Source organism: Streptomyces sp. NPDC027962 (genome assembly GCF_055566095.1).
Map to the genome: position 1 here is coordinate 1 of NZ_JBVHTA010000046.1, position 57671 is coordinate 57671.

At 69.1% G+C, this 57671-nt stretch carries 48 protein-coding genes and 1 pseudogene; 33 read left to right on the forward strand and 16 right to left on the reverse strand.

Going from position 1 to position 57671, the window contains the following annotated elements; genetic code table 11:
* Positions 1 to 132: 132 nt before the first annotated feature.
* Positions 133 to 444: an Imm32 family immunity protein gene (locus tag ACZ4SA_RS30955; RefSeq protein ID WP_468281080.1), complete on the reverse strand. Its 312-nt coding sequence runs from the start codon at positions 442 to 444 to the stop codon at positions 133 to 135.
* A 319-nt stretch (positions 445 to 763) separates the two neighbouring features.
* Between ACZ4SA_RS30955 and ACZ4SA_RS30960 the strand changes: the two genes are divergently transcribed.
* Entirely contained in the window at positions 764 to 2551 is a 1788-nt protein-coding gene (locus ACZ4SA_RS30960; RefSeq protein WP_468281082.1) for a GmrSD restriction endonuclease domain-containing protein, read from the forward strand.
* A gap of 370 nt (positions 2552 to 2921) precedes the next feature.
* On the opposite strand, the gene ACZ4SA_RS30965 is transcribed toward ACZ4SA_RS30960, so the two are convergent.
* On the reverse strand, positions 2922 to 3698 hold the full coding sequence (locus ACZ4SA_RS30965) for a GntR family transcriptional regulator (RefSeq protein ID WP_468281084.1): 777 nt from the start codon (positions 3696 to 3698) through the stop codon (positions 2922 to 2924).
* Positions 3699 to 4010: 312 nt separating this feature from the next.
* Here ACZ4SA_RS30965 and ACZ4SA_RS30970 point away from each other — a divergent pair.
* The 3 genes and pseudogenes from ACZ4SA_RS30970 to ACZ4SA_RS30980 form a co-directional block, all read left to right on the forward strand.
* Positions 4011 to 4667, forward strand: a pseudogene (locus ACZ4SA_RS30970) (FtsK/SpoIIIE domain-containing protein); the annotation flags it as partial.
* On the forward strand, positions 4664 to 4858 hold the full coding sequence (locus ACZ4SA_RS30975) for a hypothetical protein (protein WP_351975657.1): 195 nt from the start codon (positions 4664 to 4666) through the stop codon (positions 4856 to 4858). The pseudogene ACZ4SA_RS30970 and the gene ACZ4SA_RS30975, both read left to right, overlap by 4 nt.
* Positions 4859 to 5119: 261 nt before the next feature.
* Positions 5120 to 6550, forward strand: a complete 1431-nt coding sequence (locus tag ACZ4SA_RS30980; RefSeq protein WP_468281086.1) for a replication initiator — start codon at positions 5120 to 5122, stop codon at positions 6548 to 6550.
* Positions 6551 to 6730: 180 nt separating this feature from the next.
* Here the strand turns inward: ACZ4SA_RS30980 and ACZ4SA_RS30985 are convergent, their stop codons facing one another.
* Entirely contained in the window at positions 6731 to 8233 is a 1503-nt protein-coding gene (locus ACZ4SA_RS30985; protein ID WP_468281088.1) for a recombinase family protein, read from the reverse strand.
* Between the two features lie 22 nt (positions 8234 to 8255).
* On the opposite strand from ACZ4SA_RS30985, the gene ACZ4SA_RS30990 reads away from it, so the two are divergent.
* Positions 8256 to 8720, forward strand: coding sequence for a GatB/YqeY domain-containing protein (locus ACZ4SA_RS30990; protein ID WP_356630102.1), 465 nt, complete (start codon positions 8256 to 8258; stop codon positions 8718 to 8720).
* 84 nt (positions 8721 to 8804) lie between these two features.
* Here the strand turns inward: ACZ4SA_RS30990 and ACZ4SA_RS30995 are convergent, their stop codons facing one another.
* Positions 8805 to 11033, reverse strand: coding sequence for a transglycosylase domain-containing protein (locus ACZ4SA_RS30995; RefSeq protein WP_468281090.1), 2229 nt, complete (start codon positions 11031 to 11033; stop codon positions 8805 to 8807).
* A gap of 408 nt (positions 11034 to 11441) precedes the next feature.
* Here ACZ4SA_RS30995 and ACZ4SA_RS31000 point away from each other — a divergent pair, with 408 nt between their 5' ends.
* A complete protein-coding gene (locus tag ACZ4SA_RS31000) occupies positions 11442 to 11786 on the forward strand; it encodes a WhiB family transcriptional regulator (protein ID WP_356630098.1) in 345 nt (114 codons plus the stop codon).
* A gap of 339 nt (positions 11787 to 12125) precedes the next feature.
* On the opposite strand, the gene bagB is transcribed toward ACZ4SA_RS31000, so the two are convergent.
* Positions 12126 to 13436 (reverse strand): ATPase BagB, encoded by a 1311-nt coding sequence (gene bagB, locus ACZ4SA_RS31005; RefSeq protein ID WP_468281092.1) that lies wholly within the window; start codon positions 13434 to 13436, stop codon positions 12126 to 12128.
* A complete protein-coding gene (bagA, locus tag ACZ4SA_RS31010) occupies positions 13433 to 14395 on the reverse strand; it encodes an ATPase BagA (protein ID WP_468281094.1) in 963 nt (320 codons plus the stop codon). Before bagA ends, bagB begins: the two co-directional genes overlap by 4 nt.
* A 96-nt stretch (positions 14396 to 14491) precedes the next feature.
* Here bagA and ACZ4SA_RS31015 point away from each other — a divergent pair, with 96 nt between their 5' ends.
* From ACZ4SA_RS31015 to ACZ4SA_RS31040, 6 genes are all read left to right on the forward strand, one after another.
* Positions 14492 to 14653, forward strand: a complete 162-nt coding sequence (locus ACZ4SA_RS31015; protein ID WP_356630092.1) for a DUF4177 domain-containing protein — start codon at positions 14492 to 14494, stop codon at positions 14651 to 14653.
* On the forward strand, positions 14650 to 15120 hold the full coding sequence (locus ACZ4SA_RS31020; protein WP_468281096.1) for a RidA family protein: 471 nt from the start codon (positions 14650 to 14652) through the stop codon (positions 15118 to 15120). The genes ACZ4SA_RS31015 and ACZ4SA_RS31020 overlap by 4 nt, the downstream gene beginning before the upstream one ends.
* A gap of 144 nt (positions 15121 to 15264) precedes the next feature.
* Positions 15265 to 15534, forward strand: a complete 270-nt coding sequence (locus ACZ4SA_RS31025; RefSeq protein ID WP_468281167.1) for a hypothetical protein — start codon at positions 15265 to 15267, stop codon at positions 15532 to 15534.
* Positions 15419 to 16285, forward strand: coding sequence for an NUDIX hydrolase (locus ACZ4SA_RS31030; protein WP_468281097.1), 867 nt, complete (start codon positions 15419 to 15421; stop codon positions 16283 to 16285). Before ACZ4SA_RS31025 ends, ACZ4SA_RS31030 begins: the two co-directional genes overlap by 116 nt.
* The gene (locus ACZ4SA_RS31035; RefSeq protein ID WP_468281099.1) at positions 16285 to 17124 is read left to right on the forward strand and encodes an MBL fold metallo-hydrolase; all 840 of its coding nucleotides are present in this window, start codon (positions 16285 to 16287) and stop codon (positions 17122 to 17124) included. The genes ACZ4SA_RS31030 and ACZ4SA_RS31035 overlap by 1 nt, the downstream gene beginning before the upstream one ends.
* Before the next feature lie 169 nt (positions 17125 to 17293).
* Positions 17294 to 18178 carry a prohibitin family protein gene (locus ACZ4SA_RS31040; RefSeq protein WP_468281101.1) on the forward strand — a complete coding sequence of 295 codons (885 nt, stop codon included), beginning with the start codon at positions 17294 to 17296 and terminating at the stop codon, positions 18176 to 18178.
* 76 nt (positions 18179 to 18254) lie between these two features.
* Here ACZ4SA_RS31040 and ACZ4SA_RS31045 read toward each other — a convergent pair whose 3' ends face one another.
* Positions 18255 to 18929 carry a Crp/Fnr family transcriptional regulator gene (locus tag ACZ4SA_RS31045; RefSeq protein ID WP_005314425.1) on the reverse strand — a complete coding sequence of 225 codons (675 nt, stop codon included), beginning with the start codon at positions 18927 to 18929 and terminating at the stop codon, positions 18255 to 18257.
* Positions 18930 to 19260: 331 nt separating this feature from the next.
* On the opposite strand from ACZ4SA_RS31045, the gene nth reads away from it, so the two are divergent.
* From nth to ACZ4SA_RS31060, 3 genes are all read left to right on the forward strand, one after another.
* Positions 19261 to 20064: an endonuclease III gene (gene nth / locus ACZ4SA_RS31050; protein ID WP_468281169.1), complete on the forward strand. Its 804-nt coding sequence runs from the start codon at positions 19261 to 19263 to the stop codon at positions 20062 to 20064.
* 58 nt (positions 20065 to 20122) lie between these two features.
* On the forward strand, positions 20123 to 20860 hold the full coding sequence (locus ACZ4SA_RS31055) for an NUDIX hydrolase (RefSeq protein WP_468281103.1): 738 nt from the start codon (positions 20123 to 20125) through the stop codon (positions 20858 to 20860).
* Between the two features lie 113 nt (positions 20861 to 20973).
* On the forward strand, positions 20974 to 22182 hold the full coding sequence (locus tag ACZ4SA_RS31060; RefSeq protein ID WP_468281170.1) for a MarP family serine protease: 1209 nt from the start codon (positions 20974 to 20976) through the stop codon (positions 22180 to 22182).
* 117 nt (positions 22183 to 22299) lie between these two features.
* Here the strand turns inward: ACZ4SA_RS31060 and ACZ4SA_RS31065 are convergent, their stop codons facing one another.
* The 6 genes from ACZ4SA_RS31065 to ACZ4SA_RS31090 all read right to left on the reverse strand — a co-directional run bounded on the left by ACZ4SA_RS31065 (position 22300) and on the right by ACZ4SA_RS31090 (position 30351).
* A complete protein-coding gene (locus ACZ4SA_RS31065; RefSeq protein ID WP_468281105.1) occupies positions 22300 to 22491 on the reverse strand; it encodes a hypothetical protein in 192 nt (63 codons plus the stop codon).
* A 127-nt stretch (positions 22492 to 22618) separates the two neighbouring features.
* Positions 22619 to 23566: an alpha/beta fold hydrolase gene (locus ACZ4SA_RS31070; protein WP_468281107.1), complete on the reverse strand. Its 948-nt coding sequence runs from the start codon at positions 23564 to 23566 to the stop codon at positions 22619 to 22621.
* A gap of 94 nt (positions 23567 to 23660) precedes the next feature.
* Entirely contained in the window at positions 23661 to 24152 is a 492-nt protein-coding gene (locus tag ACZ4SA_RS31075) for a phage holin family protein (protein WP_468281109.1), read from the reverse strand.
* Positions 24153 to 24201: 49 nt separating this feature from the next.
* Positions 24202 to 25602 (reverse strand): Na+/H+ antiporter NhaA, encoded by a 1401-nt coding sequence (gene nhaA / locus ACZ4SA_RS31080; protein WP_468281111.1) that lies wholly within the window; start codon positions 25600 to 25602, stop codon positions 24202 to 24204.
* Between the two features lie 198 nt (positions 25603 to 25800).
* Positions 25801 to 27756, reverse strand: coding sequence for an acetate--CoA ligase (gene acs, locus ACZ4SA_RS31085; RefSeq protein WP_468281113.1), 1956 nt, complete (start codon positions 27754 to 27756; stop codon positions 25801 to 25803).
* Positions 27757 to 27981: 225 nt separating this feature from the next.
* Positions 27982 to 30351, reverse strand: coding sequence for a SulP family inorganic anion transporter (locus ACZ4SA_RS31090; protein WP_468281115.1), 2370 nt, complete (start codon positions 30349 to 30351; stop codon positions 27982 to 27984).
* Positions 30352 to 30635: 284 nt separating this feature from the next.
* Here ACZ4SA_RS31090 and ACZ4SA_RS31095 point away from each other — a divergent pair, with 284 nt between their 5' ends.
* A complete protein-coding gene (locus ACZ4SA_RS31095; protein ID WP_468281117.1) occupies positions 30636 to 31901 on the forward strand; it encodes a polysaccharide deacetylase family protein in 1266 nt (421 codons plus the stop codon).
* Positions 31902 to 32031: 130 nt separating this feature from the next.
* Here the strand turns inward: ACZ4SA_RS31095 and ACZ4SA_RS31100 are convergent, their stop codons facing one another.
* Complete coding sequence (locus ACZ4SA_RS31100) at positions 32032 to 33018, reverse strand: ATP-binding protein (protein ID WP_468281119.1); 987 nt, start codon at positions 33016 to 33018, stop codon at positions 32032 to 32034.
* Between the two features lie 102 nt (positions 33019 to 33120).
* Here ACZ4SA_RS31100 and ACZ4SA_RS31105 point away from each other — a divergent pair, with 102 nt between their 5' ends.
* On the forward strand, positions 33121 to 33951 hold the full coding sequence (locus ACZ4SA_RS31105; RefSeq protein ID WP_468281121.1) for a Fic family protein: 831 nt from the start codon (positions 33121 to 33123) through the stop codon (positions 33949 to 33951).
* Positions 33952 to 34435: 484 nt separating this feature from the next.
* On the opposite strand, the gene ACZ4SA_RS31110 is transcribed toward ACZ4SA_RS31105, so the two are convergent.
* On the reverse strand, positions 34436 to 35278 hold the full coding sequence (locus ACZ4SA_RS31110; protein ID WP_468281122.1) for an HAD family hydrolase: 843 nt from the start codon (positions 35276 to 35278) through the stop codon (positions 34436 to 34438).
* 545 nt (positions 35279 to 35823) lie between these two features.
* Here ACZ4SA_RS31110 and ssd point away from each other — a divergent pair.
* From ssd to ACZ4SA_RS31145, 7 genes are all read left to right on the forward strand, one after another.
* Positions 35824 to 36927, forward strand: coding sequence for a septum site-determining protein Ssd (gene ssd, locus ACZ4SA_RS31115; protein ID WP_468281124.1), 1104 nt, complete (start codon positions 35824 to 35826; stop codon positions 36925 to 36927).
* Positions 36924 to 38072, forward strand: coding sequence for a TadA family conjugal transfer-associated ATPase (locus ACZ4SA_RS31120; protein ID WP_468281126.1), 1149 nt, complete (start codon positions 36924 to 36926; stop codon positions 38070 to 38072). Before ssd ends, ACZ4SA_RS31120 begins: the two co-directional genes overlap by 4 nt.
* Positions 38073 to 38086: 14 nt before the next feature.
* Positions 38087 to 38923 carry a type II secretion system F family protein gene (locus tag ACZ4SA_RS31125; RefSeq protein WP_468281128.1) on the forward strand — a complete coding sequence of 279 codons (837 nt, stop codon included), beginning with the start codon at positions 38087 to 38089 and terminating at the stop codon, positions 38921 to 38923.
* Positions 38920 to 39699: a type II secretion system F family protein gene (locus ACZ4SA_RS31130; protein ID WP_468281130.1), complete on the forward strand. Its 780-nt coding sequence runs from the start codon at positions 38920 to 38922 to the stop codon at positions 39697 to 39699. The genes ACZ4SA_RS31125 and ACZ4SA_RS31130 overlap by 4 nt, the downstream gene beginning before the upstream one ends.
* 109 nt (positions 39700 to 39808) lie before the next feature.
* Entirely contained in the window at positions 39809 to 40009 is a 201-nt protein-coding gene (locus ACZ4SA_RS31135) for a DUF4244 domain-containing protein (RefSeq protein ID WP_468281132.1), read from the forward strand.
* Positions 39996 to 40565 carry a TadE family type IV pilus minor pilin gene (locus ACZ4SA_RS31140; protein ID WP_468281134.1) on the forward strand — a complete coding sequence of 190 codons (570 nt, stop codon included), beginning with the start codon at positions 39996 to 39998 and terminating at the stop codon, positions 40563 to 40565. Before ACZ4SA_RS31135 ends, ACZ4SA_RS31140 begins: the two co-directional genes overlap by 14 nt.
* Positions 40562 to 40933, forward strand: coding sequence for an Rv3654c family TadE-like protein (locus tag ACZ4SA_RS31145; RefSeq protein ID WP_468281136.1), 372 nt, complete (start codon positions 40562 to 40564; stop codon positions 40931 to 40933). The genes ACZ4SA_RS31140 and ACZ4SA_RS31145 overlap by 4 nt, the downstream gene beginning before the upstream one ends.
* Here the strand turns inward: ACZ4SA_RS31145 and ACZ4SA_RS31150 are convergent.
* Positions 40869 to 43352 carry a DEAD/DEAH box helicase gene (locus ACZ4SA_RS31150; RefSeq protein ID WP_468281138.1) on the reverse strand — a complete coding sequence of 828 codons (2484 nt, stop codon included), beginning with the start codon at positions 43350 to 43352 and terminating at the stop codon, positions 40869 to 40871. The genes ACZ4SA_RS31145 and ACZ4SA_RS31150 overlap by 65 nt on opposite strands.
* A gap of 79 nt (positions 43353 to 43431) precedes the next feature.
* Between ACZ4SA_RS31150 and ACZ4SA_RS31155 the strand changes: the two genes are divergently transcribed.
* The 9 genes from ACZ4SA_RS31155 to ACZ4SA_RS31195 all read left to right on the forward strand — a co-directional run bounded on the left by ACZ4SA_RS31155 (position 43432) and on the right by ACZ4SA_RS31195 (position 57654).
* Positions 43432 to 43785, forward strand: coding sequence for an STAS domain-containing protein (locus ACZ4SA_RS31155; RefSeq protein WP_003967428.1), 354 nt, complete (start codon positions 43432 to 43434; stop codon positions 43783 to 43785).
* Positions 43786 to 43879: 94 nt separating this feature from the next.
* Entirely contained in the window at positions 43880 to 44320 is a 441-nt protein-coding gene (locus ACZ4SA_RS31160) for an ATP-binding protein (RefSeq protein ID WP_468281140.1), read from the forward strand.
* A gap of 347 nt (positions 44321 to 44667) precedes the next feature.
* Positions 44668 to 47073, forward strand: coding sequence for a sodium-translocating pyrophosphatase (locus tag ACZ4SA_RS31165; RefSeq protein WP_468281142.1), 2406 nt, complete (start codon positions 44668 to 44670; stop codon positions 47071 to 47073).
* A gap of 198 nt (positions 47074 to 47271) precedes the next feature.
* Entirely contained in the window at positions 47272 to 47859 is a 588-nt protein-coding gene (locus ACZ4SA_RS31170) for a small secreted protein (RefSeq protein ID WP_468281144.1), read from the forward strand.
* Between the two features lie 79 nt (positions 47860 to 47938).
* On the forward strand, positions 47939 to 49438 hold the full coding sequence (locus ACZ4SA_RS31175; RefSeq protein ID WP_468281146.1) for a DUF7059 domain-containing protein: 1500 nt from the start codon (positions 47939 to 47941) through the stop codon (positions 49436 to 49438).
* Positions 49439 to 49608: 170 nt separating this feature from the next.
* On the forward strand, positions 49609 to 49806 hold the full coding sequence (locus ACZ4SA_RS31180) for a hypothetical protein (RefSeq protein ID WP_468281148.1): 198 nt from the start codon (positions 49609 to 49611) through the stop codon (positions 49804 to 49806).
* Between the two features lie 225 nt (positions 49807 to 50031).
* Positions 50032 to 52875 carry a type I DNA topoisomerase gene (topA, locus tag ACZ4SA_RS31185; protein ID WP_468281150.1) on the forward strand — a complete coding sequence of 948 codons (2844 nt, stop codon included), beginning with the start codon at positions 50032 to 50034 and terminating at the stop codon, positions 52873 to 52875.
* Between the two features lie 139 nt (positions 52876 to 53014).
* Positions 53015 to 56137 (forward strand): dTMP kinase, encoded by a 3123-nt coding sequence (gene tmk, locus ACZ4SA_RS31190; RefSeq protein ID WP_468281152.1) that lies wholly within the window; start codon positions 53015 to 53017, stop codon positions 56135 to 56137.
* Positions 56138 to 56448: 311 nt separating this feature from the next.
* Positions 56449 to 57654 (forward strand): DNA polymerase III subunit delta', encoded by a 1206-nt coding sequence (locus ACZ4SA_RS31195; RefSeq protein WP_468281154.1) that lies wholly within the window; start codon positions 56449 to 56451, stop codon positions 57652 to 57654.
* Positions 57655 to 57671 lie beyond the last annotated feature (17 nt).

A 57671-nucleotide genomic window follows, 5' to 3' on the forward strand; every position in this document is an offset into this window, starting at 1 on the left:
GGCCCTACTTGTATGCGCCGAGCACTCCGCGATCACCCAATCGGGACTCGCGTTCGATCGACAAGCCTCAAGATCGGTACGACAACAGCTACTCAGCTCCTCGCCCAGTCTCACGACGGCCGCCGGGCACTCTCACTCGTCGTCGGTGCGTTCCAGGACCAAGCCGACGGACCCGTCCTCCAGACCGTTGCCGCTCTCAAGGTGCAGGTGACTTCCATCGGGGACTCCCTCGCCGGCCAACACGAGGAGATGACCAGCGAGCGTCCTGAGGCCCGCGGCGTTCGCCTCGATGACGACCTCTCCACCGAGGTCTCGCACCTCGATCCGCGCGTCCGCCTCCCACCTGAAGACTTGGGCGACACCATCGGTCACGGCCGTAACTTGGGTGCTCTCAAGGGGAGCGCTTCTGGATTTGGAAGTCATGGAGACCATGATGCCGCTCATCGCACACGCCTCCGGAGGGGCCTTCGGTCTTAGGAAACGGCCCTGGTCACGGCCTCGGGCGGTTGCGATCAACCGGGGCCCGTCCACAGATAGTCCACGGAGTGCTGACCACCGCGGAGCGCCTCCTGCTCTGGCGCCATGTGCTTGCCAGCCGAGCAGCGACCAACTCGGCTGCGTGTCGCAACGGGGCGGGTGCAACACGAGACCTGAGCCGTCGTCACAGGTCAGAGGCGACACGCGGTCGTTCGGGACGCAGCGGACTGAGGGCAATTGCGTCAAGTCAGTTGCGAAGTAGTTGTGGTGAACTTAAAGTTCCTCCGTGCAGAGTTCTGAGCTTTCCGTGCAGGGGCAGAGTCTCCAGACCCTTTACAATCTTTACTTCAACAAGAGGCTGGCTGTAAATCGCCGCTACCAACGTAAGCTTGTGTGGAGCGTTGAAGAGAAGGTAAAGCTCATCGACTCTGTTGTGAATGAGCTCCCCATTCCGTTGATTCTCTTGGCTCAGCGAAAGAAGTCTGGCGTCGAAACGTATGAGATCATCGATGGTCTGCAGCGTCTCGATGCCTTCTTCTCTTTCATGGAGAACAAGTTCTCCTACAACGGGAAGTATTTTGATCTCGACACCATCGGCGACACCAAGGCTCGCCTTGATCTCGGAGAAATCAGCCAAGGCGCGGAAAAGCTTTCGAGGTCTGAATCATTGGCAATTGCCAATTACCAGATTCCGGTGTCGATCTATCGAGATGCCACTTCTTCTTCAATCGACGAGGTTTTTCGGCGCATCAATAGCGGCGGAAGGCGCTTGAGCCTCCAGGAAATCCGGCAAGCGGGCGTTCTGGGGTCTCTCTCTGATGTTGTAAGGCGTGCTAGTGCATCCATTCGAGGCGACGGCACTTTTTCTGAGGCTGTCGCTTTGAATGACATGGAGAAGCTGAGTATTTCTCGTCGAGGGCTGGAGTACGGACTGGCCATCGAGGATATGTTCTGGGTCCGTCATGACATCGTTGCTCAAGAGGACATTAGGTCCTCAGGTGACGAGGAAATGGTGCTGGATCTGGTCCTTGACGCTGTCATTAGACCGTGGCCTACAAGTGGTTGGCAGAACCGGGACGTTGCTTACGGAATTCAGCGGAAGATTCGCACTGCCTCACCTGGGGAAGTAAACGACTTGGTCGACGCTGTGGGGGTGGAGGAACTTCATCAGAGAATCCTTGCAGTAGTAGGGCTGGTTGATGAAGTCATGGCAGGTCATGGCTCGCTGGGTCGGCACATGGTAAAGCTGGAAACCTATGAAAAGGGGACCCAGCGGCAGTTCCAAGCAGTATTTGCCGCGCTGTATTCGCTTACGTTTGAAGATGGAATGGTTCCAAAGTCCCATGAGGCTGTCCGGGCTTTGCTGGACAATTTTTGGGGGCGTGGCCTCTCTATTCCCACTGGGGGCAGCGCGTGGGGCAAAGACAAGAAGAAAACCCTCTACCCGGACGTGAAGAGGAAGCTGAGAAGGGCCTTCTATAAGCCCGATCCGCAGCGCGCTACGGTTCAACTGAACTCCCGTATGTACGTTGATTCGCTGCTTCAGGGGCCAATTGCCGAAGAGCCTTTGATTGAGCTGAAGCAGGGATTCTGTCTCCTTTCAGACCCTCCTGTGGAGGATCCTGAACTGTTCGAGCAGGTGATGCAGACGGCCGTCGGCATGGCGAATCAGGGAAAGACCGCTGAAGGCCTCATCCTTATCGGCGTCGCAGACAAGCCGTCTGCCGCGAGTCGACTTGAACAGATCTTCGGTGTTAAGGCTGTCGCCGTGCAAAATCAGCTCGTGGTTGGAACGGCTGAGCAGATCAGTCACCTTGGCTACGATGTAGACAAGTGGTGGCGCAGATGGCAGAGCAAGATTCAGGCGTCGAAATTGTCAACTGAATTTGCGAACAGCTTGGCTCACACCTTCAAGCCGGTGTACTGCGATGGCCGACTGCTCTGGGAGATGAGGCCTAGGTCCGTCGGTAAGCCGATCACGTATGACGGTCGATTCTTCGTGAGAATTGGGAGTTCTACTCAAGAATTGGCGGCAGATGATTTCTTGAGTCACATGACATTGCACTTTTCGTAGAGGGTGCGTCTATGCGCAATCGGTGAAATCGTGAGGTCGGCGGAACGACTTTGGCCGGGAGCTGCTTTGGCGCGAGTGATCATGGCCCCTTAAGCTTCCGGCGAGTCGGGCAGTCTGTGGACCTGCCCGTTAAAGCACGACGTTGGGGCCATGATCTTCGAGGCTCGCGCCAAAGTGGCTGGCTAAAGTCGTGGAGCCGACCGCCCCAGCCACAGCGGGTTTTCCCTCCTTCGCCCGCATGCACGTAGCGCGCCGCCCTGGCGCGGCCAGCCGGGCGAAGACAGAGGCGGGCCGCGCCGTCAGGCGGCGCGCGCCCGCGCCGTGCGCGGGCCTTGAGTAAGTGAAGAGAGTTTGGACCGATCCCCGCCTGTCAGCTGTGGACGGCGCGGAGTGCGCGGGGGCTTTCGGCGGTGATGCGGTAGGAAAGCTGGGCCTGGCTGCCGCTGGCTCGCAGTTCTTCGAGGATGAGGGGCTGGTGGTCGGTGCCGTGGGTGACGCGCGTCGTGTGGATGACCGGTGTGGCGTCGGGGAGCTCCAGGGCACTGCGCTCGTCGGCCTGCGGCATGCGAGCCCGTACGGTCTCGGACCAGGTGAGTTTGTGTCCGCCCGCGGTGAGAGCGGCGTAAGTCTCCTCCAGCGCGGTGTCCGGGGCGTCTGCGAGGCACGGCACATTCTCGGCGGTGGCGAAGGGAATCAGCACACGGTGCAGTGCCCGGGCTCCGGTCGCCGGATCGATCAGGACGCGGTCGACGCCGAAGAGTGCTTCACCCTCGCCGAGTTCGAGCAGCGGGCCTGTCGTGCTGGTGGTTTCCGTCCGGTAGACGGTCGGTTTGTGTGGCTGCTCCCACGAGGGATGTCCGGTAGTGAAGGTCTTCCCGGCGCGGGTGATCGTCCGCTCGATCGTCAGCGGCGGCGTGGGCATGCCCTTCACGAAGCTGCCCTTGCCGTGCCGGACTTCGATGAGTCCTTCCGATCGCAGTGCCGCGATCGCATTGCGCACCGTTGGCCGGCTGACTTCGTAGCGCTCGATGAGCTGTGCCTCTGAGGGGAGCGGGGTGCCGGGCGGGAATTCGCCCTCTGCGATGCCTTGCCTGATGGCGGCAGCCACCTGCTGATACAGGGGTCCGGGGCGCTCGATGCCTGCCATGTCTGTGGCCTCCGCTCATGGGCGCGCGCTGGGATACGGGCGGATGACGCCCGGCGTGTTACGTCACTCGTCAGCATAAGTGCTTGCCTTCTCGCGTCAAGCCATGCATGGTGTGACTCGTAAGGACGAGTGACGTCAGGTTGGTCCTGGCGTCTGAGCGGCCGAGGAGGCCAACTACCTATGCAGTCCATACCTGTGGACACATCCCGGCTCGGCGTACTGCGGTGCGCTGTCGGGCCTGAAGCGAAGGTCAGCAACTTCGAGACGAAGGAGGTGAAGAAAGACCGGGACGGCAACACGATCTACACCGTGGGCGGCATGGAACTCGGTCTGTTCGGCGATCGTCTCACCGCGCTGACCACCAGCCGGCGAGAGGCGGTGGCCGTACTCGGCGCGCTCGTGGAGGAGATACAGGACCGGATGCGCGCCTGCCGTGCGGCGGGGGCCCGCTCGATCTGGGAACTGCCCCACACCGCCCGGCCGATGCCTGTCGTCGTCATCGTGGACGAGCTCGCCGAGCTTTACCTGACGGACGGCACCCGCCAGGGCAAGGCGGAAGCCGAGCAGTGCTCCACCTACCTTCTGCGCCTCGGGCAGCTCGGCGCGGCCCTCGGCGTACATCTCGTGGTCGCCGGGCAGCGCGTCGGCTCCGACCTCGGGCCCGGTGTGACCGCGCTACGCGCTCAGCTGGCCGGACGGATCTGCCACCGCGTCAACGACCCCGGCACCGCCGAGATGACCCTGGGCGACCTCAACAAGGACGCCGTCGCCGTCGCCCAGTCCATCACCTCCCAGGAGAAGGGCGTGGCCGTGTGCACCGGGACGGAGGGCGGCTGGGACCGGGCCCGTTCCCACCTGACCACCACCGAGGAAGCACGCAAGACCGCCTCTGCCTACGCGGGCATGACGCCCGAACTGCCCGGTGTGAACCGTGCCCTGAAGGCGTCGGCTGGGGGTGACAGCGCATGACCGAGGAAGCCGCGGTTCCCTTCGCGCTGGTCTTCGGGATCATCACCGTCCTGCTGGTGCGCTCACGCGACGTGAAGACGTGGGAGGCCGTGATGATCGGCCTGTTCGGCCTCTACCTCGGACAGACCCCGGTCATCTTCACCGTGGACGGCATCGTCACCTGGTTCCTCTCCGGATTCACCCACACCTGACAGGGAGCTGTATGCCGATGCGCCGCGTGCGCTGCCCCGTCTGCAAGGGCGAGCGCTACCGCAGGACCCGGACCGGGCACCGGCGGCGGTGCCGCTGCTGCCGGGGCACCGGAACCATCCGCTGATCTGACCAGCCAGAAACGACCGACAGGAGATCGACGTGGATCGAGCCCACCCATCATCCATCTGTGCCGCTTCGGCGGCCCGACCGGGGAGGTCCCCACCATCACCGCCGACATCACCTCGGCTGACAGGCGCGCCGTGCTCGACCGTGCGGCGCGTCTGCGTCAGCTCACCGAAGTCGACCGAGACGTCATCCGCCGTGCGCATGCTCCCGAGTTCGCCCGCTGGCTGGAGCAGATCGCCGCCACCGGAGGCTGTGCTCACCCGATCCATCTCACAGGCTCGACAACCGTCCGGGACACCCACAGCGGCGAGATCCTGCATCACTACGGTACGAGTGCAGAGCCTGGCGAACGGCTCCTCGTCCGCTGCCGCAACCGGCGGGCCACCGTATGCGGGCCGTGCTCCCGCCTCCACGCCGGAGACACCTTCCAGCTTGTGCGCGCGGGGCTCGTAGGGGGCAAGGCCGTTCCCACCGAGGTACGCAAACATCCGCGGCTCTTCGTCACTCTCACCGCCCCAAGCTTCGGCCCTGTGCACCGCATCACCGCTGAGACAGAACGCTGCCGCCCTCGGCGGTACGCCGCGCCTTGCGGGCACGGTCGCCCTACGCGCTGTCATGCCCGCCACACTGCGGCAGATCCCCTCGTCGGCCTGCCGCTGTGCTCCGACTGTTACGACTACTCGGGGCACGTCTTGTGGCATGCCCACACAGGGGAGCTGTGGGCGCGCTTTGCCCGCGGCGTCCGACGCGCTCTGGCTTCGGCTGCCGGGCTCGTGCAGGCGCAGTTCCCCGAGCATGCGCGCCTCTCCTTCGCCAAGGTCGCCGAGTACCAACGACGGGCCGCCATCCATGTCCATGCCGTCGTGCGCCTGGACGGCCCGGCCGGTCCTAATGACCCGCCCCCACCTTGGGCAACAGCCGGCGCTGTTGCCGCTGCCGTGCGCGCTGCGGCGCGGGCAGTCACGATCCACAGCCCCTACAGCCCGGCGACCGGGGAACGGGCCATGGGGTGGGGCGCCCAGCTCGACGTCCGCCCGTTGCGTTACTCCGCCGGTGATGAAGGACCCGCAGACGACGCGGTCGCCGCGTACGTGGCGAAGTACGTCACCAAGGGAGCGTCTGACACGGCCGCCGGCACTGACCACCGGCTCACCTGTCCCGACGACATAGAGACCGCGGTGGTCTCTCCGCACGTGCGGTCTCTCATGCGTGCCTGCTGGCGTCTTGGCGGCCTTCCGGAGTTCGCGCCTCTGCGGCTTCGGGCCTGGGCTCACACCCTCGGCTACCGGGGCCACATCCTCACCAAATCCCGCGCCTACTCCACCACGTACGCGACCCTGCGCGCTGAACGTGCCGCGCACGAACGAACTGCCGCCGGGATCGATCGGCCCGACGACTCCGGCACGATCACCGACGCCTGCTGGCGTTACGTCGGCTCCGGCCACACGCCCGGGGCGGCCCTCATCGCTGCCGGGATCGCAGAGGACCTCGCGCTCAACCGCGAGATTGCGTCTGCCGAGCTGAAGCGCGCTGGGAGGTGGGGAACTGAGCACATCACGACGTGACATGGCGGGGGAGCGAGAGCGACACCTGGAACGTGTCTGCTCCCGTTTCCCGAGGAAGATAAGCCCGGACAGCGCCCGGCGGCTGGCTGGTCTTCTCAGACCTCCCAGCGATGAACAGACCCGATAGCAAGATGGGGCCCGCTTGATCGTGGGCCCCATCTTCGTTCGTCTCGCCGGTCGTCAGAGCGGGTTCGGCTCGATGTCCACCCGCCCGAAGTCGAAGTACCTGCCCTTCGTGCTCGGCTCGTCGATGATCACAGCGTTGAACAGGAACCGCAGCACGGCGTTCATGCGGTCGTACTCCTTGGCCTCGACCAGCTTCGCCCAGTTCCTCCGGGCGTCCTGGCCGACCAGCCCCCGGAGAACCTCGACGGCCGGGCGGACGACCAGCTTGCGCTCGACCTTCGCGATGCGCTCCTCAACCGTCTTCTTCATGGCGCGGTATTCCTGGGTCTTCAGCTCGCGGCTGTTCCACATGTCCTTGAGCTCAGCCAGCTCTTCGTGGTCGGCGTGGATGGCCGCCTGGTCCTCCGGTGACAGTACGGCCGTTTCTTCCTGGCCGGTCACGTCCAGGCGTTCGAGGAGTTTGATCGCAGCATCAGTCACGAACTGCTCCAGCGGTGCACTGCTGGCAGTCCGGTAGCAGCGCAGGGTGTCGGAACGTGCAGCGCGGTTGCACATGTACTTGCCGCCGCTGCCGCCCATGCGGTTCCCGCACCCCTTGCAGACGACCAGTCCCCGAAGAATGTACGGATGCTTGGGCGCGCGCCGGCCCCAGCTTGCCGCCGTGCGGTAGCTGCGGCGCTCCTGCGCCTCGTCCCATGTGCCGCGGGGGATGATCGCCGGCCATTCCCCCTGGCCGAGCTCCTCCCCTCGGAACACCCGGATGCCCGCCACATGGCGGCTGTCCAGGATCGCCCGCACGTTGAAACTGTTCCATCCCCTGCCGAGTGCGGTTCGTTCCTCGCGCCGGTTGAGATCCACGGCTATGGCTGTGGTCGTCTCCCCGTCGAGGTACCGGGAGAAAATCTCGCGCACGATCTCGGCCTCTGCGGCAATGATGGCCATGCCGCTCCTGTCGTAGCCGTACCGCCGCTTGCCGGTGTGCGGCTTGCCGTCCTGGGCGCGGTCGATCAGTGCGTCTTTGAGTCGTCGGGAGGTGTCGTCGCTGGACCTGCAAGCGTGCGCTACCTCGATGCGCAGAAAGAACCGGTCGTCGGGGTCGGCAAGATCCCGTTGGTTCGCCTGACCGTGCAGGCTGATGCTGTGGTCGTCCGCGATCTGAAGAAGCTCCTCAAGGTCGCGCGGCTGCCTCATCAGCCGGTCCGGGTGGTAGGTGAGGATGTGCCGGATGCCTCCGGACCGTGCGGCATCGAGTAGGGCATCCCACCCCTTCCGCTTCCGGTTGCGCTGCCACGCCGATCGGTTGTTGTCCACGAAGACCATGTGCTGATCGACCGTCACACCGAGACGCTGCGCGATGTCGCGGCAGATACGCTCTTGTCGGTCGACACCGGTTTGATCGTCGTCGTTCACGTGCGATATGCGGCAGTAGATCGCCGCCGGTTCCCCTGTCCAGTCGGTACGACTGCGCTTGTCCCGCTGAGACCCGGCAATCCGGGCCAGCCTGCGGAGCCGTTCCGAGTCATTGTTGACCTGCGAATCCTCGTTGACCGGGTCCATGAGAAAAGGCTATGAAGAAGTTATGACAACGCTCAAGTCCAAGCTGCAGGAAGACCTCACCGAGGCGATCAGGGCGCGCGACGAACTGCGCTCGTCCACGCTCCGGCTGACCCTCGCCGCGATCACCAAGGAAGAGGTCTCGGGCAAGACGGCCCGTGAACTCTCCGACGACGAGGTGCAGAAGGTGATCGCCAAGGAGGCGAAGAAGCGCCGCGAGGCCGCCGATGCCTTCGCACAGGGCGGTCGCGCAGAGCAGGCGGAGCGCGAGAAGGCGGAGGGCGTGATCCTCGACGCCTACCTGCCGCAGCAGCTGACGGATGACGAGCTCCACCAGATCGTCGCGCAGGCCGTCGAGGAGGCCAAGGCGGCGGGCGCGGAGGGACCGCGCGCCATGGGCGCCGTCATGAAGATCGTGAACCCGAAGGTCGCGGGCCGCGCCGAAGGCGGCCGGGTCGCCACCGCGGTGAAGCAGCTCCTCGCCGGCTGAGCGCCCGGAGCCGGCGGACTTCGGACACGGCGGAGGGGGCCCGTTGAACGGGCCCCCTCCGCCGTACTCCCTACTCCCTGCCCTTTACGGCCAGTTGCCGCCGTTGCCGCCGCCCCCGTTTCCCTGGCCGCGGTTGTTGCCGCCGCCGATCAGGTCCGGCGGGATGGAGATGCCCGGCCACGGCTGCTGGGGGTCGGGCCTGCCGTCGCCCGGCTTTCCCCTGTCCCGGTCCTTGTCCTTGTCCTTCGGGGCGTCCGGGATGTGCACGCTGTTGAACGGCGGGGCGGGCTGGCCCTTCAGTGCCCCGGTCATCGCGGCCTTCCAGATCGGACCCGGGACCGCGCCGCCGAAGACCTTGTCGTGGTACCGGCCGCCGATGGTGATGCGCTCCATCTCCACCTGCTGGCTGGCGCTGCCGACCCAGACGGCACCGGACATGTTCGGGGTGTAGCCGACGAACCACGCGTTGCGCCGCTCGTCCGTCGTACCGGTCTTGCCGGCGTTGTCCCGGCTCTGGAGCCCCGCCTGCTGACCCGTACCGGAGTCGACCACTCCGCGCAGCAGGGTGTTTATCGTGTCGGCGGTCTTCTCGTTCACCGCCCTGGAGCACTTGGTCTGCGGGACCTTGAGGCTCTTGCCGTCGGCGGTCGTGATCGACTCGATCGCGGTCGGCGTGCAGTAGGTGCCGCGGTTCGCGAAGGTCGCGTACGCGTTGGCCATGACCAGGGGCGAGATACCGGTGGAGCCGAGGGTGAGCGCCGAGGGCAGTTCCGGCAGCCGCTTTCCGCTGCCCTGCACCACGCCCATCTTGGCGGTGGTCTCCATGACCGGGCACGTGCCGGTCTCGGCAATCATCTGCACGAAGTAGGTGTTGACCGACTTGGCCATCGCCTCCTTGAGCGCGTACGGCCCGACCTCGGACTCGTTCTCGTTCTCCAGGACCTCGTTCGCGGTGTTGACCCACGGCTTGCCGTTGCAGCCCGGCACCGACTGCGGGTACGGCATCTTGTACGGCGACGGGTACACCTGCGTCGGCGGCTTGCCCTGCTCCAGGGCAGCCGCTGCCAGGAACGGCTTGAACGTCGAACCGACCGGGAAGCCGTAGTTCGAGCCGCCCATGCCGTAGTTGACCGAGTAGTTGATCTGGGTCTCGTTCTTGCCGAAGCCGTACGGCTTGGACTGGCCCATCGCCACGATCTTGCCGGTCCCCGGCTGGACCAGTGTCACGGCCGAGGCGACCTTGTCGGTCTGGTAGACGTGGTCCTTTATCGAGTTCTGCGCGGATGCCTGGGCCTGCGGGTCCAGCGTGGTCCTGATCGTCAGACCGCCCTGGTTCCAGACCTTGAGCCGGTCCTCCCTGGTCTTGCCGAAGACCGGGTCGGTCAGGAACACCTGGCGCACGTAGTCGCAGAAGAAGCCCGCGCCGTTGACGGCGGTGATGCAGCCGTTCTTGGGCTTGCTTACCTTCAGGTCGATCGGGGTCGCCTTCGCCCGGTCCGCCTCTGCCTGGGAGACGTCGCGGACGTCGGCCATACGCTGCAGCACGATGTCGCGGCGCTTGGTGGCCTCCTCCGAGTCGTTGACCGGGTCGAAGCGGCTCGGTGACTGGACGATGCCGGCGAGCAGCGCGGCCTCTTCCAGCCTCAGGTCCTTGGCCTTCTTGGAGAAGTAGCGCTGCGAGGCCGCCTCGATGCCGTACGCCTGCTGCCCGAAGAAGGTGATGTTGAGATAGTTCTCGAGGATCTTCTTCTTGCCCAGTTCCTCCTCGACCTGGATCGCGTACTTCAGTTCGCGGATCTTCCGGCCGAGCGTCTGCTGGGTGGCCTGGGCGACCTTGTCCGGGTCGTCGCCGGCCTCCTCGACGAAAACGTTCTTCACATACTGCTGCGTGAGTGTGGAGGCGCCTTCCGAGACGCCGCCCGACTGCGCGTTCTTGTTCAGCGCGCGCAGCACGCCCTTGAGGTCGATCGCGCCGTGCTCGTAGAACCGGGCGTCCTCGATGGCGACGATCGCCTTCTGCATGTAGGGCGAGATCTCCGCGAGGGGCACGACCGTGCGGTCACGGGAGTAGACCGTGGCGATCTGCCCGCCCTCGGAATCGAGGATCGTGGTGCGCTGACTCAGCGGCGGCGTCTTGAGGTTGGCGGGGATCGTGTCGAATCCCTCGACCGTTCCCTTGGCTGCGAGTCCCAGCGCTCCGGCGGCAGGCAGGGCGATGCCCGCCAGCACCGCTCCGGCGAGCACGCTGACACCGAGGAACTTGGCGGCCTGCTGGGTCCCGGTCAGACCGCCGCCCGAGCGCTTCTTTGGCATGAGGGCAGCCTACGTTCTCATTCGCCGGACAGGCATAAAGGCGTTGGCCTAAGCTACTCCCAACTGTCACAGCAGTGCGGTTTTGCACCAAGTTCCTGACACAACTTCCGCCATCCCCGAATCCGGCGGAAGTGTGCCCGTCAGTCGTGTCCGAATGTGACGCATGTGTCATCAGACGTCCCGTCTGACCTAGCCGAACTGCCCCACGGTGTCGGTTATGTTCCATATGCCCCCAGGTCACTCCCCTGGGTGATCTGCCGCGTACGCATAGTCCGTTCGGGCCATTCAAGATTGGGCCCCACGGGGGTGTTGCGCTGTGCCCACCTTCCGTAACGTCCTCAACTGGCAGCGGTGAATATGCCGCTGCCGCCGTGGGGGAGCCTCGATTCGGGAGAGGACGGCGCCGGCATGGGCTGGGTAACCGACTGGAGTGCGCAGGCAGCCTGCCGCACTACCGATCCGGATGAACTGTTCGTACAAGGGGCAGCGCAGAACAGGGCCAAGGCGGTGTGCACCGGATGCCCGGTGCGAACCGAGTGCCTGGCCGACGCGCTCGACAACCGCGTCGAGTTCGGCGTCTGGGGTGGAATGACCGAGCGGGAGCGGCGCGCACTGCTGCGCCGGCGGCCGACGGTCACCTCCTGGCGCAGACTGCTCGAGACCGCGCGTACGGAATACGAGCGCAGCGCGGGGATACTGCCCGTGGCGCTCGACGACGACGAGACGTACGAGGTGTACGCGGCGGTCGGCTGACCGGCCGGGCGGCGGCGCGAACCGCGGGGCCGGACTCGGCAGGGCACGGGTTTCGCTGCGGTGAGTGGTGCGCCTGCGAGTCGCGGGTGTGCGCTGTGCCCGTACGGGTGCGGCAGCCCGGAACGCCCGCTTTCGCCATGGGCGCGATCCCGTGGCGGGGCGATGCTCTCCGTCGGCCGGCCCCTGTGGCGCGGCACCGCGCCTCCCGCCCCGCACAGCCTGTTTCCGGCCGCTCCCCCGTACGACGTCACCATTGAGCGCCTGTCGCGGCGCGAGAAGTGCGGCCCGGTGTCGCCACACTCGAGCGCGCCGCGCCCCCGCAGTGCAGACGTCGCCGCCTTACGCCGCGCCCGTCGGCCCGGCGTCGGCGGTCGCGAGGCGGTCGCCGATCGCGCGAAGGCCGTAGAGGTCGTGCACATCGCCCGGCAGGGCGGGCACCTCCACCACCGCCACCTCCGGATGGAGCGCGGTGAAGCGGTCGCGTGTGCGCTGCTCGCGGGCGAGCACCTGCATCCGCTCGGCATGCAGACGCAGCAGACCCGCAGTCAGCTGGTGTGTGGTCTGCCCGTCCAGCTGTTGCGCGGTCCGCCCGTCGGAGGCGGAGGCCTCGGAACGCGTCTCTGTGGAGTGACCCGCGGATGCCGATTCGGGAGAGGGGGCGACGTCCGTGATGTCACGAACACCAGTCTTCCCGGCCCCCTGATCCACAATGCCGCCTTCGTCAAGATTTTCCGCCGCGGCCAGTGCCCGCTCCGCGGACAGCCGCGCCGCCCCACTGCCGTGCACCCGGTTCAGAACCAGGCCGGCGAGCGGCATGTTCTCCGCGGCCAGCCGCTCGACGAAATACGCCGCCTCGCGCAGCGCGTCCCGCTCGGGCGCCGCGACCACGACGAACGCCGTCCCGGGGGCCTGCAGGAGCCGGTACGTCGCATCCGCCCTCGTACGGAAGCCGCCGAACATCGTGTCCATCGCCGCCACGAACGTCTGCACGTCACGCAGCAGTTGGCCGCCGAGGAGCTTGCCCAGCGTCCCGGTCATCATCGACATGCCGACGTTGAGGAACTTCATCCCTGCCCGGCCACCCATTTTCGCCGGGGCCATCAGCAGCTTGATGAACTTGCCGTCGAGGAACGACCCCAGCCGCTTCGGCGCGTCGAGGAAGTCCAGGGCCGAGCGGGACGGCGGGGTGTCGACGACGATCAGGTCCCACTCGTCGCGCGCCCTCAGCTGGCCCAGCTTCTCCATGGCCATGTACTCCTGCGTGCCCGCGAAACCGGCCGACAGGGACTGGTAGAAGGGGTTCTCCAGGATCGCGCGGGCCCGGTCGGCGTCGGCGTGCGCCTCGACGATCTCGTCGAAGGTCCGCTTCATGTCGAGCATCATGGCGTGCAGTTCGCCGTCGCCGTCGATGCCCTTGACCCTGCGCGGCGTGTTGTCGAGGGAGTCGATGCCCATGGACTGCGCCAGCCGCCGTGCCGGGTCGATGGTGAGGACGACGACCTTGCGGCCGCGCTCGGCCGCCCGGACGCCGAGGGCCGCTGCCGTCGTCGTCTTGCCGACGCCGCCGGCGCCGCAGCACACGATGATGCGCGTGGCGGGGTCGTCGATGAGCGGATCGACCTCGAGCAGGGCCGATGCATCCAGGGTCATGAGCCGGCCCCTTGCTTGCGCAGTTCCTTCGCCAGTTGGTAGAGCCCCGACAGGTCGACTCCTTCGCTCAGCACGGGGAGTTCGTACGCGCCCAGGTCAAGGGTGTTCAGCGCCCTGCGCTGCTCGCGCTCCAGCTCGACGCGCTGAGCGTGCTCGGCCGCCTGCTCGAGGAGCGGGGTGACCAGCCCGGCGGCGCGGCCGACACCGGCCGCCGTGAGCGCCTTGGTGATGGCGCCGCGCCGGCCGTTCGACGCGTCGCGTACCGCGTCCTCGTCGAGGAGGTGCGGGCGGACCATGTTCACGATGACGTTGCCGACCGGGAGTTCGGCGGCGCGCAGCTCCGCGACGCCGTCGGCGGTCTCCTGGACCGGCATCTCCTCCAGGAGCGTCACCAGATGGACGGCGGTCTCCGGGGACTTGAGGACACGCATCACGGCCTGCGCCTGGTTGTGTATCGGGCCGATCCTGGCCAGCCCCGCCACCTCGTCGTTGACGTTCAGGAAGCGGGTGATGCGACCGGTGGGCGGGGCGTCCATGACCACGTAGTCGTAGGCGTAACGGCCCTGTTTGTCCCGCCGGCGTACGGCCTCGCAGGCCTTGCCGGTCAGCAGAACGTCCCGGACGCCCGGGGCGATCGTCGTGGCGAAGTCGATCGCGCCGATCTTCTTCAGGGCACGGCCGGCGCTGCCGAGCTTGTAGAACATCTGGAGATAGTCGAGGAGGGCACGCTCGGCGTCGATGGCCAGCGCGTACACCTCCCCGCCGCCCGAGGAGACGGCGATCTTGCGTTCCTCGTAGGGAAGGGCCTCCGTCTCGAAGAGCTGGGCGATGCCCTGCCTGCCCTCGACCTCGACGAGGAGAGTCCGCTTCCCCTCGGTCGCGAGGGCGAGCGCGAGTGCGGCGGCCACCGTGGTCTTACCGGTACCGCCCTTGCCGCTGACGACCTGGAGCCTGCTCACGTATTCGAGCCTAACCAGTCGAACCGCGCCCTACGCACGAGGCTGCCTGCGGGCTGCGTCACGAAGGAAGCGGAGGGTGCGGCTACAGTCGCCTCCATGACCAAGTGGGAATACGCGACCGTGCCCCTTCTCGTGCACGCGACCAAGCAGATTCTGGACACCTGGGGCGAGGACGGGTGGGAGCTCGTCCAGGTCGTTCCCGGGCCGAACAACCCCGAGCAGCTCGTGGCCTACCTGAAGCGGGAGAGGGCCTCATGAGCGGCGTGGTCGATGCGAAGCTCGCCGAACTCGGGCTGACGCTTCCGGCGGTCGTGCCGCCGCTCGCCACCTACCAGCCGGCCGTGATCTCGGGTGCGTACGTCTACACCGCCGGCCAGCTTCCGATGGTCGAGGGCAAGCTGCCGGTCACCGGCAAGGTGGGCGCGGAGGTCACCCCCGAGGAGGCCAAGGAACTCGCCCGCACCTGTGCGCTGAACGCTTTGGCGGCCGTCAAGTCGGTCGTCGGCGATCTGGACCGCATCGCCCGTGTGGTGAAGGTCGTCGGCTTCGTGGCGTCCGCCTCCGACTTCACCGGCCAGCCCGCGGTCCTCAACGGTGCGAGCGAACTGCTGGGCGAGGTGCTCGGCGACAAGGGCGTGCACGCGCGCAGCGCGGTGGGCGTCGCGGTGCTTCCGCTGGACGCTCCGGTCGAGGTCGAGATCCAGGTGGAGCTCGTCCAGGACTGAGCCTGCGGCAAGTACATCCCCGCCATACGTACGGCCCTGCGGCCGCCGGTTCTCCGGCGGTCACGGGGCCGCTGTCGTAGGGCGGCCGTCCGGTCGCCGGTCCATTGCAACCCGCAGGGCCTCGACGGCGACTCGAAAGCACGTCTGCGGCAGGCGGAGTTCGGCGACAGCCTCATGGACGAGGTCGACCTGATCCAGAAGGGCGGCAGCCGCGGCCGGCCCGTGAGGCGCAGCGGACAGGAGGCTCGGCGCAAGGGAGGCTCTCGAACATCGGCGCGGAAGCGCATAGCATCCGCCCATGTCCAATGGTCAGTGGTACCCGCCGGAATGGCCCGACCGCATCCGCGCACTCACGAGCGGAGAGCTCACCGCCGTGACCCCCAAGCGGGCCGCCACGGTGATGCTGCTGCGTGACACGGCGGACGGCACGGCTGTCCACATGCTGCGCCGCCGCACCTCCATGGCCTTCGCCGGCGGCGCGTACGCGTACCCGGGGGGCGGCGTGGACCCGCGCGACGACCGGCCAGTGCGCTGGGCGGGTCCCTCCCTCGACGTCTGGGCGCAGCGCCTCGGCGTCGACGACACCGCGTCCGCCCAGGCGATCGTGTGCGCGGCGGTGCGCGAGACCTTCGAGGAGGCGGGCGTCCTGCTCGCCGGCCGCACCCCCGGCACGGTCGTCGGCGACACGACCGGTGACGACTGGGAGGCGGACCGGCAGGCCATGGTCGACAGGGACCTGTCCTTCGCTGACTTCCTGGACCGAAGGGGCCTCGTGCTGCGCTCCGACCTGCTGGGCGCATGGGCACGCTGGATCACACCCGAGTTCGAGCCGCGCCGCTACGACACCTGGTTCTTCGTGGCCGCCCTTCCCGAGGGCCAGCGCACCCGCAACGTCTCGACGGAGGCGGAGACCACGGTCTGGATCAGCCCGGCGGATGCGGCGGACGGATACGACAAGGGCGAGCTGCTGATGATGCCGCCGACCGTCGCGACACTGCGGACGCTCCAGGTGCACGGAACCTCCGCGGAGGCGCTGCGGGCCGCGGCGAGCCAGGATCTGGCCCCTGTGCTGGCCAAGGCCCGGCTGGAGAACGGGGAGGTCGTCCTGAGCTGGCCGGGGCACGAGGAGTTCACCAAGCACGTCCCGACGACGGGAGGTCCGTGATGACCGACGCAGCCACCCTCCCGGGCCAGCCTCGTGGCGGCGCCCTGTCGGGACCTGCCACAGCCCGGGCCGTCAATGTCCTCGCGCCGAATCCGTCGGCGATGACCCTCGACGGCACGAACACCTGGATCGTCTCCGAGCCGGACTCCGAACTCGCGGTCGTCGTCGACCCGGGCCCGCTCGACGAGGGGCACCTGCGGGCCGTCATCGCCACGGCGGAACGCGCGGGCAAGCGGATCGCCCTCACCCTGCTCACCCACGGCCACCCGGACCATGCCGAGGGCGCCTCCCGCCTCGCGGAACTGACTCGTACGGACGTCCGTGCCCTCGACCCGGCGCTGCGACTCGGCGACGAAGGGCTCGCAGCGGGGGACGTGATCACCACCGGCGGACTGGAGATGCGGGTCGTCCCCACTCCCGGCCACACCGCCGACTCGCTGAGCTTCCATCTGCCCGCCGACCGTGCCGTGCTGACCGGCGACACGATCCTCGGCCGAGGCACGACCGTCGTCGCGCATCCCGACGGCAGGCTCGGCGACTACCTCGACTCGCTGCGGCGGCTGCGCTCCCTCACCGTCGACGACGGCATCCACACGGTGCTGCCGGGCCACGGTCCGGTACTCGACGACGCCCAAGGGGCCGTCGACTTCTACCTGGCCCACCGGGCGAACCGGCTCGCCCAGGTGGAGACGGCGGTTGAGAACGGCTGCGCGACCGCGGCAGCGGTCGTCGCGCACGTCTACGCGGACGTCGACAGGTCCCTGTGGCCCGCCGCCGAACTGTCGGTGCGGGCGCAGCTCGAGTACCTGCTGGAGCACGGTCTGATCGGACAGCCCTGACCGACCCGCGGAACGACCCGCTGACGGCTCCCTGACCGACCCGCGACGGCCCCCTGACCGACCCCGGGACCTGCCTGGGGAACTGGTCGGCCACCCCCCGGCGTCCTGCTGCGGAGGATGCTTTACGCTCCGCTTACTTTTTGCGGTATCAGTCCCTCGGGGGGAAAACGTGTTCGTCCTGTTCGTCATCCTCGTCATCGCCGCCGCGGTGATGTATCTCGTCGCCAGAGGCGGCGACAACAGGGGCCTCAAGCTCGGCGCGGCAGGGGCGCTCATAGCCGGTCTCTTCTCGGGCGTGGTCAGCTGTGTGCACGTCGTCAGCGCCTACGAGGTGGGCGTCCCGGTCACCTTCGGCAAGGTGGGCACGCCGATGAACTCCGGTATGAACATCACCTCGCCGTTCACCAACGTCACGACGTTCTCCACCCGGCCGGTCGACCTCAACCTCTCCGACAAGGACGTGGTCGAGGTGCGCTCCTCACAGGGCGGCGTCATGTACGCGGAGGTGACAGTGAAGTGGGCGGTCACCCCGGCCAAGGCCATCGAGCTCTACAAGCTGGCCGGTAGTGAGGACGCCATCCAGCAGCGCCTGGTCTTCCCGGACAGCCGGGAGATCATCCGTAACGTCTTCGCCCGGCACACCAGCGAGGAGGGCTACACCTCCGCGCGCGAGAAGATCAACACCGAGATCGCCGACCTGATCAAGGAGCGGCTGGCGCCGCGCGGGATCGCCGTCACGACCGTCAACCTCCGCAACGTTCGGCCGTCCGAGCAGCTGCAGGACCAGATCGACCGCAAGATCCAGCAACAGCAGGCCACGGAACGGGCGACCGAGGCGGCGCGCACCGCGAAGGCGGAGGCGGAACGCCGGCGGATCGAGGCCGAGGGCATCGCCAAGGCCAACAAGATCCTCAACGACTCGCTCAGCGACAAGGTCCTGGCCAACCAGTGCATCGAGGCGTTCAAGGAGGCGGCACAGAAGAACCCGGTCTACGCCGTGCCGTGCGGCGGCGGCTCGGGCAACCCGCTGATCGTGGACGGCAGCAAGCGCTGATCCACGCGAAAGGGGCCGCCCGGATCATGTGGGCGGCCCCTTTCGCGCAGTCGCTCGGTGTGTCCGGCGGGGTTCCTCAACGGGAACGTTTGGCCAGCCGCTCCACGTCCAGCAGGATCACCGCACGGGCCTCCAGGCGCAGCCAGCCGCGCTGGGCGAAGTCGGCCAGCGCCTTGTTCACGGTCTCGCGGGAGGCGCCGACCAGCTGGGCCAGCTCTTCCTGGGTGAGGTCGTGGACGACGTGGATGCCCTCCTCCGACTGCACGCCGAAGCGGCGCGACAGGTCGAGGAGCGCACGGGCCACACGACCCGGGACGTCGGAGAAGACCAGGTCGGACATCTGGTCGTTGGTCTTGCGGAGCCGGCGGGCGACCGCGCGCAGCAGGGCCGTGGCCACCTCGGGCCGGACATTCAGCCACGGTTGGAGGTCGCCGTGGCCGAGCCCGAGGAGCTTGACCTCGGTCAGCGCGGTGGCGGTTGCGGTACGGGGGCCCGGGTCGAAGAGGGACAGCTCGCCGATCAGCTCGCCCGGACCGAGCACGGCGAGCATGTTCTCGCGGCCGTCGGGGGAGGTGCGGTGGAGCTTGACCTTGCCTTCCGTGACCACGTAGAGGCGGTCGCCCGGTTCGCCCTCGTGGAAGAGCGCGTCGCCGCGGGCGAGCGTCGCTTCACTCATCGAGGCGCGGAGCTCCGCGGCCTGCTCGTCATCGAGCGCCGCGAAGAGCGGGGCGCGCCGCAGAACGTCGTCCACGAGTTCTCTCCTTGTCGACCTGCTCAGGGGACGTTGGTCCCATGATGCCGGACCGTGCCGTGCCGGCCCGGGGACACTGTGCCCCGAGGGGCGTCACCGGGGAAACGGACCCCGGTGGTAAACAATCGTGCGATCAATCACAACAAGTTTGACGCACGGGCGCGCCTCTCCCTACGGCAGGGGCCCGATCGTGTCCTGATCACCGGGGACCGGGGCGGATGTCGGTGGCGGCCTTTAGGCTGGCCGGGTGTCCAATTCGCCGGTGAGAGCACAGGCCGAGGGGGCTGGGAGCGTGTCCGCCAAGGAGAATTCCGCCGTGGGCGAACAGCGGATGCCCAACTCGGGCAAAAGGAAGAAATCGGTTAAATCGGAATCGCGACTGGCCATGGTCAGACGCGCCCGCCGTATCAACCGGGAGCTGGCCGAGGTCTATCCCTACGCCCACCCCGAGCTCGACTTCGAGAACGCGTTCCAGCTGCTGATCGCGACGGTTCTCTCCGCGCAGACCACCGACCTCCGGGTCAACCAGACGACGCCCGCGCTCTTCGCGAAGTACCCCACGCCGGAGGACCTGGCCGCGGCGAAGCCCGAGGAGGTCGAGGGGCTCATCCGCCCCACCGGCTTCTTCCGGGCCAAGACCAAGGCGATCATGGGCCTGTCCGCCGCCATCCGCGACGACTTCGGTGGCGAGGTCCCCGGCCGGCTGGAGGACCTGGTCTCGCTGCCGGGAGTGGGCCGCAAGACCGCCTTCGTCGTCCTGGGCAACGCCTTCGGCGTCCCCGGCATCACCGTGGACACCCACTTCATGCGGCTCGCCCGGCGATGGAAGTGGACCGAGCAGGACGACCCGGTGAAGATCGAGGCCGAGATCGCCAAGATCTTCCCGAAGAGCGAGTGGACGATGCTCTCCCACCGGGTGATCTTCCACGGCCGCCGTATCTGCCACGCCCGTAAGCCTGCGTGCGGCGCCTGCCCGATCGCACACCTCTGCCCGGCATACGGGGAGGGCGAGACCGACCCCGGGAAGGCGGCCAAGCTCCTGAAGTACGAAATGGGCGGCCGGCCCGGCCAGCGCCTCAAGCCGCCCCCGGACTACCCGGGCGAACCGGCCCCGGCCCTGGGCACGATCGAGTGACGCAGCCCCGAACGGAACGATCGAGGTGCCCCGCGGCGTTGTCTGTGAGGGGGTGCCGATGACACGCACAGGAGAAGAGACGTACAAGCGCTTCGAGCAGCAGAGCGACGGCAAGGTCGTCGTCGACGAGGACGTGGTCGTCACCACGGAGGGCCTGCCAGAGTGGCTCGGCCCCGTGGTGCGCGCTGCAGACACCGTCGAGCCGCACCAGCTCAGCCGCTTCCTGCCGCCCGCGAGCGGCCACGGCCGCCAGTCAGCCGTGCTCGTCCTCTTCGGTGAAGGCGCCAAGGGCCCCGAGCTGCTGCTCATGGAGCGTGCGGGCACCCTCCGGTCGCACGCCGGACAGCCCTCCTTCCCCGGCGGGGCGCTCGATCCCGCGGACGGCGACCCGGCGACCGCAGGCCCTCTGCGCGCCGCGCTGCGGGAGGCCGAAGAGGAGACCGGTCTCGACCCGTCGGGCGTCCAGATCATCGGCGTGCTGCCCAAGCTCTACATCCCGGTGAGCAGTTTTGTCGTGACGCCCGTACTGGGATGGTGGCGCGCCCCCAGCCCGGTCGGAGCGGTCGACCCCGCCGAGACCGCGCGGGTCTTCACCGTGCCCGTGGCAGATCTCACGGACCCGGCCAACCGTGCGACGGCCGTGCACCCGCGCGGTCACGCAGGACCCGCTTTCACGGTCGCAGGGGCTCTGGTCTGGGGTTTCACGGCCGGAGTCATCGACCGGATCCTCCACTTCGCCGGCTGGGAGCGACCATGGGACCGCGCCAAGCAGGTCCCGCTGGACTGGCACGCATGACAGGCTGATCCAGTACTGCGCTCCCGGCGGGGCGCGACATCTCGAAGCGGCAGCGCGCCGTGGGCCGACCCAGCCGGACAGAGCATCCGGCGACGACACTGCGAGGCATGACGGTGAACGTGCTGGACATCCTGTTGCTGGTCGCCGCCGTGTGGTTCGCGATCGTCGGCTATCGTCAGGGCTTCGTCGTCGGCATCCTGTCGGTCATCGGGTTCCTCGGCGGCGGACTCGTCGCCGTCTATCTGCTCCCGGTGATCTGGAATGCGCTGACCGACGACTCGGAAGTGTCCATCACGGCCGCGATAGTCGCCGTCGTCATCGTGATCGTCTGTGCCTCGATCGGCCAGGCCTTCACCACCCATCTCGGCAACAAGCTGCGCCGTTTCATCACCTGGTCACCTGCTCGCGCCCTGGACGCCACCGGCGGCGCGCTGGTCAACGTCGTCGCGATGCTGCTGGTCGCCTGGCTGATCGGCTCCTTGCTCGCCCAGGCGGCGTTGCCCACCGTGGGCAAGGAGGTCCGGAGTTCGAAGGTGCTGCTCGGGGTGGACCGTGTGCTGCCTGATCAGGCCGACACCTGGTTCACGGACTTCACCTCCGTGCTCGCCCAGAACGGCTTCCCGCAGGTCTTCAGCCCGTTCACCAACGAGCCCATCACCGAGGTTAAGGCGCCCGACCCGGCACTCGTCGGCAGTCCCGTCGCAGCACGCGCCAAACAGTCCATCGTCAAGGTCGTCGGCACGGCCCCGAGCTGCGGCAAGGTACTCGAAGGCACCGGCTTCGTCTTCGACCGGCGCCGCGTGATGACCAACGCGCACGTCGTCGGCGGCGTGGACGAGCCGACCGTGCAGATAGGCGGCGAGGGCCGGCTCTACGACGCCAAGGTCGTCCTCTACGACTGGGAGCGCGACATCGCCGTCCTGGACGTCCCCGACCTCAACGCGCGGCCGCTCGAGTTCACCGACTTCGAGGAGGGCGACGCGCGCAGCGGCGACAGCGCGATCGTCGCGGGCTTCCCGGAGAACGGCTCGTACGACGTCCGCTCCGCCCGTATCCGCGGCCGGATCAACGCCAACGGCCCAGACATCTACCACCGCGGCACCGTCCGCCGCGACGTCTACTCACTGTTCGCGACGGTGCGCCAGGGCAACTCCGGCGGTCCGCTGCTCACGACCGATGGCAAGGTCTACGGCGTCATCTTCGCCAGGTCCTTGGACGACGCCGACACCGGCTACGCCCTCACGGCCGACGAGATCCGCGAGGACATCGCCCTGGGCCGTACGGCCAACCAGCAGGTCGACAGTCAGGAATGCGCGCTGTAGAGCGCGGTCCGCGGGGCCCCGGCGCCCGGCCCCCTCGGGCACGGCCCCGGGGCTTCGGGAACTCCGGTCCTGCCGAGGCCCGGCCAATGTGTCACCGGTGATGCCGGGGCAGCGGGGTCAGTCCCGGTGATGGTGGCGCAGGCGCGCGGACACCCAGCGCGCGCGGCGCCTGAGGATGCGCGGAATGCCCATCCCCTGCCCGGGATGCTCGTGGTCCTCGCTCTGAAGGCCACCTGTCTCGTGGGGGATCGGCCCACTGGCCGAGCGGCGGTTGCGTGCTGCGTCACCGTAGTCGTGCGTCCAGCCCATACCCGGACGTGTGCCCGGGCCCCATGGTCGGTAACCGTGTCGGGGGCCGCCAATTGGCCTATGCGCCAGGCAATTGGCTGTTCGTCGGACAACCGTTCTTCCGCGTGCGCGAAAGTGCCACGTCGGCCTACCGGTCGGGCTCGGGGTCCTTGAGCCAGTTGATCAGCTCGTTCGAGAACGCCACCGGATCCTCCTCGTGGGGGAAGTGGCCCAGACCGTCGAACAGCCGCCACCGGTACGGCGCTTCGACGTACTCGCCGGAACCCGCCGCGCTGCGGGTCCGCATCGCCGGATCGAGTGAGCCGTGCAGATGCAGCGTGGGCACCCGCACCGGACGTTTCATCCGCCGGTTGAACTGGATTCCGTCGGGTCGGGCCAACGACCGCACCATCCACCGATACGGCTCGATCGAGCAGTGCGCCGTCGACGGGATGCACATCGCCCGCCGGTAGACGTCGACGGCCTCTTCGCCGAGCGGCTGCGGGCCGGACCAGCTTTCGATCAGCTCGCCCACCAACGCGGCATCGTCCGCGATGAGTTGACGCTCCGGCAGCCACGGACGCTGAAAGCCCCACACGTAGGAGCCCGCACGGCTCTGCGCGAAGTCGGACAGCATCGCCGAACGCCACCGCCGGGGGTGCGGCATCGAGGAGACCGCGAGCCGGCGCACCAGCTTGGGCCGCATCACGGCCGCCGTCCACGCCAGATACCCGCCCAGGTCGTGCCCGACCAAAGCCGCGTCCGGCTCGCCGAGCGAGCGCACGACACCCGTGATGTCCAGCGCGAGGTTGGCGGGGTCGTAACCGCGCGGCGTCCGGTCGCTGCCGCCCACGCCGCGCAGATCCATCGCCACCGCCCGGAAGCCGGCGTCGGCGAGCGCGGTCAGCTGATGGCGCCACGTCCACCAGAACTGCGGGAAGCCGTGCAGCAGCATCACCAGCGGTCCGTCACCCATCTCGGCGATATGGAAGCGGGCACCATTGGCCGCCACGTCGCGGTGGGTCCAGGGACCGTCGATGCGTACGGGACTGCCGAGGGTGCCGAAGCTGCCGTGGCCGGAATCAGGGACCGTCATGCTGATGAGCGTGCCACAACTGCGCACGCCTCGTTCGCCACTGACCGGCCACAGCGGCCGTCGGCCGAGGCTCCGGCCGTACGGCCCATATGGCTCATACGGCGATCTTGTCCTCGCGGGTTCCGCCGGTGAGCTCGGGCTGCCCGGTTCCTCGCGGACGCGGCTTGACGTTGCCCAGTACGGCAGCCGTCTCCTTGGCGGACGCGACTGCCTTCTGCGGGCCCCTGCCTCGCTTCGCCTTCTTCGCGAAAACCATTCCGATCAGGCCGAGCAGGAAGGCCACCAGGACATTGGCCGCAAAGGAGAGCAGGAAGCAGACCGAGATGTGCCAGCCGCTCCAGGCATGGATGCCGTAGGCGAGCGCGAAGCTCAACATCGGCAGCGAGAAGATCAGCACCGCTCCGGCGGCGCTGAACGCGCCGCCGCTGATACCGGCCTTCTTCACGTCCTGCCGCAACTGGGCCTTCGCCAGCGCGATCTCGTCGTGTACCAGCGCGGACATCTCGGCGGTCGCCGAGGCGACCAGCTGGCCGAGACTGCGCTCGGCGCCGACAGCGTTCGCTGTGGTGTTGCCGGGATCGCTCATCGCTGACTCCCTCTCCTCTTCGATTTGCCTTGTCACGAGTCCTGTCAGATCATGCCGGACCGTCGTCGCCGTCGCGCGACGCCCCGGCCGCTTCTGCCATCCTGCGGTGCTCCTCGGCCTTCTTCTCGTAGATCGCGGCCATCCTCAGGTGGTAGGCCGGGTCGTCCTGCTCGTAGACGTCCGGTACCCCGGACATGTCCTCGTCGCGCTCCTCCTCCGCAGACAGGGCCTGGTAGGTGCGTACCCGCAGTTTCAGCAGGACCGCGGCGAGAACGGCGGCGATCAGTGACCCCATCAGTACCGCGGCCTTCACCTCGTCCGTCAGCGTCGCGTCGCCGGCGAAGGCGAGTTCGCCGATGAGCAGCGAGACGGTGAATCCGATGCCGGCGAGTGTGGCGAGCGCCAGGACGTCCGGCCAGGCCAGGTCCTCGTTCAGCTCGGCCTTGGTGAAGCGCGCGGCCAGCCACGTGCCGCCGAAAACACCAAGTACCTTGCCGACCACGAGTCCAAGGACGACGCCCAGGGTCTCGGGCTTGGTGAAGACATCGGTGAGGGAGTCGCCTGTGATGGCGACACCGGCCGAGAACAGCGCGAACAGGGGGACGGCGATACCTGCGGAGAGGGGACGGACCAGATGCTCGATGTGCTCGCCCGGCGAGTGGTCCTCGCCCTCGCGGCGGGAGCAGCGCAGCATCAGGCCCATAGCGACACCGGCGATGGTGGCATGGACGCCGCTGTTGTACATGAGGCCCCAGATGACGAGGGCGAGCGGCACGTACACGTACCAGCCGCGCACCTCCATGCGCAGCAGCAGCCAGAACACGACGAGACCCACTGCTGCGCCGCCGAGGGCGACGAAGTTCAGATCGCTCGTGAAGAAGATGGCGATGATCAGGATCGCGAAGAGGTCGTCGACGACGGCGAGGGTCAGCAGGAAGGCGCGCAGCGCCGACGGCAGGGACGTGCCGATGACCGCCAGCACTGCCAGCGCGAACGCGATGTCGGTGGCCGTCGGGACGGCCCAGCCGGCAGTGGAGCCGCCTCCGGCGGCGGTGACCGCGAGGTACACAAGTGCCGGCATGGCCATGCCGCAGACGGCGGCGATGACGGGCAGAGCGGCGGCCTTGGGGTCGCTCAGTTCGCCGGCGACCAACTCACGCTTGAGCTCGATCCCGGCGACGAAGAAGAAGATCGCCAGCAGCCCGTCGGCGGCCCAGTGCTGGATCGACAGATCGAGGCCGAGCGAGGCGGGGCCGATGTGGAAGTTGCCTACGGAGGTGTAGCTCTCGCTCAGCGGGGTGTTCGCCCAGATCAGCGCGGCGACCGCGGCGACGAGGAGGAGCACGCCCCCCAGGGTCTCGGTGCGCAGAGCGTCCGCGACGTAGTTCCGCTCGGGGAGCGGAAGACGTCCGAGGAACTTGCGGCTGGTGGTGGGGCGGGGCGCGGCCACGGGCTGGGACCTCCGGTCGGGTGGACAGCACAAAACACGTGCCGACCAGACTTCCCGGCGCATCTTGGATCGCACGTTTGCGTCATTGACGCGTTCTTTACCTTACCCGGCGGCAGCCTTGGCAGCCGCGAAGGGCGACCGCAGGCCCCCGGCGCGGTACGCGGGGGCCTGCGTTGCTGCGTAGGGAAACCGCTGGTGTCAGTCCTCGGAGGAGGCGCTCGGCAGCTTCGACTGGATGAGGTCCATCACGGAGGAGTCGGTCAGTGTGGTGACATCGCCGAGCTGCCGGTTCTCTGCCACGTCGCGCAGCAGTCGGCGCATGATCTTTCCGGAGCGAGTCTTCGGCAGCTCGGCCACCGGCAGGATCCGCTTGGGCTTGGCGATCGGGCCGAGGGTCGCGCCCACGTGGTTGCGCAGGTCGTCCACGAGGCTGTCGTCCTCGCTGGCCGTGCCGCGCAGGATCACGAAGGCCACGATGGCCTGCCCGGTTGTCTCGTCCGTGGCGCCCACGACCGCTGCCTCCGCGACCTTGGGGTGGGAGACCAGCGCGGACTCGACCTCGGTGGTCGAGATGTTGTGGCCGGAGACCAGCATCACGTCGTCGACCCGGCCGAGCAGCCAGATGTCGCCGTCGTCGTCCTTCTTGGCGCCGTCGCCCGCGAAGTACTTGCCTTCGAAGCGTGACCAGTAGGTGTCGAGGAAGCGCTGGTCGTCGCCCCAGATGGTGCGCAGCATGGACGGCCACGGTTCGGTGAGGACGAGATAGCCGCCCCCGCCGTTGGGTACCTCGTTGGCCTCGTCGTCCACGACGGTCGCCGAGATGCCGGGCAGCGGGCGCTGCGCGGAGCCGGGCTTGGCATCCGTCACGCCGGGCAGCGGCGAGATCATCATCGCGCCGGTCTCCGTCTGCCACCAGGTGTCCACGACCGGGGTCTTGCCGGCGCCGATGTTCTCCCGGTACCAGATCCACGCCTCGGGGTTGATCGGTTCACCGACAGAGCCGAGGACCCGCAGGCTGCTCAGGTCGAACTTGGCGGGGATGTCGTCGCCCCACTTCATGAACGTCCGGATCGCGGTGGGCGCGGTGTAGAGGATCGTGACGCCGTACTTCTGCACGATCTCCCAGAAGCGGCCCTGGTGGGGGGTGTCGGGCGTGCCCTCGTACATCACCTGTGTCGCACCGTTGGCCAGCGGTCCGTACACGATGTATGAGTGGCCGGTGACCCAGCCGATGTCGGCCGTGCACCAGTAGACGTCCGACTCGGGCTTGAGGTCGAAGACGGCGTGGTGGGTGTAGGCCGTCTGGGTGAGGTAGCCGCCGGATGTGTGCAGGATGCCCTTCGGCTTACCGGTCGTGCCGGACGTGTAGAGGATGAAGAGCGGGTGCTCGGCGTCGAAGGCCTCGGGGGTGTGCTCCGCGGACTGGCGGCCGACGATGTCGTGCCACCACACGTCGCGGCCCTCGGTGAAGGCGGTCTCCTGGCCGGTCCGTCGCACGACGAGCACGTGCTCGACCTGCGGGCAGCGGGTAACTGCTTCGTCGATCGCGGGCTTGAGCGCACTCGGCTTGCCGCGGCGGTAACCGCCGTCGGAGGTGATGACCAGTTTGGCGTCGGCGTCCTGGATGCGGGAGGCAACGGCGTCGGCGGAGAAGCCGCCGAAGACCACGGAGTGCGCGGCGCCGATGCGGGCGCACGCCAGCATCGCGACGGCGGCCTCGGGGATCATCGGCAGGTAGATCGCGACTCGGTCGCCCTTGCGGACGCCGAGCTCGAGCAGGGCGTTGGCGGCCTTGGAGACCTCGTCCTTGAGCTCGGCGTAGGTGATGGCGCGGCCGTCGCCGGGCTCGCCCTCGAAATGGATGGCGACGCGGTCGGCATTGCCCGCCTCGACGTGGCGGTCCACGCAGTTGTACGCCACATTGAGCTTGCCGTCGGCGAACCACTTCGCGAAGGGCGGGTTGGTCCAGTCGAGGGTCTCGGTCGGTTCGGTGGCCCAGTCGAGCCGACGCGCCTGCTCGGCCCAGAAGCCAAGCCTGTCCGCCGCGGCCTGCTCATACGCCTCCGCGGTCACGTTGGCGCTCGCTGCCAGCTCGGCCGGCGGGGCGAACCGCCGCTCTTCCTTAAGAAGGTTGGCCAGGCTCTCGTTGCTCACGACATCTCCCTTTCTCAGGGCGTCTTCTGTGCGTATGTGTCCCAGGCCATAGCTCATCAGCCGGAGGGCCGGGTGACAAGGGCCTTCCGAATATTGGTTTAGACCTATGGGTGCCCCTCGTCCCCGAGCGGTGGGGACGAGGGGCCATACGTTCTCACGGACGCGGTGCGTGAGCGGTTCAACCATGCGCCGCCAGGCAGGCTTGCAGCCACTCAGGTGCTGCGGTCAGGCACGGGACTTCTCCAGTGCGGAGGGGGCGGGTGCCACCCTGTCGAAGACCTCGTCGATCTCATGCTCTGCGGGGTTTGTGAGGAGATACGCCTGGGCCTCGCCGACGTGGAAGTACATCCCGTGCAACTGGAGCGACCCTTCGGCGAGCCGCCGTGCCACCGGCTCATGGGCCCGCAGATGCTCCAGTTGCTGGACGACATTGGTCAGACAGAGCTGTTCTACGGCGTCGGTGGGCAGGCGGCCGGAGATCCTGGCCCAGGAGCGCTGGCGGTTCGTCATGCGCTGCATGCTGGGCATGCCGTGCCGCAGCCAGCGACCGAGCGGTGTGGGGGAGGCCCCCGGCGGGCTGTTGAGCAGTGCCTGCATCGCGCCGCAGCCGGAGTGGCCGCAGACGGTGATCGAGCTCACCTCGAGGATGTCGACCGCGTACTCGATGGCGGCCGCCACGGAGTCGTCCGAACTCTCCTGGCCGGGCAGCGGCACGAAATTGCCGACATTGCGGACGGTGAACAGATCACCGGGTCCGCTCGCCGTGATCATGCTGGTCACGAGCCGGGAGTCGGCGCAGGTGATGAAGAGCTGCGACGGACGCTGACCCTCACGGGCGAGCCGCGCCAGTTCGTCGCGCACCAGCGGGGCGGTGTTGCGCTGGAATGAACTGAGTCCTCTGGCCAGGTGGTGCGGGTCCGTCTTGCGCGGCCGATCGTCGCAGTGGTGGTTGCGCCAGGGCGTCCAAGGGCGGCAGCAGCCGTTCGACTCGTCGGCGGGCTCGCTGATCCGGCTTCCAGCCCGTCCGGTGATCTCGACCGTCCCGCCCTGCGCGGCGTGGGCGGTCTGCCAGTCGTGCAGGGCCTCGTACGCGGCGTGGTCCATGAAGGAGCCGTCCAACTCGACCACGCAGTCGCCACCGTGGGGGACTTGGCTCAGCATCCGGCTCAGCCGGGGCACGGCGAGAAAGGTCAACTGTCCGCGCGCGCGCACCCGGTGGACTCCGTCCTCTTCCTCGACCGTGATCCGGGTTCGCGTCAGCCGGTGCAGCGCCACCGCCACGGCCATCGCGATGCCGATGACGACGCCCTCCAGAACCCCGGTAAGGACCACCGCGGTCAGAGTGGCCGCATAGACGAGCATCTCGCGGTTCTTCCGCACGCTGCGCAGGTGCGTGATGTTGACCATCTGCACGCCGACGACCATGACCAGGGCTGCCAGCGCTGCCAGCGGAATCAGATCGAGGACGGGCACGAGCAGCAGCGCGGCGACTACGACCCAAAGGCCATGCAGCATGGTGGAGTTCCGGCTCACCGCGCCGGCGGCCACGTTTGCGGAACTGCGGACGGCGACACCGGTGATGGGAAGTCCGCCGAGCGCGCCGGACACGACATTCGCCGCGCCTTGGCCCGCCAGCTCGCGGTCGAGGTCGGCCCGCGGGATGCGTACCCGTGGCTTCTTGCGGGCGGCGGCCAGCTTGTCGATGGCGACGGCCGACAGCAGGGACTCGACGCTCGCCACCAGTGTGATGGTGAGTACCGCGGCGAGCAGACCGAGCGCCGGTCCTTCCGGCAACTCGGGCAGTGCGTGCGAGCGCCACGACGGCAGGTCGACCCGAGGCTGGTGCAGTCCGGCGAGCGTGGCGAGCGCGGTTGCCGCTGCCACCGCGGCGAGCGCCGCCGGGACCGTCCGTACGATCCTGCCCGCGCGGCCCGGCACGCGCGGCCACAGAAGCAGCACGGCGACGGTCAGGACACTGACCGACAGTGCCGCCGGGTGGAGATCGGCAAACTGGGCCGGCAGCCCCTGGACATTGCTGACGGCCGAGCTCTGGGGTGTGCCGCCGAGGACGATATGGAGCTGGGCAAGGGCGATGGTGACGCCGATGCCGGCCAGCATGCCGTGGACGATCGCCGGGCTGACCGCGAGGGCGGAGCGCGCCACCCGCAGTGCCGCGAGAGCGAGTTGGCACAGTCCGGCCAGGATGGTGATAGCACAGGTGGTGCGCCAGCCGTAGAGCTGGATCAGCTCGGCGGTGACGACGGTCAGTCCGGCGGCGGGGCCGCTGACCTGCAACGCCGACCCGCCGAGGCGACCGGCGACGATGCCGCCGACAGCGGCCGCGACGAGCCCGGCCTGCAGCGGTGCGCCGGTGGCGAGCGCGATGCCGAGGGAGAGCGGCAGCGCGATCAGGAAGACGGAGACGGACGCGGAGAGATCGGAGCCCGCGATGCGGAAGCGACGGCCGGTGCCGGGCGGCGGACTGTGCGGGCGCTGGAAGCGTGACAGGAGGGCACCGGCGAGGGCCGGCCGCTTCTGCTCGGGCTTGTCGGGCTCGTGAGAAGGGTCGTTGGTGCGGGTGGGGGCGAAGGACATGGTTCCCGTCTCCTCCGGGGCAGCGCGGTCGCGGAATGGGGGGCGCGGCCGTGGGTCACGGCGTGCAGCGGCGGGATCGTCAAACGTTCGGTAAATGGATCGTAATGGCGAGTAAAGACTCGGGCATTATTTTCTGCGCAAATGGGGCAGTCTTTCACCCGATTCGACGATTAGTCATTTGATACGGCTTGTCAGCCGTTCCCTCCCGGCCTCGCGATGCGAGTTTGGCGGTTGCCCCGGGCCACCGTCAGACAGTCATATCGGCACAGGAATGAGGTGGGCGGATGTTGGCCGTCCCGAAGAGGGTTGTCGCCGTCGGCGGCGTCGCCGCGGCATTGGTCGCAGGTTTCGCCGGGTGTTCCGGGTTCGACAGCCTCGAGTCACCGGGCGGTCCAGGAGGCGACGAAGGCGTCGCGACCCCCAAGGGCGCGGTCCGCCTCATCGGTGACGGATCCACCGCGTTCACCGGCGCCCAGCCCGGACTGCTCAAGCCCGAGCGGCTGAAGCCCGGTCAGGCTCCGCCGCAGTTCGTGGTGTTCTCCTGGGACGGCGCCGGCGAGGACAGCCAGAAACTGTTCTCGCACTTCCGTAGGGTCGGCAGGAAGTACGACATGACGATGACGTACTTCCTCAGCGGCGTCTATCTCCTCCCTGAGAAGAAGCGGTCCATGTACGACCCGCCGAAGCACCCGGCCGGAAGCTCGGACATCGGTTTCAACGATGTCCAGGGCATCAAGGACACCGTTCGTGAGCTGCGAGGTGCCTGGCTCGACGGCAACGAGGTGGGCACTCACTTCAACGGCCACTTCTGTGGCGAGCGCGGGGTGGGAAGCTGGTCCGTCGAGGAGTGGAAGAGCGAGATCAGGCAGGCCAAGTCGTTCGTGAAGAACTGGAAGACCAACGCCGGCCTCGCCGGCGCGGAGCCGCTCCCCTTCGACTACGACAAGGAGCTCATCGGCGCCCGCACGCCGTGCCTGGAAGGCAGGAAGAACTTCATGCGGGCCGCAGCTGAGTTGGGCTTTCGCTACGACACCAGCGGCATCAACAACCAGGTGTGGCCCCACAAGGAACTCGGTCTGTGGGATCTTTCCCTCCAACTGGTCCCGGTGCCCGGCCGGGCCTTCGAAACGCTTTCGATGGACTACAACTTCATGGTCAACCAGTCCGGCACGTCCAAGGGCGACCCGTCGAAGCACAGGTACTGGGGCAACCAGATGCGGGACGGCCTGATCAAGGCCTTCTACCGCGCCTACCAGGGCAACCGCGCCCCGCTGATCATCGGCAACCATTTCGAATCATGGAACGGCGGCACGTACATGCGCGCGATCGAGGAGACGATCGCGACGGTGTGTGTGGACAAGGACGTGAAGTGCGTGTCGTTCCGTCAACTCGCCGACTGGCTGGACGCGCAGGACCCGGAGGTGCTGGCAATACTGCGCCAACTGGATGTCGGAGAGGCACCGAAGGGCGGCTGGGATCAGTATCTGGCTGCCAAGTCGGTGGCCGCGGCGGGTCCACCGACTGCCCGGAAGCCGTCCGAGAAGCGCTGATCACGCTTGGATACGACAGCGAGGTCGTCCCCCGGTCGGTGGTGCCCCGGGTCGGCGGTGCCCCGGGTCGGTGGTGCCCCCTGGCAGTGGTGTCCCCGGCCGGCGGTCTCGGCCGGCCGGGGGCAGCCGGTCAGCCGGGTTGCGGCACGAGTGTCTGCTCGCCGAGCACGAAGGCCGGATCGACCTGTGCGGCCAGGTCGGCGCCCGTCTTGGCGTTGCCCCAGCTCTCTGCGTTCTTCAAGTGGAAGTGCACCATCTGGCGGGTGTAGTGCTCCCAGTCGCGGCTCGCGTACGAGTCCTCCGCCGCGTTCTGCAGGGCCTGCAGCGCCATGCGGTTGTCCGCCTCCAGCAGCTCGAAACGGGAAAGTCGCCCCTTCTCCATGGAGCGCACCCACTGCGAGTGCCCGACCGTGACGAGCAGGTCGTCCCCCGTCTCCTCACGGAGGAACTCGATGTCGTCCGGGCCCTGCACCTTGTTGCCCACGACCTTCAGCGCCACGCCGAAGTCGCGGGCGTACTCCTTGTACTGGCGATAGACCGACACGCCCTTGAGCGTCGGTTCGGCGACCAGGAACGTCATGTCGAAACGGGTGAACATGCCCGAGGCGAAGGAGTCGGACCCCGCGGTCATGTCGACCACGACGTACTCGTCCTGGCCGTCGACGAGGTGGTTCAGGCAGAGTTCGACCGCGCCGACCTTGGAGTGGTAGCAGGAGACGCCCAGGTCCGACTCCGTGAAGGGCCCGGTGGCCATGAGCCTGATGTCACCGTCGTCGAGACGGACCGTGCGGGCACAGGCGTCGTACACCGGGTTGTCCTCGACGACGCGCAACAGCCGCGACCCCTCGCCCGGAGGAGTCGTCTTGATCATCGTGTCGGCCGAGGTGATGCGGGGGTTCGAACCGCGCAGATAGTCCTTGATCAGGGGCAGATGCGCCCCCATCGCGGGCAGCGCGGCCGCTTCTGCTTCGTCGAGGCCGAGCGCCACCCCGAGGTGCTGGTTGATGTCGGCGTCCACCGCGACGACGGGGGCTTCATTGGCGGCCAGGTGGCGGATGAAGAGGGATGACAGCGTCGTCTTGCCGCTGCCGCCCTTCCCTACGAAAGCGATCTTCATGTTCACCTAGCGTAGTGGAGTGATTGCACGAGGTGTCCGTCAATCGTGAGGAAGACCACTCCAAGGTGGGGCGCTCGTCCTTGGCGCGTAGCCTCGGTACTTATGAGTACGAACGCCTCGTCGGCCGACCCACTCGCCACGCTCGGCACCCTGCCGGGCGTCGCCGACTCCGTGGACTCCGTGCGCAAGGCCGTCGACCGGGTCTACGGGCACCGGGTCATGCGCCGACGCAGTCACGAGATCACCTCCGAGGCCGCGCTGCGCGGAGCTCGCGGCTCCGCCGCGCTCGCGGGCGCGGACTGGGCGCTGGAGGAGGTCCGCAGGCGCACGGACTTCGGCAGCGAACCCGAGGCGCGTACGGTCGGCGCCGCTCTGCGGCTCACCGCGGAGGCGGGCCAACTGCTGTCCATCTGGCGGCAGTCGCCGCTTCGGGTGCTGGCCCGGCTGCACCTCGTCGCGGCGAGCGGTGCCGGTAGCGATGAGACGGTCGGCCGGCCCCGCCTCTCCGGCGAGACGGTCGACGAGCCGCTGATCGAGGCACCGCTGCCGGACGTGGCCGAGCTGACGGGCCGTCTCGACGGACTGGCGGAGCTGATCATCGCGGGTAGCGAGGCGCCGGCGCTGGTGACGGCGGCGGTGGTGCACGGCGAACTGCTGGCTCTGCGACCCTTCTGCTCGAACAACGGGCTGGTCGCGAGGGCGGCTGAGCGGATCGTGCTCATCGGCAGCGGTCTCGACCCCAAGTCGATCTGTCCGGGGGAGGTCGGCCATGCGGAGCAGGGCAGGGCCGCCTACGTCGCGGCATTCGAGGCGTACCTGGCCGGCACGCCGGAGGGGATGGCCGCGTGGATCAAACACTGCGGCCGTGCGGTGGAGCTCGGCGTCAGGGAGTCGACGGCGGTGTGTGAGGCGCTTCAGCGCGGCGCTGCCTGACTGACCTGCGCGAGCGCCCGGGCCCGACGCACGCGCCCCGACCTCATCACAGGGCAGGGGCGCAGAAGTGCGTGAAAAGGGTTGCGGCGGTACCGGTTTGGTACCGCCGCTGGCACGATCCCCGAGTTACCATGCGTCCTCGAAATTTGCCCATCAGGTCGGGTACTTTGCCCGTCACCTGGTGCGGCTGGCCCGTAATCGACGGGTCGACGTCGCGTGGGTGCTCGGCTTTCATGCTTCGGTCCGTGGGGCCTTTTTGCGTTTAAAGGTGATCCTTTCGGATGAGCCTCGGTCTCGCGGGCCGTTAAATCCTTTGTACTCCGGTGGGCAGCGATGCGGAAGCCCTACCTGCACTTCTTTACTTTTAGGTTCAACAGGGGTGAACCGACCAGGCTGGTCAGGCTGCCTCCGGCTCGCTGCCTTCGGCTCGCCCCCTCCGGCTCGCTCCCTCTGGCGGTTCGGAGCGCGGTCGCTCGAAGTGCGTTCAGCGGGTGGCCTGTGAGGTGATGCTGCGCCGGCGGCTGGCGTACCAGACCAATCCGGCGGTCGCCGCCGCGCCGACCGCCGCGGCTGCCACGAGTGCCGGCCGCGGGGTCATGGAGAAGGCCGGCAGCCGCCGCTTGAGCCGTACCGGACGGTTGAAGTCGAGAATCGGCCAATCCCGCAGGGTTGCCTCACGGCGGAGTTCGCGCCCCGGATTGACGGCGTAGGGATGTCCGACCGACTTCAGCATCGGGACGTCGGTGACGGAGTCGCTGTACGCGTAGCAGCGAGCCAGGTCGTACCCCTCGGATGCGGCGAGTTCCCTCACCGCCTCCGCCTTGGTCGGCCCGTACGCGTAGTACTCCACCTCGCCGGTGTAGCAGCCGTCCTCGCCGACCACCATGCGGGTGGCCACGACCCGGTCGGCGCCGAGCAGCTCACCGATCGGTTCGACGACCTCGGCGCCGGAGGTGGAGACGATGACCACGTCACGGCCGGCGGCGTGGTGCTCCTCGATGAGCGACGCGGCCTCGTCATAGATGATCGGGTCGATCAGGTCGTGGAGCGTCTCGGCGACGATCTCCTTCACCTGCTGGACGTTCCAGCCCTTGCAGAGCGCCGAGAGGTACTGACGCATCCGTTCCATCTGGTCGTGGTCCGCGCCCCCCGCGAGAAAAACGAACTGGGTATAGGCAGTACGCAGCACGGCGCGCCGGTTGATCAGCCCGCCTTGGTAGAAGGACTTGCTGAAGGTCAGAGTCGATGACTTCGCAATGACCGTCTTGTCCAGGTCAAAGAAGGCGGCTGTGCGCGGCAAGGAGTGGTTTTCCACGAGCCTGAGCATATGTGCCCGCCATTCGGCGTACGCTGGCGCGTGTGGGTTTGCCTGAGAAGGCTCTCGGGTACACCATGGAAGTCACGGATCGTTCGCGACCGTGCTAACCCGGTCCGGCTCCTCCCCCCCCGAGTCGGCCGGAGAGACGACCCCCGCTCTCCCCCCCGGCGGGGGTCGTCGCATGTCCGGGCATGTTTCCCGGTTTTCCCGCGCTCGCAGCCGCTTCCGCGCCCCTCGCGCCGGCCTCGGCGCCACCGGACGACTCACCCTCAGATTTGTCACTCTGAGTAGTGGTCGTGCTGCTCTCCGGCAACCGTGCCGGCGGGCCCGGCAGGAGGCTCGAGTGGCCCTCCGAGGGGCGTCCATGAGTCGTTCAGGACTCACCGGTATGAGCTACGGGGATATTCACAAGTGGCTAGTTGTCCACAGTTTTTCAGCAAGATCCACACGATTTTTCACCGGGCTGCACCGTGATTCCAGCCGCGTAAGTCGCGGGCCGAAGGAATCACGGATCTCGATGCGATGCGAGATCGCAGACGGAAGAGGTGGAGATCGTGGCCGGATCCATCACATCGGACCGTCCGCACGCCGCGGAGGAGCGGCGGGACGGACCCCTGATCGTCACGGAGGACATGGACCTGCTCGACGATCTGCTGCGCCTGTGCGCAGCGGCGGGAGCCGAGCCCGACGTCCACCATTCGCTGCCCGAGCGGAAGGGAGGCTGGGAGGACGCACCGCTCGTCCTCGTCGGTGACGACGCTGCCGGGCGGTGCAGAGGCGCTGCACGCCGACGCGGGGTGCTGCTCGTGGGCCGGGACCAGGACGACCCGGAAGTCTGGCGGCGTGCGGTGGAGATCGGCGCCGACTGCGTACTGCGGCTGCCCGACGCCGAGAGCTGGCTCGTCGACCGCATCGCGGACGTGGTCGAGGGCGTCGGCCGCCAGGCCCTCACTGTCGGAGTGATCGGCGGTCGTGGCGGCGCAGGCGCCTCGACGCTGGCGACGGCGCTGGCTGTGACAGCGGCGCGTGGGGGTCGGCGCACGATGCTCGTCGACGGCGATCCGCTGGGCGGCGGGCTCGATGTGCTGCTCGGGGGAGAGCACATCGAGGGCAGGCGCTGGCCGGATTTCGCCGCTTCGAAGGGTCGTGTCGCAGGCGGCGCGCTGGAGGAGTCGCTACCGGCGTTGCATGCCCTGCGGGTGCTCAGTTGGGACCGCGGTGATTCCGTGGTGATCCCCCCTGAGGCCATGCGGTCGGTCCTCGCGGCAGCCCGCAGGCGGGGCGGGGTGGTGGTCGTCGATCTGCCGCGCCGCGTCGACGAAGGCGTGGCGGAGGCGCTGGCGCAGTTGGACCTCGGGCTGCTGGTCGTGCCGGGCGAACTGCGGGCGGTTGCCGCGGCCGGCAGGGTCGCCTCGGCCGTGGGCATGATCCTCCCGGATCTGCGTGCGGTGGTGCGTGGGCCGTATGCGCCCGGGCTGGACGAACAGTGGGTGGCTGATGCGCTCGGGCTGCCGCTCGCCGGCGAGCTCCCCGTCGAGCCCGGCCTGCCGTCGGCGGAGAGCGGAGGAGCACCGCCGGGCGCCAGCGGCCGCGGGCCCCTAGCCAAGTTCTGCGCGGCGTTCTGGGAGCGGGCCCTGGCCGGGGAGGGAGTCTCATGAGCGCCGGGCTACTGGAGGCCGTACGGCAGCGGCTTGCCGAGAGCGGGGCGGAGCCCACGCCGGCACGGGTGGCGGCGGCGCTGCGGGCGCAGGGAAGGCTACTCGGGGATGCCGAAGTGCTCGGCGGCACGGAGAGGTTGCGGTGCGAGCTGGTGGGCACAGGGCCGCTGGAGCCGCTGCTGGCGGACCCGTCGGTCACGGATGTGCTGGTCTCCGCACCGGACCGCGTGTGGGTGGACCGGGGCAGGGGGCTGGAGCTCACGAAGGTGACGTTTGCCGATGCGGCGTCGGTGCGCAGACTGGCCCAGCGGCTTGCTGCGGTCGCCGAGCGGAGGCTGGACGACGCCCGCCCGTGGGTCGATGCCCGTCTGCCGGACGGGACACGGATGCATGCCGTGATCCCTCCCGTGGCGGTCGGCTCGACTTGTCTGTCGCTGCGCGTCGTGCGACCCCGGGCCTTCTCCGTAGAGGAGTTGGTGGCCGAGGGGACCGTGCCGCCCGACGGCGACAGGCTGTTGCGGGCGCTCATCGAGGCGCGGTTGTCGTTTCTGATCAGTGGCGGCACCGGGTCGGGGAAGACGACACTGCTGAGCAGCCTGCTGGGGATGGTGGGAGAGCGGGAGCGCATCGTGCTGGCCGAGGACTCGGCCGAACTACGGCCCGAGCACCCCCACGTGGTGCGGCTCGAGTCGCGCACGGCGAACCAGGAGGGCGCGGGCCGGGTGACGCTGCAGGACTTGGTCCGGCAGGCGCTGCGGATGCGTCCGGATCGGCTCGTCGTGGGAGAGGTGCGAGGCGCCGAGGTGACGGAGCTTCTGGCGGCCCTCAACACCGGCCACGAGGGTGGCTGCGGCACTGTGCACGCCAATGCTGCGGCGGATGTCCCGGCGCGACTCGAGGCCCTGGGTACGGCGGCCGGTCTCGACAGGGCAGCTCTGCACAGCCAGTTGGCGGCGGCGCTCTCGGTGGTGATCCATCTCGTACGCGACGGGGCCGGACTGCGCCGAGTTGCCGAGATCCATGTGCTGGAGCGGGACCCGGCCGGGTGGGTGGTCACTGTACCGGCGCTGAGGTGGGGCGAGAGGGCGTTCACAGCCGAGGCCGGGTGGGGACGCCTGCGGACCCTGGTCGGTGATGCGCTGTGACCACTGTCCAGTCGATGTGTGCTGCGGCAATGTGCCTGGGGGCGGCGGCATGGCTGATGTCCGGGGGCCAAGGACGAGGGGTGAAACGGGCGCGGCTGCTGTTCGCGGACGGCGGTGAGGCGGCACTGCCCCCGTGGTGGTCGTGGGAGCGGCTGCTGCCGGTGATCAGGCTGCGGAGGGAGTGGCTGTGCCTGCCGGTGGCGCTGATGCTGGCGGTTGCCGGCGAGTCCCCGTTGGCGCTGATCGCCGGAGCCGTCGCGGTGCCCTTGGTACGACGCTGGTTGCGGGCCAGGGAGCGGGGCCAGGACGAGGACCGACGGGCCGAGGGGGTCATCGGTCTGTGCGGAGCGACTGCGGGCGAGTTGAGGGCTGGCCTGCAGCCGGGGCAGGCGCTGGTGTATGCGGCCGGGTCGACGGATGTGCTCGGTGATGCGGAGGCCTCGGTGCTGGCCGCCGCGAGGTTCGGCGGAGATGTGCCTGGGGCGCTGAGGGACGCGGCACGGCAGCCGGGCGCGGAGGGGCTGGTCGGGGTTGCTGCCTGCTGGCGGGTGGCCGTGGACGGCGGCGCGGGTCTGGCCGCCGGACTGGACCGTCTGGAGGCGGCTCTGCAGGCCGAGAGAGACCAACGCGCGGAACTGAAGTCCCAGTTGGCCGGCGCGTGGTCGACCATCGTTCTCCTCGCACTGCTTCCCGTGGCCGGCCTGGTCATGGGATGGGCGCTGGGCGCGGATCCGCTGCGAGTCCTGTTCCACACCCCTGCGGGTATCGCCTGCCTGGTGCTCGGGGGCCTTCTGGAGGCGGCGGGGCTCTGGTGGGCCGGCCGGATCGTACGCGCCGGAGAGAAGTCGTGAACGGCGAGTTCGTCCACAGGCTGGGGGTACTGGCGGCCGCCCTCACCGCCCTGGCCTGCCTGGCCTCCTCGATGGCCGCGAGGCGAAGCGAGAAGGGGACGCGAGCGAGAGGGCAGGCGCTCCTGTCGGTCGCCCGCGAGCCGCGGCGCGGGCGAGTGGACATCGGAGCCTTTGTGAGGCGATGGTCCGCCCCTCTCGGGGTGGTCGCCCTCGGATGGGTCCTGATCGGCGGGGTGGCAGGTGGCGCGGTGGGGGCCGCAGGGGCGTACGGCGTGCGGTGGTGGCAGCGTGGCCGTGAACGAACGGGCGCAGACGAGACCGACGCCATGAGGGGTGCGGCACACCAACTGCCCCTGGCGGCAGACCTCCTGGCGGCCTGCATCTCGGCCGGTGCGGGACCGCGTGAAGCCGCCGAGGCGGTCGGTGAGTCTCTGGGAGGCCCGGTCGGTGCCCGCCTCGCCCGGACCGCCGCTCAATTGCGGCTCGGGGCCGAAGCGGCACCCGCCTGGGGTTGGTTCGGCGAGATACCGGGCGCCGAGCCACTGGCCCGATGCCTGGAGCGGGCCGACTCCACCGGCGCGCCGGCGGCGGAACCGGTGTCGCGGCTGGCGGAGCGATTCCGCGCCGAGCGGGCCCGCGCGGTCACCGGCCAAGGACGCAGGGCACAGGTGTTGATCACTGCCCCGGTGGGGCTGTGCTTCCTTCCCGCGTTCCTCGCGGTCGGGGTGGCGCCGGTGGTGATCGGCCTGGCCGACGGGCTATTGCGCGGCAACTGACGGTCGAGCCCGCGCCTCATGACAACCACAGCAGTAGCAGCGGTAACGGCGATCACAGCAGCACAGCAATCACAGCAATCACGAGAACTTCGGCAACGGGAGGTCGAGCATGTGGAAGACGATGTGCGGTCGGTGGCGCGCGCTGCGCCGCAGGATGCGCAACGACAGCGGAATGACGACGTCCGAGTACGCGATGGGAACGATCGCTGCCTGCGCCTTCGCGGCGGTGCTCTACAAGATCGTCACCAGTGGCACCGTCTCGGGCGCGCTGGAAGCGGTGATCGGGAAGGCGCTCGATGCGCAGTTCTGAGCTGCTTCATGGCGCCAAGGGCCGCGACAGGGGCTCTGTGACGGCGGAGGCGGCGGTTGCGGTGCCGGCCCTTGTGGTCTTCACCATGGCGCTCGTCTGGGCGTTGATGGCCGCCTCCGCGCAGATCCAGTGCGTGGACGCGGCGAGGGCCGGTGCTCGTGCCGCGGCCAGGTCGGAGCCACGGGCGGCCGCTCTCGCCGCCGCCCGGTCCGCGGCGCCGAGAGGCGCCGAGGTCACGTTGGCCCGTACCGGGAACCTCTGGCGCGTACGTGTCGAGGCAGACACCCCCGGGCCAGGTCCACTGGTGCTGACCCTGAGCGCCGACGCGGCGGCGCTCGCCGAGGACACCACGGGACAGGAGCCCCGGACCACGGGGTACCGGGCGGCCCGGGGCGAGAATCAGGAGATCGTGAGACCGGTCCTCGTGCGCGCGGACCGGGCGGGTCGGGACGCCGTCACCGGCGTTGCCGATCGGGGCCTCGGCGCCCCGGTGAGTGTTCTGCCTGGCGACGGCTCATCCGCCGCCCTGGCGGGCGCTGAGGAGATGGCGCCGTGAGCGTGACGGGGGACCGCGGCTCGGCGACCGTATGGGTGGCCATGGCGACCACCGTGCTGTGCGCGGTCTTCGCGATCGTCCTGGCGATGGGCCAGGCGGTGGTCGCCCGGCACCGCGCGGGAGCCGCCGCCGACCTCGCGGCGCTCGCCGCGGCCGACAACGCTCTGCGGGGCACGGCCGAGGCCTGCGCGAAGGCGGCCGAGGTGGGCCGGGCGCAGGACGCGGAGGTGGTGCGCTGCGCCGTGACAGGGGAGAACGCCGACGTCACGGCACGGGCCCGCTTTGGCCCGTATGCCCCGGAGGTCAGGGCGCGGGCGGGGCCGCCGCTGTTTCAGGAGCCGTCGGGGCCGCCCGGAGAAGCTCCGTGAGCAGCCGGACCGCACCCCTCTTGTGCAGCGGATCGTTGCCGTTGCCGCATTTGGGCGACTGGATGCACGACGGGCAGCCCGCTTCGCACTCGCACGATGCGATCGCCTCCCGGGTGGCGGTGAGCCACTCGCGCGCCGTGTGGAAGGCCCGCTCGGCGAAGCCGGCGCCGCCCGGGTGCCCGTCGTACACGAAGACGGTCGGCAACAGCGTGTCCGGATGGAGCGGTACGGAGACGCCTCCGATGTCCCAGCGGTCACAGGTGGCGAAGAGCGGAAGCATCCCGATGGAGGCGTGCTCGGCGGCGTGCAGGGCACCGCCCAACTGCTCCGGGTTGATGCGGGCGGCGTCCAGTTGGTCCTCGGTGACCGTCCACCACACGGCTCGGGTGCGCAGGGTCCGCGGGGGGAGGTCGAGTTTCGTCTCGCCGAGTACCTCCCCGGTGATGAGTCTGCGACGGAGGAAGGAGACGACCTGGTTGGTGACCTCGACGGAGCCGTAGCAGAGGCGACCGTCGCCCCAGGGGATCTCGGTCTCGGTTTCGAGCACGGAGATGGAGGTGGTGTCACGGGCGGTGGTCGAGTAGGGCGGGTTGGCCTCGGCGACCAGGGCCACGGAGTCGTCCAGGTCCAGACGCTCGACGAGGTAGGTGCGGCCCTGGTGCAGGTGCACTGCGCCGTCGTGGACCGCGGTGTGGGCGGCGCCTTCGTCGACTGTGCCGAGCAGCCGGCCGGTGGCGGCCTCGACGATCTGGACCGGCCGACCGCCCTCGCCGCGGAGGTCGGTGAGGTCCGCGGCTCGTTCGCGGCGGGTCCAGTGCCAGCCGGAGGCGCGCCGACGGAGCAGCCTGGCCGCTTCGAGTTGCGGCATGAGAGCGGCCGTGGCGGGGCCGAAGAGTTCGAGGTCGGCCTCGGTGAGGGGCAGTTCGGCGGCGGCCGCGCACAGATGGGGGGCGAGCACATAGGGATTGTCGGGGTCGAGAACGGTGGATTCCACCGGTCGGTCGAACAAGGCCTCGGGGTGGTGGACGAGGAAGGTGTCCAGCGGGTCGTCGCGGGCCACGAGGACCGCGAGAGCGCCCTGGCCCGAGCGCCCCGCCCGACCGGCCTGCTGCCACAGGGAGGCCCGTGTGCCGGGATATCCCGCGATGACGACGGCGTCCAGGCCGGCGACGTCGACGCCGAGCTCCAGGGCGGTGGTGGCCGCCAGGCCGAGGAGCTCGCCGGAATGGAGGGCCCGCTCGAGGGCCCGGCGCTCCTCGGGCAGATAGCCGCCCCGGTAGGCGGCGACACGCCCGGGCAGGGAGCGGTCCACTTCGGCGAGGCGTTCCTTGGCGATCACCGAGATCAGTTCGGCGCCGCGGCGCGAGCGGACGAAGGCCACGCTGCGCACGCCCTGGACCGTCAGGTCGGTCAGGAGGTCTGCGGTCTCGGCGGTCGCCGTGCGGCGTACCGGCGCGCCCTTCTCGCCCTGGAGTTCGGTGAGGGGCGGCTCCCACAGGGCGAAGACCAGCTCGCCGCGCGGCGAGGCGTCATCGGCGACCTCGTGGACGGGCAGGCCGGTGAGCCGGCAGGCGGCGACGGCCGGTTCCGCGGCGGTGGCGGAGGCGAGCAGGAAGACGGGATTAGCACCGTAGCGGGCGCATACACGGCGAAGACGGCGCAGCACCTGGGCGACGTGGGAGCCGAAAACGCCCCGGTAGGTGTGGCACTCGTCGATCACGACGTAGCGCAGGGAGCGCAGGAAGGAGGACCAGCGGGGGTGGGAGGGGAGTATCCCGCGGTGCAGCATGTCGGGGTTGGTGAGGACGTAGTTGGCGTACTGGCGGACCCATTCGCGTTCCTCGACGGGTGTGTCGCCGTCGTAGACCGCCGGGCGGACGCGGTTGCCCAACGGGGCGGCCAGTTCCTTCACGGCGCGGCGCTGGTCGGCGGCGAGGGCTTTGGTGGGTGCCAGGTACAGCGCGGTGGTTCCACGGCCATTGGCCGCCTCGGCACCGTCGAGCAGGGTGCTGAGGACGGGCGCGAGGTACGCGAGGGACTTGCCGGACGCGGTGCCGGTCGCGATGACCACGGACTCGCCGTCCAGAGCGTGCTCGGCGGCGGCCGCCTGGTGCGCCCAGGGGTGGTCGATCCCGGCATGCCGGACAGCGCTGATCACTTCTGTTCGGATGCGGTCCGGCCAGAGGGCATGCCTGCCCGGTCGAGGGGGCAGGTGCTCCGTATGAGTGATGCGCGCAGCCCGACTCGCACCTGCGGCGAGCCGGTCGAGAACCGTGCCGGGAGAGGGGCGGTTCTCCCCGCTCTCGGGCGGTCGACTGGGACGGTGTTTCTTGGCCATCGGCACCGAGTGTGTCACTGGCGTGACGGACAATGGTCCCAAGGCGTCGTGCATGGCTGCCGGTAAGTGATTGAATGCCATCGCGGCTGGCGATCGTCCTCCGGCTCCGTCGGGGAGACCTCAGGGGGCGGCCGCTCGATAGCAAGGTGCTGGAGGATCCGTGGACCTGTCCCTGTCGACTCGCAATGTGTCCGGACCTGGTGGCGACCGTACGGTCGTCGAGGTCGGTGGCGAGATTGATGTGTATACCGCGCCCAAGCTGCGCGAGCAGTTGGTCGAGTTGGTGAACGACGGCAGCTACCACCTGGTTGTCGACATGGAGGGCGTGGACTTCCTCGACTCCACCGGCCTCGGTGTGCTCGTGGGTGGCCTCAAGCGTGTCCGTGCGCACGAGGGCTCCCTGCGCCTGGTCTGCAACCAGGAGCGCATTCTCAAGATCTTCCGGATCACGGGTCTGACCAAGGTGTTCCCGATTCACACCACGGTCGACGAAGCCGTCGCCGCAACCGACTGACGGTCGGCCGGAGACCCGGAAGCAGGGAGGGGCACCGGGCATCCAGCCCGGGCCCCTGAGAGGCACGCCCGCCCGTACGTCCGAGGGGGACCGCATGGCCACCGTTGAGCTGCGCTTCAGCGCCCAGCCCGAGCACGTCAGGACGGCCAGACTGGTCGCCGCTGCTGTGGCTCGCCGTGCCGGGGTCGAGGAGGCAGTGCTGGACGAGGTCCGCCTCGCCGTGGGCGAGGCCTGCAGCCGGGCTGTCGGGCTGCACCGCAGCCACGGCATCACCGCGCCCGTACGGGTGGTGCTGTCCGAGGAGGAGAAGACCTTCTCCATCGAGGTGGGAGACGAGGTGCCGACGTCGGGCGTCGGCTCCGCAGTGGTCTCCGGCAACGGTGGCGACGCGCCGGAGGACTTCGACGCGGAGGGCGAGGACGAGATGGGCCTCGCCGTCATCAGTGGCCTCGTCGACGACGTGGAGGTCTCCTCCACCGAGGGCGGCGGGGTGATCCGGATGAGCTGGCCGTCGTCGGTGCTCACCGCACGTTGACCGGACCCGCACGTTGACCGGACCCGTGCCGGACCGGACAGTCTTGGGGGCCGGCGTCCCGGGCGCATCCCGCTGACGGACCCAGCCGCCCCGGATATCGATCTTTTCATCGTCTGATCATTTTGATACAAAGAGGCCCTGCTGAGCAGGGCCTCTTTGTTATTTTCTAGATCATCGAATCGGCGTCAACGCCTTTGTCCCGTTACCACTTTCGGGGTCGATTTCTTGGCGCGATCATTTGCTGAGTAGCAAGTCAAGGTCAATTACATTTTCCGCGCCCTGTTTTGATCAGGTTCCGCTCCCTACAATCCGTCCACATCTTGAGCTCTGAACGTCAAGGAGGACGAATGGCGGGGCTCTTCACTCCAGAACTGATCGATCACCCCACTTCTCTCGCAGCCGCGGTACTCACGGATGACAACCGACTGATCGTTATTGTGATCGCGGTCGTCGCCCTGGCGGCGCTCGTCGTTGCTCAGCTCCTGGTGCGCCAGGTGCTGAGCGCGGGCGAGGGCACCGATTCCATGAAGAAGATCGCGGCCGCCGTACAGGAAGGTGCGAATGCCTATCTGGCGCGGCAGCTGCGCACTCTCGGCATCTTCGCCGTAGTGGTGTTCTTCCTGCTGATGCTGCTTCCGGCCGACGACTGGGCGCAGCGGGCCGGACGCTCGGTGTTCTTCCTGGTGGGTGCGCTTTTCTCGGCGGCCACCGGATACATCGGCATGCGTCTTGCCGTAAGGGCCAATGTGCGCGTGGCCGCGGCCGCGCGTGAGGCCACACCGGCGGAAGGCGAGCCGGAAAAGGACCTGACAGCCGTCGCGCACAAGGCAATGAAGATCGCTTTCCGTACGGGAGGCGTGGTCGGCATGTTCACGGTGGGCCTCGGCCTCCTCGGTGCCTCCTGCGTCGTACTCGTCTACGCGGCGGACGCGCCGAAGGTGCTCGAGGGCTTCGGCCTCGGAGCGGCCCTCATCGCCATGTTCATGCGTGTCGGTGGCGGCATCTTCACCAAGGCGGCCGACGTCGGCGCCGACCTCGTCGGCAAGGTCGAGCAGGGCATCCCCGAGGACGACCCGCGCAACGCCGCCACCATCGCCGACAACGTGGGCGACAACGTCGGTGACTGCGCCGGCATGGCGGCCGACCTTTTCGAGTCGTACGCCGTCACTCTTGTCGCGGCCCTCATCCTCGGCATGGCGGCGTTCGGCGACGCCGGACTCGCCTTCCCGCTCATCGTCCCGGCGATCGGCGTGGTCACCGCGATGATCGGCATCTTCGCGGTCGCCCCGCGGCGCGCCGACCGCAGCGGGATGACCGCGATCAACCGCGGATTCTTCATCTCCGCGCTGATCTCGCTCGCGCTGGTGGCCATCGCCGCCTTCGTTTACCTGCCCGGCTCGTACGCCGAGTTGGACGGTGTCGGTGACGCCGCCGTCCGGGCGCACGACGGGGACCCGCGGGTGCTCGCACTCGTCGCCGTCGCCATCGGCATCGTCCTGGCGGCGCTGATCCAGCAGCTGACCGGGTACTTCACGGAGACCAACCGGCGCCCCGTGCGGGACATCGGCAAGTCGTCGCTGACCGGTCCCGCCACCGTGGTCCTGGCCGGTATCGCCATCGGCCTCGAATCGGCCGTCTACACCGCTCTGTTGATCGGCCTCGGCGTGTACGGGGCCTTCCTGCTTGGCGGCACCTCGATCATGCTCGCGCTGTTCGCGGTGGCGCTGGCAGGCACGGGCCTGCTCACCACGGTCGGCGTGATCGTGGCGATGGACACCTTCGGCCCGGTCTCCGACAACGCCCAGGGCATCGCCGAGATGTCCGGTGACGTCACCGGCGCCGGTGCCCAGGTCCTGACCGACCTGGACGCCGTGGGCAACACCACCAAGGCGATCACCAAGGGCATCGCGATCGCCACGGCCGTGCTCGCCGCAGCGGCGCTCTTCGGCTCGTACCGCGACGCCATCTCGACAGCGGCAGCCGAGGTGGGTGAGAAGCTGGGCGACAGCGCGCCGATGAACCTCGTGATGGACATCTCGCAGCCCAACAACCTGGTGGGCCTGGTCCTCGGCGCCGCGGTCGTCTTCCTCTTCTCCGGGCTTGCCATCAACGCCGTGTCCCGCTCGGCGGGTGCGGTGGTCTACGAGGTGCGGCGGCAGTTCCGCGAGCACCCCGGGATCATGGACTACACGGAGAAGCCGGAGTACGGACGCGTCGTCGACATCTGCACCAAGGACGCGCTGCGGGAGCTGACCACACCGGGGCTGCTCGCCGTGTTGACCCCCATCGCGGTCGGCTTCTCGCTCGGCGTGGGAGCTCTCGGTTCCTTCCTCGCGGGCGCGATCGGCACCGGCACCCTGATGGCCGTCTTCCTCGCCAACTCCGGTGGTGCGTGGGACAACGCCAAGAAGCTCGTCGAGGACGGCCACCACGGCGGCAAGGGCAGCGAGGCCCATGCCGCGACCGTCATCGGCGACACCGTCGGCGACCCATTCAAGGACACCGCGGGCCCGGCCATCAATCCCCTGCTGAAGGTGATGAACCTGGTGGCGCTGCTCATTGCGCCCGCGGTCATCCAGTTCAGTTACGGGGACGACGCCAACGCGGGCGTGCGGGCTGTGATCGCGGTGCTGGCGATCCTCGTCATCGTCGGCTCCGTGTACATCTCGAAGCGGCGTGGCATCGCCGTCGAAGACGACGGCGGAACCGCTGAGCGCAACGCGAAGCCGGCCGATCCGGCGGTGGTTTCCTGACACACGATCAACGGACGGGCGGGCGGCGCACCTTGATGCGCAGCCCGCCCGTCCGTGTGTGTTCCGCGTGCGTGGGTGAGCCTTGTCTCCCTTGGTGCAAATGGATTCAATAGGTTATGAATGGGTCGCACGACACGCGGTTGTCGCCCAGTTGGCGTGTATGTTCCGGGGCCGAGAGCCTTGGAAGGGACCAATCCGGTGAACAAGAAGCTTGCAGCCGCACTGTCCGGCGGTGCGGTACTGGTACTGGCGCTGTCGGGCTGCGGTGACGACGGCGAGGAGAAAGTGAACGCCTGGGCGAAGGAGGTCTGCGACCAGGCACAGCCGCAGATCAAGAAGAGAGCGGACGCCCAGCAGACCATCATCTCGACGGCGGCGGACGGCAAGCCGGCCGACATCCAGGCCGCCGACTCAAAGGCGTTCGCCGACATCGCCGCAGCGGACAAGGCGCTCGCCAAGGCGGTCAGCGACGCAGGCGTACCGCCGGTCGAGAACGGGGAGAAGCTCCAGCAGGACGCGGTCAAGGAGCTCGACTCCACCGCCGCCGCCTACCTCGACCTGAAGAAGAAGGTCGACGACCTCGACCCGAAGGACCAGCAGAAGTTCGCGGACGGCCTGCAGACCGTGGCGGACGGGCTGAAGAAGATCGAGCGCATGGACCAGGCGGCTCTGGCGAAGCTGCAGTCCGGTGAGTTGGGCCAGGCCATGGCCAAGCAGCCCGGCTGCCAGCGCGCCAAGACGTCGAGCCCCGCCGGTGGTGCGGCCGCGTCCGACGGCAACGCCTGACCGGCTCCGGCGAGGCCTGACCAGCGGGGCGCGCCCGGGCCGTGCGGCGATTGTCAGTGCCGGCGGCCACAATGGGCGGGTGAGTACGACCAGCCTTCCCGTGCCCGACCACTCGCCCAAGCTCCGCGAGGCGTTCCTCGCCGCCGCGTTCACCGCCGACGGGCTGCTCGACCTGCTCGGTGCGCCCGCCTATGCGGCGCTCGCCCGCAGTGAGACCGTGCCCGCCCTGCGCGCCACTCGCGGGGACAGCGCCCTGGAGGTGCTGGTGCGGCTGTTCCTGCTCCAGTGCGCCGTGCCCCAGGACCCGGCGCGAGCCGCGCTGCCTCTGGAGGAGTGCCTCGCCGACGGCTGGGTGGTGCGCGACGGCGACGATGTGCGGGCCGCTGTCGACGTCCGTCCGTACGGCGGGCCGGAGGGCCAGGACTGGTTCATCGTGTCCGACCTCGGGTGCGCGGTCGGCGGAGCGGGCGGCGCGAGCGGTCAGGGCGAGGGGGTCGTCCTCGGCGTCGGCGGTGCGTCCACGACCCTCGCCGGAATCACGGTGCGTACGCCGGTGGCCTCCGCGCTCGACCTCGGTACCGGCTCCGGCATCCAGGCGCTGCACGCCTCCCAGCACGCGACCCGCGTGACGGCCACCGATCTGAACCCGCGTGCCCTGCACTTCACCCGGCTCACGCTCGCCCTGTCCGGCGCGAGGGAGGCCGATGTGCGCGAGGGCTCGCTGTTCGAGCCCGTCGACTCCGACACGTTCGACCTGATCGTGTCGAACCCGCCGTTCGTCATCTCTCCCGGAGCCCGGCTGACCTACCGGGACGGCGGGATGAGCGGGGACGATCTGTGCCGCTCGCTCGTTCAGCAGGCGGGGGACAGGCTGAATGACGGGGGGTACGCCCAGTTCCTGGCCAACTGGCTGCATGTCGAGGGGGAGGACTGGCAGGAGCGGCTGCGATCCTGGGTGCCGCGCGGCTGTGACGCCTGGATCGTGCAGCGCGAGGTGCAGGACGTGACGCAGTACACGGAGCTGTGGCTGCGCGACAGCGGGGACCATCGCACCGACCCGGCGAAGTACGCCGCCCGGTACGGCGCGTGGCTGGACGAGTTCGAGGCGCGCAAGGCCAAGGCCGTCGGCTTCGGGTGGATCACGCTGAGGAAGTCCGGGTCCGATCGCCCCTCGATCGTCACCGAGGAGTGGCCGCACCCCGTCGAGCAGCCGCTCGGCGAGAGCGTGCGCGCGCACTTCGACCGCCAGGAGTACCTGCGCTCGCACGATGACGCAGCGTTGCTCGCCGACCACTTCGTGCTGGCCGACGAGGTCATGCAGGAGCAGGTCGGCCTGCCCGGCGCCGAGGACCCCGAGCACGTGGTCCTGCGTCAGAACCGGGGCGTGCGTCGCGCCACCAAGGTGGACACGGTCGGTGCCGGTTTCTCGGGGGCGTGCGACGGCCGGCTGAGCGCCGGGCAGATTCTCGACGCCATCGCCCAGTTGATCGACGAGGACCCGGTCCTGCTGCGTGATCGCACACCGCAGGCGCTACGGCTGTTGGTGGAGGAGGGATTCCTGGAGCCGGCCCCTCGGTGAAGGGATTTCGTCACGGAAATCCGGCCAGCGTTCGGTTTGTGACCTCTTCCCGGCGACCGCGCGGGTGAACCGTACGCGGCGTTCACCCGGAGTTCGTGCCGACGACGCCGGAGAGTGCCAGCCTCGCCCTGCACAGGGGGCATCGGCACCAGGAAGGACGGGGTAGAGGCATGGAGAGCGGGCCTGCGATCTTCGCCGGAACGGCATTCGCGCTGTTCGGAGGCGGGCTGCTGCTGTGGACAGGCATGCGCTTGATGCATCGCGAGCCCGTCGCCCACGGAGTGAGCCCCGCCACGGCCGTCACTTTCGGAATGCTCTTCGGCGCGGCCTTCCTCACGCTCGCGGTGTGGTGTTTCGGCCGCCTGTGACGTGGTGCCCGCGTGGCGACGTGACGGGTCCGGGCGGCATGAATGTCTGGAGTCGGGTTACCGTTCGAGTGGCCGTTGCGGGCTTTTGCCGTTTGACACGGGGGCGGGTTGTACCGTCACACTCCGCAGCGACAGCAGCGTCACGGCTGTACGGCGAGGCTTGGAACACCGCCTGCCGCACTGCCGTGAGTGCACACCCAGCGTCGACCGGAGAGAAGAGCGAAGTTGTCCCCGACCAGCGAGACCGCACAGGGCGGCCGCCGACTCGTGATCGTCGAGTCGCCTGCCAAGGCGAAGACGATCAAGGGCTATCTCGGCCCCGGCTATGTCGTCGAGGCGAGCGTCGGGCACATCCGCGACCTGCCGAACGGTGCCGCCGAGGTGCCGGAGAAGTACACCGGTGAGGTGCGGCGCCTCGGCGTCGACGTCGAACATGACTTCCAGCCGATCTATGTCGTCAATGCGGACAAGAAGGCCCAGGTCAGGAAGCTGAAGGAGCAGCTCGCCGAATCCGACGAGCTCTACCTCGCAACCGATGAGGACCGCGAGGGCGAGGCCATCGCGTGGCACCTCCTCGAGGTTCTGAAGCCCAAGGTTCCCGTCCACCGGATGGTCTTCCACGAGATCACCAAGGACGCCATCCGCGACGCCGTCGCGAACCCGCGCGAGCTCAACAAGCGCATGGTCGACGCCCAGGAGACCCGCCGTATCCTCGACCGCCTCTACGGCTACGAGGTCTCGCCGGTCCTGTGGAAGAAGGTCATGCCGCGGCTGTCCGCCGGCCGTGTGCAGTCCGTCGCGACCCGGCTCGTCGTCGAGCGTGAGCGTGAGCGCATCGCGTTCCGCTCCGCCGAGTACTGGGACCTGACCGGCACGTTCTCGACCGGCCGAGCCGGGGACGCCTCCGACCCCTCCACCCTGACGGCCCGCCTGAACACGGTTGACGGGCAGCGCATCGCCCAGGGCCGTGACTTCGGTTCCGACGGTCGGCTCAAGTCCGACCAGGTGCTCCACCTAGACGAGGCGAACGCCCGCTCCCTGGCCGCCGCGCTCGAGGGCGCCTCGTTCGCCGTCCGCTCGGTCGAGTCCAAGCCGTACCGCCGCTCGCCGTACGCGCCGTTCCGTACGACGACGCTGCAGCAGGAGGCGTCCCGCAAGCTCGGCTTCGGGGCCAAGGCGACCATGCAGGTCGCGCAGAAGCTGTACGAGAACGGCTTCATCACCTACATGCGTACGGACTCCACCACGCTGTCCGACACGGCCGTCGCGGCGGCCCGTGCGCAGGTCACGCAGCTCTATGGCGCCGACTACCTGCCCGACAAGCCGCGCACCTACGCCGGGAAGGTCAAGAACGCGCAGGAGGCGCACGAGGCGATCCGGCCTTCGGGCGATCGTTTCCGTACGCCCGCCGAGACCGGACTGACCGGCGACCAGTTCCGGCTCTACGAGCTGATCTGGAAGCGGACCGTCGCGTCCCAGATGAAGGACGCGGTCGGAAACTCCGTCACCGTCAAGATCGGCGGCCGCGGTACCGACGGCCGTGACGCCGAGTTCACCGCGTCCGGTAAGACGATCACTTTCCACGGCTTCATGAAGGCCTATGTGGAGGGCGCCGACGACCCGAACGCGGAGCTCGACGACCGCGAGCGGCGCCTGCCGCAGGTCGCCGAGGGCGACGCGCTGTCCGCCCAGGAGATCTCGGTCGACGGCCACGCCACCAAGCCGCCTGCCCGCTACACCGAGGCCTCACTGGTCAAGGAGCTCGAAGAGCGGGAGATCGGCCGCCCGTCGACGTACGCCTCGATCATCGGCACCATCCTCGACCGCGGCTACGTCTTCAAGAAGGGGACGGCACTCGTGCCGTCGTTCCTGTCGTTCGCCGTGGTCAACCTGCTGGAGAAGCACTTCGGCCGGCTCGTCGACTACGACTTCACCGCGCGGATGGAGGACGACCTCGACCGCATCGCGCGGGGCGAGGCGCAGGCCGTGCCGTGGCTGAAGCGGTTCTACTTCGGCGAGGGCGACGCCGCGGGCGTCGCCTCGGAGGCAGGCAACGGCGACGGCGACCACCTCGGCGGCCTCAAGGAGCTGGTCACCGACCTGGGCGCCATCGACGCCCGGGAAATCTCCAGCTTCCCCGTCGGCAGTGGCATCGTGCTGCGCGTCGGCCGCTACGGCCCGTACGTCGAGCGTGGCGAGAAGGGCGCGGAGGGCCACCAGCGCGCCGACGTCCCCGAGGACCTCGCTCCCGACGAGCTCACCGTCGAGTACGCGGAGGAACTGCTCGCCAAGCCGAGCGGCGACTTCGAGCTGGGCACCGACCCGGTCACCGGGCACCAGATCATCGCCAAGGACGGGCGATACGGCCCGTACGTCACCGAGGTACTGCCCGAGGGCACCCCGAAGACCGGCAAGAACGCGGTGAAGCCGCGTACCGCGTCGCTCTTCAAGAGCATGTCCCTGGACACGGTCACCCTCGAGGACGCGCTGAAGCTGATGTCTCTGCCGCGGGTGGTGGGCACCGACTCCGAGGGTGTCGAGATCACGGCGCAGAACGGCCGCTACGGCCCGTATCTGAAGAAGGGCACCGACTCGCGCTCCTTGGAGACCGAGGAGCAGCTCTTCAACATCACGCTCGAAGAGGCGCTGGCGATCTATGCCCAGCCCAAGCAGCGTGGCCGCGCCGCTGCCAAGCCGCCCCTGAAGGAACTGGGCACGGACCCGGTCAGCGAGCGTCCGGTGGTCGTGAAGGACGGCCGCTTCGGCCCGTACGTGACGGACGGCGAGACGAACGCCACGCTGCGGACGGGCGACAGCGTGGACGACATCACGCCGGAGCGCGGTTACGAGCTGCTCGCCGAGAAGCGCGCCAAGGGACCGGCCAAGAAGACGGCGAAGAAGGCCCCGGCGAAGAAGACGACGGCCAAGAAGACGGCAGCGAAGAAGACCGCTGCCAAGACGGCCGCCGCGAAGAAGACGACGGCCAAGAAGACCACCACCAAGACCGCGGCCAAGAAGACCACCGCGAAGACGGCGGCAAAGAAGACGGCCGCGTCGACCGAGGAGTAGGCCCCGGGGCCCGGAGCGGGCCTGCGGACCGGTTGCATGCGGGCGCTTTGCGGCAGGGGACCTTCACACCCTTGCCACAAGGCGCCCGTATGTTCGGACACCCCTCCAGGGAGCACTCCGCTCCGGATAGGCTGGCCGAATGACGCGAGCCGAGCAGCCAGCCGAGCAGCAGGCGGTCATGAGCACCGCTTCAGAGACTGCCTCAGACGCATCGGATTCCGACGCCCTTGCCGCGGACTCACGTGAGCGGGCCGTGCGCTCCCTGCTGCGCCACCCACCGCTGAGGCGGCTGTGGAACGCGCAGGTGGTCGGCGGAATCGGTGACGCGCTCGCCGTGCTTGTGCTTCTGCTGCTGTCGTGGCAGGCGGCCGTGGAGTCGGGTGCGTTCGGGAGCGGATACCGCGGGGCGGCCTTCGCGGTCGCCGCCGTGTTCGGCGCCCGTGTGCTGTCCACGCTGCTCTTCGGAGCCGTGCTCCTCGGCCCTATGACGTCGCTCACGGCGCCGAACGGCCCGTTCGACCGGCGCTGGACCATGATCGGTGCGGACGGGCTGCGGCTGGCGCTTCTTGTCGTCGCACCCCTGTGGATCGACTGGACGCCCGACAACGCGCTCGCGATGCTGCTCGTCACCGTCTTCCTGACCGGCGTCGCCGAGCGCTTCTGGACCGTCGCCCGCGAGGGCGCGGCGCCCGCCCTGCTGCCCGCCCCGCCGCCGGAGGGCGCGGCGGTGCGTCCGCTTCCCGACCGTCTCGACGCGCTGCGCAGGCTGTGGCTGCGTACCGGCTTCGCCGTCATTCCGGCCGCGGCCGCCGTGCTGCTCGTCACCACGCTGATCGGCAACCTGCTGGGCACCGGGATCGAGTGGTTCTCGCTGCACCAGGCGGCCCTCGGTTCCTACGTCGCGGCAGGTCTGTTCGCCGCGTCCGTCTCGACGCTGTACTTCGTGGAACTGCCCGGCTCGCAGACGCCCAGGCCGCGCTCGCCGCTCGAGGGCCTGCGCAGGCCGTCCGCCGGCAACGGTCTGGACAAGGGCCGCACCGGAGCCATACCGCTCTTTGTCATCGCCTGCGCGGCGGTCACCGGAGCCATCGCCTCCGCTGCGGCCGTCGCCGTCCTGCACGCCGTCGACCTGAACGCCGGACCCGCGGCCTTCGCCCTGCTGATCCTCGCGCTCCTCGGTGGTACGGGCGTCGGCATCCGCGGAGCCGGAGCCGTGCTGCCGTCGCTGTCCCGCCGCCGTCTGCTCGTCCTCGCGCTGGCCGTCACCGGCGTCGCGCTGCTCGCGATGGGTCTCGTGCCCGACACGGCCACCGTGCTGTTCATCGCGGCGGTCGCCGGCCTCGCGGCGGGCGTCGCCGCGAACACCGGCCACGCCCTCATCGACCAGGAGACCGAGGACTTCCGGCGGCCCAGGATCACCTCGCACCTCCAGGCCGTCGTCCGGGTGTCGATCGCACTGACCGCGGTCGCCGCCCCGCTGCTCGCCGCCGCGATCGGGCCGCACCGGCTCGCCAGCGGCGATTTCGTCTTCGCGCACGGCGGCGCGGCGTTCACGCTGATGCTCGTCGGCGCGCTGCTGCTGCCGGTCGCCGCGATCGTCCTCGCCAAGACGGACGACCGGTCCGGTGTACCACTGCGGCGTGATCTCGGCGACGCGCTGCGCGGCGGGGCCGACCCGGCGCAGACCGCCGCGGCGAGCGGTTTCTTCATCGCCATCGAGGGCGGCGACGGCGCGGGCAAGTCCACCCAGGTCGAGGCCCTGGCCGAGTGGATCCGCGCCAAGGGCCACGAAGTGGTCGTCACCCGCGAGCCCGGTGCCACACCGGTCGGCAAGCGGCTGCGCTCCATCCTGCTCGACGTGTCGAGCGCCGGCCTGTCCAACCGTGCGGAGGCGCTGCTGTACGCGGCGGACCGCGCCGAACACGTCGACTCGGTGATCCGCCCGGCGCTCGAGCGCGGCGCCATCGTCATCTCCGACCGCTACATCGACTCCTCCGTGGCCTACCAGGGCGCCGGCCGCGACCTGTCGCCGACAGAGATCGCCAGGATCTCCCGGTGGGCGACGGGCGGTCTCGTACCGAACCTGACCGTGCTCCTCGATGTCTCGCCCGAGACCGCGCGGGAACGCTTCACGGAGGCGCCGGACCGATTGGAGTCGGAGCCCGCGGAGTTCCACCAGAGGGTTCGCTCCGGCTTCCTCACGCTGGCAGCCGCCGACCCGGGGCGTTACCTGGTCGTGGACGCGGGCCAGGAGCCCGAGTCCGTCGCCACCGTCGTACGGCACCGGCTCGACCAGCTCCTGCCCCTGTCCGAAGCCGAGATCAAGGCCCAGGAAGAGGCGCGCAAGGCGGCAGAGGAGGAGGCCCGCCGCAAGGCCGAGGAAGAGGCCGCGCGCAAGGCCGAGGAGGAGCGCCTCGAGCGGGAGCGTCAGGAGCAGCTGGCCAAGCTCCGCGCCGAGGAGGAGGAGCGCAAGCGCCGCGAACTGGAGGAGGCGCGGCAGCGCGAGGCCGAGCGGCAGGCCGAGGAGGCCAGGCAGCGCGCCGAGGAGGCACGCCGGCGGGCCGAAGAGGAGCGGCTGCGCCGCGAGGCCGAGGAGAAGGTGCGCGAGGCGGAGCAGGAACGCCTCCGCAAGCAGGCCGCGGAAGAGGCCCGGCTGCGCGCCGAGGCCGAGGAACGCCGTCTGGAGAAGCAGCGCAAGGCCGAGGAGGCACTGCTGCGGGCCGAGGAGGCCCGCCGGGCAGCGGCGGAGGCCGCGGCGTCTGCTGCCGCCACGTCTGCTGCCGCGAACGAGATCACGGTACCGACCCCGGTCGTGAAGCCGGACGAGATCACGCAGGAAGTCCCGATGCCGGGCGGGCCGCACGACGCCACGAGCGTGCTCCCGAAGGTCCCGGACGAGGCTGAGACCACCATGCTGCCGCCGGTGCGGGACGCCCGCGCGGCGGACGAGACGGCGGTCCAGCCTCCGGTACGGGACGCCGGGCCGTCCGCTCCGGCGGACCGGGTGCCGCGGGGCATCTTCCGCGACGAGCGCGAGGAGCCGCTTGGCGAGGGCGACCCGCGTCGCGAGCGGCGCGGGTCGGGTGAGAGCGGCAGCGAGCGTACGGCGGAACTGCCGCAGGCCGAACCCGCCGCGGACCGCCGTCGCCGTCGCTCCGACTGGGCGGAGGAGACGCCGCTCGACGACCTGCCGACCCTGGCGGACGAACTCCTCGGCCCGCACGAGGACGACGAGCGGGGCGACGGCCCGCGTCGCGGCTGACGCGCCCGACGCTCGGCAGTTCGGGGCCTCTCGTTTGGATCTTGCCGGTCTCGCGTGCCCAGCAGCGTGCCGGTCGTCGGTCACGACCGGCACGGTGCGACCGGGTCCGGCCGCCAGGCGGCGGGCTCCCGCCTGGTTGCTGTCGGCCGTGCCACGGACCTTACGGGCCGGCTCTGAGAGCGCTGCTGGGCCCGGGCGGTCGGGTCCGGCTCCGGCCCCGCGTCAGGTACCGGGGAAGGCCGGCGCGGGCCGCGATGTCAGTGGCCTCCCCCACAATGGGAGACCGCAGCACGAAAGGGCGGTGACGGCACATGGCCGTGTGGGACGACCTGGTCGGCCAAGAGCGTGTGCAGGCGCAGCTGGCCGCCGCCGCACGTGACGCCGATGCGCATATCACCGCCCATGCACAAGGGGAGCCCGTTCCCGCCGCGTCGAAGATGACGCACGCATGGCTCTTCACCGGACCCCCGGGATCCGGCACGGTCACCGCCGCGCGTGCCTTCGCGGCAGCCCTGCAGTGCACCAGCCCGGACCGCGCTCTGGGCGGCGTGCCCGGGTGCGGCTTCTGCGACGGCTGCCACACAGCGTTGATCGGCACGCACGCCGACGTGAGCTCGATCGCCGCCGTGGGCACGCAGATCCTCGTCGACGACATGCGGGACACCGTGCGGAAGTCCTTCACCTCGCCGGCGAACGGACGCTGGCAGGTGATCCTCGTCGAGGACGCCGAGCGGCTGAACGAGAAGTCGGCCAACGCCGTCCTGAAGGCCGTGGAGGAACCGGCTCCGCGCACCGTCTGGCTCCTGTGCGCGCCGTCCATCGAGGACGTGCTGCCCACCATCCGGTCCCGCTGCCGCCACCTGACCCTCCGCACCCCTCCGGCGGCCGCCGTGGCCGACGTGCTGATCAGGAGGGACGGCATCGAGCCGGACCTCGCGACGTCCGTGGCCCGTGCCACGCAGGGGCACATCGGCCGTGCGCGTCGGCTCGCCACCGACGAGCGCGCCCGGGCCCGGCGGGCCGCCGTGCTCAAGCTGCCCTTGCGGGTGGAGGACATCGGCGGCTGCCTCAAGGCTGCCCAGGAGCTGGTCGACGCCGCTGCCGAGGACGCCAAGCAGGTCTCCGACGACGTGGACGTCAAGGAGACCGACGACCTCAAGGCGGCTCTGGGCGCAGCCCCGGGCGGCCGGATGCCGCGCGGGACGGCCGGCGCGATGAAGGAGCTCGAGGACCGGCAGAAGCGCCGCAAGACCCGGACGCAGCGCGACAGTCTGGATCTTGCCCTCACCGATCTGACCGCCTTCTACCGGGACGTGCTGGCGCTTCAGATGGGGGCGCAGGTCGCGCTCGCCAACGACGACGTACGGGATTCGCTGGACCGCATCGCCCGCGGCTCCACGCCGGAGGGCACGCTGCGCCGCATCGAGTCCGTGGTCGCCTGCCGAGAGGCACTGGAGCGCAACGTCGCGCCGCTGCTGGCGGTCGAGGCGATGGCGGTCTCACTCCGGGCCGGCTGAAGCATCCGGCGAGCCCG

Bases quoted from the DNA above. Each gene is read 5' to 3' on its own strand.
- ACZ4SA_RS30955 (WP_468281080.1), bottom strand. From the start codon at position 444: ATGAGCGGCATCATGGTCTCCATGACTTCCAAATCCAGAAGCGCTCCC.
- ACZ4SA_RS30965 (WP_468281084.1), bottom strand. From the start codon at position 3,698: ATGGCAGGCATCGAGCGCCCCGGACCCCTGTATCAGCAGGTGGCTGCC.
- ACZ4SA_RS30975 (WP_351975657.1), top strand. From the start codon at position 4,664: ATGACCGAGGAAGCCGCGGTTCCCTTCGCGCTGGTCTTCGGGATCATC.
- ACZ4SA_RS30985 (WP_468281088.1), bottom strand. From the start codon at position 8,233: ATGGACCCGGTCAACGAGGATTCGCAGGTCAACAATGACTCGGAACGG.
- ACZ4SA_RS30990 (WP_356630102.1), top strand. From the start codon at position 8,256: ATGACAACGCTCAAGTCCAAGCTGCAGGAAGACCTCACCGAGGCGATC.
- ACZ4SA_RS30995 (WP_468281090.1), bottom strand. From the start codon at position 11,033: ATGCCAAAGAAGCGCTCGGGCGGCGGTCTGACCGGGACCCAGCAGGCC.
- ACZ4SA_RS31000 (WP_356630098.1), top strand. From the start codon at position 11,442: ATGGGCTGGGTAACCGACTGGAGTGCGCAGGCAGCCTGCCGCACTACC.
- bagB (WP_468281092.1), bottom strand. From the start codon at position 13,436: ATGACCCTGGATGCATCGGCCCTGCTCGAGGTCGATCCGCTCATCGAC.
- ACZ4SA_RS31015 (WP_356630092.1), top strand. From the start codon at position 14,492: ATGACCAAGTGGGAATACGCGACCGTGCCCCTTCTCGTGCACGCGACC.
- ACZ4SA_RS31020 (WP_468281096.1), top strand. From the start codon at position 14,650: ATGAGCGGCGTGGTCGATGCGAAGCTCGCCGAACTCGGGCTGACGCTT.
- ACZ4SA_RS31030 (WP_468281097.1), top strand. From the start codon at position 15,419: ATGTCCAATGGTCAGTGGTACCCGCCGGAATGGCCCGACCGCATCCGC.
- ACZ4SA_RS31035 (WP_468281099.1), top strand. From the start codon at position 16,285: ATGACCGACGCAGCCACCCTCCCGGGCCAGCCTCGTGGCGGCGCCCTG.
- nth (WP_468281169.1), top strand. From the start codon at position 19,261: ATGCCCAACTCGGGCAAAAGGAAGAAATCGGTTAAATCGGAATCGCGA.
- ACZ4SA_RS31055 (WP_468281103.1), top strand. From the start codon at position 20,123: ATGACACGCACAGGAGAAGAGACGTACAAGCGCTTCGAGCAGCAGAGC.
- ACZ4SA_RS31065 (WP_468281105.1), bottom strand. From the start codon at position 22,491: ATGGGCTGGACGCACGACTACGGTGACGCAGCACGCAACCGCCGCTCG.
- ACZ4SA_RS31070 (WP_468281107.1), bottom strand. From the start codon at position 23,566: ATGACGGTCCCTGATTCCGGCCACGGCAGCTTCGGCACCCTCGGCAGT.
- ACZ4SA_RS31075 (WP_468281109.1), bottom strand. From the start codon at position 24,152: ATGAGCGATCCCGGCAACACCACAGCGAACGCTGTCGGCGCCGAGCGC.
- ACZ4SA_RS31090 (WP_468281115.1), bottom strand. From the start codon at position 30,351: ATGTCCTTCGCCCCCACCCGCACCAACGACCCTTCTCACGAGCCCGAC.
- ACZ4SA_RS31095 (WP_468281117.1), top strand. From the start codon at position 30,636: ATGTTGGCCGTCCCGAAGAGGGTTGTCGCCGTCGGCGGCGTCGCCGCG.
- ACZ4SA_RS31100 (WP_468281119.1), bottom strand. From the start codon at position 33,018: ATGAAGATCGCTTTCGTAGGGAAGGGCGGCAGCGGCAAGACGACGCTG.
- ACZ4SA_RS31105 (WP_468281121.1), top strand. From the start codon at position 33,121: ATGAGTACGAACGCCTCGTCGGCCGACCCACTCGCCACGCTCGGCACC.
- ACZ4SA_RS31110 (WP_468281122.1), bottom strand. From the start codon at position 35,278: ATGCTCAGGCTCGTGGAAAACCACTCCTTGCCGCGCACAGCCGCCTTC.
- ACZ4SA_RS31120 (WP_468281126.1), top strand. From the start codon at position 36,924: ATGAGCGCCGGGCTACTGGAGGCCGTACGGCAGCGGCTTGCCGAGAGC.
- ACZ4SA_RS31125 (WP_468281128.1), top strand. From the start codon at position 38,087: ATGTGTGCTGCGGCAATGTGCCTGGGGGCGGCGGCATGGCTGATGTCC.
- ACZ4SA_RS31135 (WP_468281132.1), top strand. From the start codon at position 39,809: ATGTGGAAGACGATGTGCGGTCGGTGGCGCGCGCTGCGCCGCAGGATG.
- ACZ4SA_RS31140 (WP_468281134.1), top strand. From the start codon at position 39,996: ATGCGCAGTTCTGAGCTGCTTCATGGCGCCAAGGGCCGCGACAGGGGC.
- ACZ4SA_RS31150 (WP_468281138.1), bottom strand. From the start codon at position 43,352: ATGGCATTCAATCACTTACCGGCAGCCATGCACGACGCCTTGGGACCA.
- ACZ4SA_RS31160 (WP_468281140.1), top strand. From the start codon at position 43,880: ATGGCCACCGTTGAGCTGCGCTTCAGCGCCCAGCCCGAGCACGTCAGG.
- ACZ4SA_RS31165 (WP_468281142.1), top strand. From the start codon at position 44,668: ATGGCGGGGCTCTTCACTCCAGAACTGATCGATCACCCCACTTCTCTC.
- ACZ4SA_RS31180 (WP_468281148.1), top strand. From the start codon at position 49,609: ATGGAGAGCGGGCCTGCGATCTTCGCCGGAACGGCATTCGCGCTGTTC.
- tmk (WP_468281152.1), top strand. From the start codon at position 53,015: ATGACGCGAGCCGAGCAGCCAGCCGAGCAGCAGGCGGTCATGAGCACC.
- ACZ4SA_RS31195 (WP_468281154.1), top strand. From the start codon at position 56,449: ATGGCCGTGTGGGACGACCTGGTCGGCCAAGAGCGTGTGCAGGCGCAG.